This window comes from Ruegeria sp. AE4 (assembly GCF_056542185.1).
In genome coordinates this window covers 1-57,671 of record NZ_JBQFZK010000016.1, presented here as the reverse complement: position 1 = coordinate 57,671, position 57,671 = coordinate 1, and the positions used below count along the sequence as shown (strand labels likewise).

General features: G+C 55.8%; 47 protein-coding genes (1 of these 47 running past the window's edge). 26 read left to right on the top strand and 21 right to left on the bottom strand.

What is annotated here, in order from left to right; genetic code table 11:
* A protein-coding gene (locus ACR0EK_RS16670) for a hypothetical protein (RefSeq protein ID WP_480871308.1) crosses the window boundary here: on the top strand, window positions 1-1,094 show its 3' portion. Its footprint begins 454 nt before the window's first position; the window shows 1,094 of its 1,548 coding nt (coding positions 455-1,548); the start codon falls outside the window, past its left edge; it ends in the stop codon at window positions 1,092-1,094.
* A 42-nt stretch (window positions 1,095-1,136) separates the two neighbouring features.
* Window positions 1,137-2,240 (top strand): acyltransferase family protein, encoded by a 1,104-nt coding sequence (locus tag ACR0EK_RS16665; protein ID WP_480871307.1) that lies wholly within the window; start codon window positions 1,137-1,139, stop codon window positions 2,238-2,240.
* A gap of 12 nt (window positions 2,241-2,252) precedes the next feature.
* On the opposite strand, the gene ACR0EK_RS16660 is transcribed toward ACR0EK_RS16665, so the two are convergent.
* Window positions 2,253-3,509, bottom strand: a complete 1,257-nt coding sequence (locus ACR0EK_RS16660) for a glycosyltransferase family 4 protein (protein ID WP_480871306.1) — start codon at window positions 3,507-3,509, stop codon at window positions 2,253-2,255.
* On the bottom strand, window positions 3,496-4,758 hold the full coding sequence (locus ACR0EK_RS16655) for a nucleotide sugar dehydrogenase (RefSeq protein ID WP_480900711.1): 1,263 nt from the start codon (window positions 4,756-4,758) through the stop codon (window positions 3,496-3,498). Before ACR0EK_RS16655 ends, ACR0EK_RS16660 begins: the two co-directional genes overlap by 14 nt.
* Before the next feature lie 351 nt (window positions 4,759-5,109).
* On the opposite strand from ACR0EK_RS16655, the gene ACR0EK_RS16650 reads away from it, so the two are divergent.
* Window positions 5,110-6,666 carry an oligosaccharide flippase family protein gene (locus ACR0EK_RS16650; RefSeq protein WP_480871305.1) on the top strand — a complete coding sequence of 519 codons (1,557 nt, stop codon included), beginning with the start codon at window positions 5,110-5,112 and terminating at the stop codon, window positions 6,664-6,666.
* 46 nt (window positions 6,667-6,712) lie between these two features.
* Here ACR0EK_RS16650 and ACR0EK_RS16645 read toward each other — a convergent pair whose 3' ends face one another.
* Window positions 6,713-7,867, bottom strand: a complete 1,155-nt coding sequence (locus tag ACR0EK_RS16645; protein ID WP_480871304.1) for a DegT/DnrJ/EryC1/StrS family aminotransferase — start codon at window positions 7,865-7,867, stop codon at window positions 6,713-6,715.
* 231 nt (window positions 7,868-8,098) lie between these two features.
* On the opposite strand from ACR0EK_RS16645, the gene ACR0EK_RS16640 reads away from it, so the two are divergent.
* Genes ACR0EK_RS16640 through ACR0EK_RS16625 form a run of 4 tightly spaced genes read left to right on the top strand, consistent with a single transcriptional unit; the run spans window position 8,099 to window position 11,986 of the window.
* Window positions 8,099-9,052, top strand: a complete 954-nt coding sequence (locus ACR0EK_RS16640) for a glycosyltransferase family 2 protein (protein WP_480871303.1) — start codon at window positions 8,099-8,101, stop codon at window positions 9,050-9,052.
* Window positions 9,049-10,269, top strand: coding sequence for a GNAT family N-acetyltransferase (locus tag ACR0EK_RS16635; protein ID WP_480900715.1), 1,221 nt, complete (start codon window positions 9,049-9,051; stop codon window positions 10,267-10,269). Before ACR0EK_RS16640 ends, ACR0EK_RS16635 begins: the two co-directional genes overlap by 4 nt.
* Window positions 10,266-11,309 (top strand): lipid II:glycine glycyltransferase FemX, encoded by a 1,044-nt coding sequence (locus ACR0EK_RS16630; protein WP_480900716.1) that lies wholly within the window; start codon window positions 10,266-10,268, stop codon window positions 11,307-11,309. Before ACR0EK_RS16635 ends, ACR0EK_RS16630 begins: the two co-directional genes overlap by 4 nt.
* Window positions 11,306-11,986, top strand: coding sequence for a polysaccharide deacetylase family protein (locus tag ACR0EK_RS16625; RefSeq protein WP_480871300.1), 681 nt, complete (start codon window positions 11,306-11,308; stop codon window positions 11,984-11,986). Before ACR0EK_RS16630 ends, ACR0EK_RS16625 begins: the two co-directional genes overlap by 4 nt.
* Here ACR0EK_RS16625 and ACR0EK_RS16620 read toward each other — a convergent pair.
* Window positions 11,906-13,342 (bottom strand): O-antigen ligase family protein, encoded by a 1,437-nt coding sequence (locus tag ACR0EK_RS16620; RefSeq protein WP_480871299.1) that lies wholly within the window; start codon window positions 13,340-13,342, stop codon window positions 11,906-11,908. The two genes, ACR0EK_RS16625 and ACR0EK_RS16620, sit on opposite strands and share 81 nt — an antisense overlap.
* Window positions 13,343-13,455: 113 nt before the next feature.
* Window positions 13,456-14,727 (bottom strand): right-handed parallel beta-helix repeat-containing protein, encoded by a 1,272-nt coding sequence (locus ACR0EK_RS16615; RefSeq protein WP_480871298.1) that lies wholly within the window; start codon window positions 14,725-14,727, stop codon window positions 13,456-13,458.
* Window positions 14,728-15,208: 481 nt separating this feature from the next.
* Here ACR0EK_RS16615 and ACR0EK_RS16610 point away from each other — a divergent pair, with 481 nt between their 5' ends.
* Both ACR0EK_RS16610 and ACR0EK_RS16605 read left to right on the top strand, forming a co-directional pair.
* The gene (locus ACR0EK_RS16610; RefSeq protein WP_480967953.1) at window positions 15,209-16,981 is read left to right on the top strand and encodes a right-handed parallel beta-helix repeat-containing protein; all 1,773 of its coding nucleotides are present in this window, start codon (window positions 15,209-15,211) and stop codon (window positions 16,979-16,981) included.
* Between the two features lie 322 nt (window positions 16,982-17,303).
* Window positions 17,304-18,149 (top strand): class I SAM-dependent methyltransferase, encoded by an 846-nt coding sequence (locus ACR0EK_RS16605; protein ID WP_480871357.1) that lies wholly within the window; start codon window positions 17,304-17,306, stop codon window positions 18,147-18,149.
* Between the two features lie 122 nt (window positions 18,150-18,271).
* Here the strand turns inward: ACR0EK_RS16605 and ACR0EK_RS16600 are convergent, their stop codons facing one another.
* On the bottom strand, window positions 18,272-19,240 hold the full coding sequence (locus tag ACR0EK_RS16600; RefSeq protein WP_480967952.1) for an acyltransferase family protein: 969 nt from the start codon (window positions 19,238-19,240) through the stop codon (window positions 18,272-18,274).
* A gap of 102 nt (window positions 19,241-19,342) precedes the next feature.
* On the bottom strand, window positions 19,343-19,870 hold the full coding sequence (locus ACR0EK_RS16595) for a GNAT family N-acetyltransferase (RefSeq protein ID WP_480900724.1): 528 nt from the start codon (window positions 19,868-19,870) through the stop codon (window positions 19,343-19,345).
* 748 nt (window positions 19,871-20,618) lie between these two features.
* Here ACR0EK_RS16595 and ACR0EK_RS16590 point away from each other — a divergent pair.
* A complete protein-coding gene (locus tag ACR0EK_RS16590) occupies window positions 20,619-21,647 on the top strand; it encodes a glycosyltransferase family 2 protein (RefSeq protein ID WP_480871354.1) in 1,029 nt (342 codons plus the stop codon).
* Between the two features lie 75 nt (window positions 21,648-21,722).
* Here the strand turns inward: ACR0EK_RS16590 and ACR0EK_RS16585 are convergent, their stop codons facing one another.
* The gene (locus ACR0EK_RS16585; RefSeq protein ID WP_480871353.1) at window positions 21,723-23,474 is read right to left on the bottom strand and encodes a glycosyltransferase family 39 protein; all 1,752 of its coding nucleotides are present in this window, start codon (window positions 23,472-23,474) and stop codon (window positions 21,723-21,725) included.
* A 276-nt stretch (window positions 23,475-23,750) separates the two neighbouring features.
* Between ACR0EK_RS16585 and ACR0EK_RS16580 the strand changes: the two genes are divergently transcribed.
* On the top strand, window positions 23,751-25,472 hold the full coding sequence (locus tag ACR0EK_RS16580) for a glycosyltransferase family 39 protein (protein ID WP_480871352.1): 1,722 nt from the start codon (window positions 23,751-23,753) through the stop codon (window positions 25,470-25,472).
* Window position 25,473: 1 nt separating this feature from the next.
* Window positions 25,474-27,378, top strand: a complete 1,905-nt coding sequence (asnB, locus tag ACR0EK_RS16575) for an asparagine synthase (glutamine-hydrolyzing) (RefSeq protein ID WP_480871351.1) — start codon at window positions 25,474-25,476, stop codon at window positions 27,376-27,378.
* Here the strand turns inward: asnB and ACR0EK_RS16570 are convergent.
* Window positions 27,375-27,779: a GtrA family protein gene (locus ACR0EK_RS16570; RefSeq protein ID WP_480871350.1), complete on the bottom strand. Its 405-nt coding sequence runs from the start codon at window positions 27,777-27,779 to the stop codon at window positions 27,375-27,377. The two genes, asnB and ACR0EK_RS16570, sit on opposite strands and share 4 nt — an antisense overlap.
* Before the next feature lie 560 nt (window positions 27,780-28,339).
* Between ACR0EK_RS16570 and ACR0EK_RS16565 the strand changes: the two genes are divergently transcribed.
* The 3 genes from ACR0EK_RS16565 to ACR0EK_RS16555 all read left to right on the top strand — a co-directional run bounded on the left by ACR0EK_RS16565 (window position 28,340) and on the right by ACR0EK_RS16555 (window position 30,047).
* Window positions 28,340-28,564 (top strand): hypothetical protein, encoded by a 225-nt coding sequence (locus ACR0EK_RS16565; protein ID WP_480871349.1) that lies wholly within the window; start codon window positions 28,340-28,342, stop codon window positions 28,562-28,564.
* 113 nt (window positions 28,565-28,677) lie between these two features.
* Window positions 28,678-28,947, top strand: coding sequence for a hypothetical protein (locus ACR0EK_RS16560; RefSeq protein ID WP_480871348.1), 270 nt, complete (start codon window positions 28,678-28,680; stop codon window positions 28,945-28,947).
* 59 nt (window positions 28,948-29,006) lie between these two features.
* Window positions 29,007-30,047 (top strand): sulfotransferase family protein, encoded by a 1,041-nt coding sequence (locus ACR0EK_RS16555; protein ID WP_480900729.1) that lies wholly within the window; start codon window positions 29,007-29,009, stop codon window positions 30,045-30,047.
* On the opposite strand, the gene ACR0EK_RS16550 is transcribed toward ACR0EK_RS16555, so the two are convergent.
* Together ACR0EK_RS16550 and ACR0EK_RS16545 are read right to left on the bottom strand one after the other, a co-directional pair.
* Window positions 30,014-31,345, bottom strand: a complete 1,332-nt coding sequence (locus tag ACR0EK_RS16550) for an arylsulfotransferase family protein (RefSeq protein ID WP_480871346.1) — start codon at window positions 31,343-31,345, stop codon at window positions 30,014-30,016. The two genes, ACR0EK_RS16555 and ACR0EK_RS16550, sit on opposite strands and share 34 nt — an antisense overlap.
* A 15-nt stretch (window positions 31,346-31,360) precedes the next feature.
* Window positions 31,361-33,247, bottom strand: a complete 1,887-nt coding sequence (locus ACR0EK_RS16545; RefSeq protein WP_480914846.1) for a hypothetical protein — start codon at window positions 33,245-33,247, stop codon at window positions 31,361-31,363.
* 236 nt (window positions 33,248-33,483) lie between these two features.
* On the opposite strand from ACR0EK_RS16545, the gene ACR0EK_RS16540 reads away from it, so the two are divergent.
* The 3 genes from ACR0EK_RS16540 to ACR0EK_RS16530 all read left to right on the top strand — a co-directional run bounded on the left by ACR0EK_RS16540 (window position 33,484) and on the right by ACR0EK_RS16530 (window position 36,768).
* Window positions 33,484-34,473 (top strand): glycosyltransferase family 2 protein, encoded by a 990-nt coding sequence (locus ACR0EK_RS16540; protein WP_480871344.1) that lies wholly within the window; start codon window positions 33,484-33,486, stop codon window positions 34,471-34,473.
* Complete coding sequence (locus ACR0EK_RS16535) at window positions 34,470-34,853, top strand: GtrA family protein (protein WP_480871343.1); 384 nt, start codon at window positions 34,470-34,472, stop codon at window positions 34,851-34,853. The genes ACR0EK_RS16540 and ACR0EK_RS16535 overlap by 4 nt, the downstream gene beginning before the upstream one ends.
* Before the next feature lie 826 nt (window positions 34,854-35,679).
* Window positions 35,680-36,768, top strand: coding sequence for a tyrosine-type recombinase/integrase (locus ACR0EK_RS16530; protein ID WP_480900673.1), 1,089 nt, complete (start codon window positions 35,680-35,682; stop codon window positions 36,766-36,768).
* Window positions 36,769-36,796: 28 nt separating this feature from the next.
* Here the strand turns inward: ACR0EK_RS16530 and ACR0EK_RS16525 are convergent, their stop codons facing one another.
* Together ACR0EK_RS16525 and ACR0EK_RS16520 are read right to left on the bottom strand one after the other, a co-directional pair.
* Window positions 36,797-37,813 (bottom strand): ParB/RepB/Spo0J family partition protein, encoded by a 1,017-nt coding sequence (locus ACR0EK_RS16525; RefSeq protein ID WP_209599308.1) that lies wholly within the window; start codon window positions 37,811-37,813, stop codon window positions 36,797-36,799.
* A 73-nt stretch (window positions 37,814-37,886) separates the two neighbouring features.
* Complete coding sequence (locus ACR0EK_RS16520; protein ID WP_480871339.1) at window positions 37,887-39,302, bottom strand: AAA family ATPase; 1,416 nt, start codon at window positions 39,300-39,302, stop codon at window positions 37,887-37,889.
* 401 nt (window positions 39,303-39,703) lie between these two features.
* Between ACR0EK_RS16520 and ACR0EK_RS16515 the strand changes: the two genes are divergently transcribed.
* Window positions 39,704-40,711, top strand: a complete 1,008-nt coding sequence (locus ACR0EK_RS16515) for a replication initiator protein A (protein ID WP_209507478.1) — start codon at window positions 39,704-39,706, stop codon at window positions 40,709-40,711.
* 4 nt (window positions 40,712-40,715) lie between these two features.
* Here ACR0EK_RS16515 and ACR0EK_RS16510 read toward each other — a convergent pair whose 3' ends face one another.
* The 3 genes from ACR0EK_RS16510 to ACR0EK_RS16500 form a co-directional block, all read right to left on the bottom strand.
* On the bottom strand, window positions 40,716-40,919 hold the full coding sequence (locus ACR0EK_RS16510) for a hypothetical protein (RefSeq protein WP_480484468.1): 204 nt from the start codon (window positions 40,917-40,919) through the stop codon (window positions 40,716-40,718).
* Between the two features lie 380 nt (window positions 40,920-41,299).
* Window positions 41,300-42,670: a nucleotide sugar dehydrogenase gene (locus ACR0EK_RS16505; RefSeq protein ID WP_480900679.1), complete on the bottom strand. Its 1,371-nt coding sequence runs from the start codon at window positions 42,668-42,670 to the stop codon at window positions 41,300-41,302.
* 163 nt (window positions 42,671-42,833) lie between these two features.
* On the bottom strand, window positions 42,834-43,904 hold the full coding sequence (locus ACR0EK_RS16500; protein ID WP_480871337.1) for an NAD-dependent epimerase/dehydratase family protein: 1,071 nt from the start codon (window positions 43,902-43,904) through the stop codon (window positions 42,834-42,836).
* Between the two features lie 186 nt (window positions 43,905-44,090).
* Between ACR0EK_RS16500 and ACR0EK_RS16495 the strand changes: the two genes are divergently transcribed.
* The 3 genes from ACR0EK_RS16495 to ACR0EK_RS16485 are packed head-to-tail and all read left to right on the top strand — an operon-like array spanning window position 44,091 to window position 47,387.
* Complete coding sequence (locus ACR0EK_RS16495) at window positions 44,091-45,062, top strand: NAD-dependent epimerase/dehydratase family protein (RefSeq protein WP_480871336.1); 972 nt, start codon at window positions 44,091-44,093, stop codon at window positions 45,060-45,062.
* Between the two features lie 13 nt (window positions 45,063-45,075).
* The gene (locus ACR0EK_RS16490; protein WP_480871335.1) at window positions 45,076-45,855 is read left to right on the top strand and encodes a class I SAM-dependent methyltransferase; all 780 of its coding nucleotides are present in this window, start codon (window positions 45,076-45,078) and stop codon (window positions 45,853-45,855) included.
* On the top strand, window positions 45,852-47,387 hold the full coding sequence (locus ACR0EK_RS16485; RefSeq protein ID WP_480871334.1) for a hypothetical protein: 1,536 nt from the start codon (window positions 45,852-45,854) through the stop codon (window positions 47,385-47,387). Before ACR0EK_RS16490 ends, ACR0EK_RS16485 begins: the two co-directional genes overlap by 4 nt.
* A gap of 9 nt (window positions 47,388-47,396) precedes the next feature.
* Here the strand turns inward: ACR0EK_RS16485 and ACR0EK_RS16480 are convergent, their stop codons facing one another.
* Genes ACR0EK_RS16480 through ACR0EK_RS16470 form a run of 3 tightly spaced genes read right to left on the bottom strand, consistent with a single transcriptional unit; the run spans window position 47,397 to window position 50,560 of the window.
* Window positions 47,397-48,146, bottom strand: coding sequence for a polysaccharide deacetylase family protein (locus ACR0EK_RS16480; protein WP_480900685.1), 750 nt, complete (start codon window positions 48,144-48,146; stop codon window positions 47,397-47,399).
* 3 nt (window positions 48,147-48,149) lie between these two features.
* Window positions 48,150-49,589, bottom strand: a complete 1,440-nt coding sequence (locus ACR0EK_RS16475; RefSeq protein ID WP_480900687.1) for a protoporphyrinogen/coproporphyrinogen oxidase — start codon at window positions 49,587-49,589, stop codon at window positions 48,150-48,152.
* Between the two features lie 44 nt (window positions 49,590-49,633).
* Window positions 49,634-50,560 (bottom strand): glycosyltransferase family 2 protein, encoded by a 927-nt coding sequence (locus ACR0EK_RS16470; RefSeq protein WP_480871330.1) that lies wholly within the window; start codon window positions 50,558-50,560, stop codon window positions 49,634-49,636.
* 307 nt (window positions 50,561-50,867) lie between these two features.
* Here ACR0EK_RS16470 and ACR0EK_RS16465 point away from each other — a divergent pair, with 307 nt between their 5' ends.
* Window positions 50,868-52,304, top strand: a complete 1,437-nt coding sequence (locus ACR0EK_RS16465) for a lipopolysaccharide biosynthesis protein (RefSeq protein ID WP_480871329.1) — start codon at window positions 50,868-50,870, stop codon at window positions 52,302-52,304.
* Entirely contained in the window at window positions 52,305-53,573 is a 1,269-nt protein-coding gene (locus ACR0EK_RS16460) for a glycosyltransferase (protein ID WP_480871328.1), read from the top strand. It abuts the gene before it with no gap.
* Between the two features lie 7 nt (window positions 53,574-53,580).
* Here the strand turns inward: ACR0EK_RS16460 and ACR0EK_RS16455 are convergent, their stop codons facing one another.
* Together ACR0EK_RS16455 and ACR0EK_RS16450 are read right to left on the bottom strand one after the other, a co-directional pair.
* Window positions 53,581-54,711, bottom strand: coding sequence for a glycosyltransferase family 4 protein (locus ACR0EK_RS16455; RefSeq protein ID WP_480871327.1), 1,131 nt, complete (start codon window positions 54,709-54,711; stop codon window positions 53,581-53,583).
* Window positions 54,712-54,758: 47 nt separating this feature from the next.
* Window positions 54,759-56,264 carry a PepSY-associated TM helix domain-containing protein gene (locus ACR0EK_RS16450; RefSeq protein ID WP_480871326.1) on the bottom strand — a complete coding sequence of 502 codons (1,506 nt, stop codon included), beginning with the start codon at window positions 56,262-56,264 and terminating at the stop codon, window positions 54,759-54,761.
* 243 nt (window positions 56,265-56,507) lie between these two features.
* Here ACR0EK_RS16450 and ACR0EK_RS16445 point away from each other — a divergent pair, with 243 nt between their 5' ends.
* Window positions 56,508-57,491 (top strand): glycosyltransferase family 2 protein, encoded by a 984-nt coding sequence (locus ACR0EK_RS16445; protein ID WP_480871325.1) that lies wholly within the window; start codon window positions 56,508-56,510, stop codon window positions 57,489-57,491.
* Window positions 57,488-57,671 (top strand): hypothetical protein (locus ACR0EK_RS16440; protein ID WP_480967951.1); only part of this gene is annotated, 184 nt, incomplete at its 3' end. The genes ACR0EK_RS16445 and ACR0EK_RS16440, both read left to right, overlap by 4 nt.

Sequence of the window (57,671 nt, the reverse complement as noted above, 5' to 3'; positions counted from 1 at the left end):
GGATTGCGACACAGGACCGGCCTGTCCGGCAACTGGCCGTTACAATATGCGTAGGTGTGCTCTTATTTTTCATTCATGGGTTGGTCTTTGCGCTGTGGGGATTGTTGTTGGGCATGGTTGAGTTATCGCTTGCTCTCATATCTGGCAATCCAGGCATACGCGCACTTCTCTACAAAGCCGCAAGGCTTGCGTTGGTCGCTGTCATACCAACCCTTCTGTTTGTTCAAACGAAAACCATAGGTGCAGGGAGTTTTCTGCCGATAGAAAGCCTTTTCACCCATGCCGAGCAGGGAACACTTTGGGCCCGACTGAGCACCGAAACCTATCTGAGAGTCGACGGCTTCCTCCGTGTGGCCGAAACAACATGGCAGTCAGTCGATTGGGGATTTGGCAGTGTGTTGTGGGGTGTGCTGATCGGCGGTCTCGTGACCGGGGTTTGGAGAATCGACAGACGCATGAAGCTTGCAGTGGCCCTGTGCGTGCTGCTGATCCCGATCACGCCGCCAGCCATGTTCGGTGTCGGGCATTTGGGTGAACGTATCCCACTTCTGCTTTTGGCGCTTCTGGCTGCAAGCCTGTCTTTGGCTCCCGATGCGAAATCGTTGTTTCGCAAAATAAGTATTGCGATGATCGTCGGGTTGTTTCTGGTACGAAACCTGATGCTGAGCATCGGATGGTATCAGGATGGCAGAGTTTACGCCTCTTATCTTGATGCACTGAACCGCCATGACACGCGCGGCCTGGGCGCAGGAGCTTATTTCGAAGACACCAGAGAGCCACGTTTTTTTCGGACTAACTGCGGCCCCCTTTCCTTTCTCATGATCTTTAACGGCACTGCGATCCCCACATTCGCCGATCCCACCCAGCACCCACTGCACATAATCGGGCCGCTGGCCCATGTGCAAAACGCGGCTCAGGACGTTGCCTCGGACGCAAGTCATACAGTGCCGTCTGCAATAGCCACATTGTCAAACGCCAAAGCTGACACAATTGTCGTTTGCTCGACGGAATCGTTTCCGCCCCAGATCCAAGGATTCAATATTCTTGCGACAACCGCACCATGGATATTGTATCAAAGATCAGCTTCCAAATAATTGTGTATCCCATGATAGTGCCAGTGACCCAGAGAACCGCAGATGAGTGAGCATAATGTGAATGTGATCTCGGGGAAGCCTGCGCTGTTTATCGCAGATCGATCAGACGGGCGGGATAACAATTTCAATCTGATCCGGATCATCGCGGCCAGCCTTGTGCTGGTGGCACATGCCTATCCTCTGAGTTTGGGCGCCGAGTTCGGGCAACCGTTTGAATCCACACTGCATGGGCTGTCGCTTGGTCTGATGTGCGTATGGGCTTTCTTTGCAATTTCGGGGTTTTTCATTACGCGCAGTTTCGACCGTAACCCGTCTGCAGAATCATTCCTGATCGCCAGAGCCCTGAGGTTGTTCCCAGCGCTTGCCGTGGTAACCGTGATCACCATTCTGGTTGCCGGGCTTCTGTTAACACAAGCGCCCCCTTCTAATTTTTGGGGCGAAACCGGCAGCTACTTCATACGCAATATGCTGTTGTTCAAACTGCAATACACATTGCCGGGCGTGTTCGAATCCAACCCCTATGGTGCTGCGATCAATGGCTCGCTCTGGTCTCTTTCATACGAGGTCACCTGCTATGTAGGCGTCCTCTTATGTGGCTTGCTTGGATTTCTGGGAAACAAAAAGATTTTTGTGGGTCTAACGCTGTTGTTCCTGTGTTTCTATACAGTCATCGTCGTATTCATTGACGTGAATCCAAGGGTCGAGGTCCTCATAAGGCTTGGTCTGCCTTTTCTGTCGGGAATGGTTTTTTACATCTGGCGCCGGCACGTACCATTGTCCTGGTCGCTGCTGGCCCTGTCCGCCGCGTTGTCCTTTATGGCCTGGTTCACACCACTGTTTCTGCCTATCTTTGCCATCAGCCTGTCTTATGCCGTGATTTTTGCCGGCTATGCCAAAATCCCGCTTCTTTTGCGCTACAACAAGCTGGGCGACTATTCCTACGGGGTCTACATCTACGCGTTCCCAATCCAGCAACTGGTGGCGCAGTCTGGCGTCACGACGCCAGTCGTCAACATGGCGATGTCTTTCCCCCTCACCCTGTTATGCGCGGTCCTGTCATGGCACTTCATTGAGGCTCCGGCCATGAAGCTTCGGTTTCCGAGGAAAGCGCATGGGCAGGCAGGAACAAAACAAGTAGCGAAGTAGCGCTCTGGCCGATTACCCCTTCCAGATCCGCTTATACGCCGCGATCAGCGCGGGGACCTGATGGGGCCAGGCCATTTCCGCCTCGACCCGGGCGCGGCCATAGCGGCCCATGGCGGCGCGGCGGCCGTCATCTGCCAGCAGCTCGGTGATCTTGTCGGCCATATCCACCGGATCGTTGGCGCGCGCGTAAAGCGAGGCCTCCTGCGCCGAGAACCGCCCTTCGGTCACGTCGAACTGAACGATGGGTTTCTCGAACGCCATGTATTCAAGGATCTTGTTCATGGTGGATTTGTCATTCATCTCGTTCACCCGGTCCGGGTTCACGCAGACATCGGCGGTCGACAGGATCTCAAACAGATCATGATCCGGCGCGCGACCGGTGAAGGTGACATAGTCCGACAGGCCCATATCAGCAGATTGTTCGCGCAGCTTGTCCAGGCTGGGCCCCCCGCCCACAAGGCAGAACTGGATATCGTCGCGCCCCTGAACCTGCACCAGATGCGCCACGGATTCCAGCAGCAGGTCGATCCCTTCCTGATCACCCATGACGCCGACATAGCCCACCATGTATGTCCGCCCGTTGCGCCACGCGGGGTTCGGCGGCAGGTGCTGCAACCGGCTCAGATCGGGGCCCGAGCGAACCACAAAGACATCCTCGGGCGCCATGCCGCCGCGTTCAATGGCGATCTTGCGATAGCTTTCATTGGTGGCAATCGACACCCGGGCCGAGGCGAAGGTCAGCCGCTCGAACGTCTTCATCAGCTTCCAGAAGAAGCCGCGCTTGTCGAACTTGGCCTCGTAAAGCTCGGGATTGATGTCGTGGTGATCGAACAGATAACGCACGCCAAACAGCTTGAAGGGCAGTGCCACCAGAAAGATCAGATCGGGTGGGTTGCAGCCATGGATGACGTGAAACCCTCGGGTGAACTTGATCTTCAGTGACAGCCAGCTTTCCCAGAACAGCGCCGCGCCATATTCCAGCAGATACCCCAGCGCTCCACTGGCATCCAACGGCAGCGGGTGGCGGTAGACCTTGATGCCTTCATCTTCCCAGACACGCTCCTCATGGCCCTTGCCGGTGGGGCAGATAACCGAGACCAGCGCGCCTGCGGCAGCCAGCGTGCGCGCCTCCATCCAGACGCGGCGGTCGAAGGGCACGGGCAGGTTTTCCACCACGATCAGAACCTTCAGCCCTTTCAGCGGCTGGCTCTGGCGCAGCTCGTCGAACGAGATCGGCTGAACGGCGGACACAGGGCTAGTCATATTCATAGGTTCTTATCACCTCTGCATCGCCAAGGTTCAGCTCGTTCACGATCCGGTTCGATCCGACCACCAAATTCCATGGCCCGGCCTCGGCCGTGGCGCGATCCACCAACAGGCGGCCCATATTGGGCAGGTGGGTAAAGGCATAACCCAGGTTCTGCCCCCGCAGATCGGCAGGCTTGATGGCCGGATCATAGACCGACAGCTGATACCCAGCCTGCAGCAGCCGCCGGGCAATATCGACATTGGGGCTTTCGCGCAGATCATCGGTTCCGGCCTTGAAGGCCAGCCCCGCCATCAGCACCCGACCGCCTTCGGGCAGCCGCGCCATGATGTCCTGCGCCTGATAGGTTTTATGCGCCTGATTGGTCTGCAACAGGCTGTCAATCAGATGGGTATGGGCCCCCACCTCACCCGCAATATGCTGCAATGCACGCACATCCTTGGGCAGGCACGAGCCCCCGAACGCGCCGCCCGGACGGGTGTAATAAGCCGAGATGTTCAGCTTGGTGTCCGAGACGAAAATCTCGTGCATGGTTTTGGCCGACACGCCCATGCTGTGGCAGATACGGCCGATCTCATTGGCGAAGGCCACCTTGGTGGCATGCCAGGTGTTGTCGACGAATTTGGTGATCTCGGCCTCTTCAAAAGCGGTGTAGAACACCGGCGCGTCCAGACCCTCGTGCATTTCGTCCATTACCGCCGAGCGATTGCCATCGGCTGTACCAACAACGATCTTGGGCGGGTTGAAGAAATCATCCACCGCCGACGCCTCGCGCAGAAATTCGGGGTTATAGACGATCTCGACCGCCTGCGCCGTTCGCTCGCCCAGATAGCTTTGGAAGATCGGCTCGATCAGCTGCCGCACGGTGCCCGGCCGGAAGGTTGACCGATACGCCACCGTCAGAGGCCGCGCCCGATCCGGCGATACGGTTTCGGCAATCTGACGCGTCACCTCGGCCACAAAGCTCATGTTATGCGAGCCATCGGTGGAACTGGGCGTGCCCACACAGACAATGGCCAGATCGACATCCCCGAGATCCGGCATCTCGACCACGGCCCGGATCAGATTTTTCCCAAGCGCCTCGGTCAGCAACCCGGCCACTTTCGGTTCCTTGATCGGGGGCTGGCCTGCGTTGATTTCGGACACCTTGTCGGCATTCACATCAATGCCGATCACCTCGTGCCCTTCACGGGTCAGACAGCACGCTGCCGTGAACCCCACATACCCCAAACCAAAAATCGCAATCTTCATACTGTCATACCGTCTTGAAAACAGGCGCCGGGTCCAGAAAACACCGGGCTCTTCTACTTGTTACCCTTGCGCAGTCAGAATCCAATCTGAGACACTGAGGCGAAACTTCATTTTGCTATGTAATATTCTGTGCCGACTCGCCGCGACGGTACTGATTGAAACATGGTGTACCTCTCTGAAACTGGAAAAACATGCGATTTCAACACAAAAATATACTTACAGGTTTGACTAGCAGCCAGCCGACCAAATTCCTAGAACAGCAAGTGCGGGTTTTTTGAAGTGACACCGAGGGTAGTCAGATTAGAAACATTGGTGCGTTGATAAGGTTTTTGTTCCGAGTATGGAAAGGCAATGTTTTTGAAGCCTCCAGTTAAAACAGGCGTGAATATCGCCCCAGGCACACCCGATCACAGCGCGACCCTTACCAGGGGGGCCGCAACATTATTTGCATCGGGCGTTTTCAGCCAGTTTCTAGGCGTTTTGACATTGGTTGTGACAGCCCGTCTTCTGACGCCAACGGATTTCGGGATCATTGCCTATTTCATAATCGCGGCCGCGTTTCTGGAAATCGTCCAGCGGGCCGTTTCCATGATTCTGATCCGCCAGCCCGAAATCACTGACGATCACCTGAACACCGTGTTCACGATGCAGGTGCTGTTGGGCATCTTTTCGGCACTCCTGATCTGGGCCAGCGCCCCTCTGATGACATTCTTCGGGCTTGCGGAACTGACATCGCTGATCCCCGCGCTTTGCTTCATTGCCATCGCAAGTTCCATCAAAAGCACACGCTTCCCACTTTTGGAAAGAGATCTCCGGTTCGGTTTCATCGCAGGCGAAGAAACGACCAGCCGAATTGCATACACATTGATGGCCATCAGCCTCACATGGATTTGGCGTGATTATTGGGCCATCGTGGTCGCCAGCGTCATCACTCAGGTCATCAGGGTCATCTGGAGCTTTTCCGTTGCCCCGATGCGACCCAGGTTAACGCTCCGATGCTGGCATGACTGCATTGATGTGTCATCATGGTCACTGGGGGCCCAGATCACCCAGTTTCTGATCAACAACATGCCCCAGATTGTCATCGGCAGCATGCTGGGTCTGGCCGATGCAGGGATTTTCAGGGTCGGCTATCGCCTTGTGATCCTGTTCACCAGCCAGATCATCGGCCCGTTGGAACGAGTGGTTTACCCAAGCCTTGCCAATGCCTCCCGGACCCAGGGCTCCAGCCGGGAAGCCTTCGAACGGGCCAACGCCATCCTTCTGGGGATCATCGTTCCAGCCAGCGTCGGCATGGCCCTGGTTGCCAATCACCTGATCATTGTCGTGGCCGGTTATCAGTGGCTGGCCGCCGCACAGGTCATCTGGGTGCTTGCCCCTTTGAAGGCGATCGAGACACTGCAGGCCAATGTCCGGTCTGCAAGCTATGTCGAAGGTTCTACAAAGCGCCTGTTTCTCCGCAACACGATCCTGCTGATCGCCACAACTGCACTGATGGTGCTGGGATCAAACTATGGCTTTATCGGTGCGATCCTCGGAGCCGGAGCCGGCAGCCTGTTTGCGATCGGTCTGGCGCTGATCATGGCCAAGGATTTCGGAACTGGCGGATTTCTGGCGCCGATCCTGATAGCCTGGCGTACATTTGCGTCAACCTTTGCCATGTTGCTTGCCGTTCTATTTGTCAGCAGCGCCTATGGCAGTGGCGACGCAGTGGGATGGGCTTACGAGACAGCGGAAGACCTGCCGCTGCTGCGTATCCGGTTCTCGGTCAAAGTTCTGGTCGGCGTTTTTGTCTATGTCGGCACGCATCTGCTGCTCTGGCGCCTTGCCGGGAAGCCGAAAGGGTTCGAGAGCCTAGCGCTGGAGCTTGCCGCAAAACTCAAACGCAAGCTGTCCAGGGCGGCGTGATGGCCCCGGTTACGCTGGCCTCACTCTGCATAAACCGCCCGCCTGATCAGGCCACAAGTTCACTTTTGAGCCGCACTATTATGTGATCAATATGCGCAGCCGAAAGGTACTGGTGCACCGGCAAAGATACGGCATTGTCTTTCAGGGCCATCGCCTCGGCCTGCCCTGACCAGTCGAGATTGCGGTTGAAGCCCGCCCACCAGGCGGTGGCACCAATCCCGCTTTTTTGCAGCGCCCGTACGACCCGGTCACGCCCCGCGACCATGATCGGCATATTCAGCGGACAGGCATCGACCGGAAGCTCCGGAACAAGCATGCGTATCTCGGGCAACTCGTTGAAAACATCCCGGTACCGCTGCCAGTTCGACCGCCGGATCGCAATAGTTTCTGCTACGGAATAGGCCCGCAATGGACGGGATGTGAAGACGCTCATCTGTGCGCCGCGCAGCGCCGGGTCGAAATAATAGTGCCCCGGAATGTCTTCCGGTTGATCCCCGTCACTGTGGGGCGGCGGTTCTTGTCGGCCGCGTGTCTTCTGAAGCATGGCCTGCATACGAGACGGCCCCAATACGGTTGCCAAACCAGCGCGCAAAAGTGTTTTGACCACGGCCTTGCCCGGAGCAGGCCGCGGAAACAGATGCTTGGCGCTCAGATCCGGCGCATTGATGACCATGGCCCCACCACCCAGAACAGGCACAAACTTGTAGAAGCAGAAAACCGATACGTCTCCGGTGCGGCCTTCTGCCGGTGAAGCACCGCTGAGAAGGCTCAATGCACAATCTTCGATCATCCGCAGCCCATGCTGATCACACAAGGCCCGCAGATCCGCCAGGCCTGGCTGCAGCACACCAAAATAGTGGATCACATATATCGCCTTCGTCCGCCCGGTAATAAGCGCCGCAATCCGTGCAGGATCGGCGCGCAGGTTTTCCGAAACCGGATACAACCGAACCGAAAGACCTGCATCAATCAGCGGATCGACCTCGGAACCGCAATTATAGGCAGGGGCCAGAACTTCATCCCCGGGCTGCAACCCCAAAAGATCACAAGATGCCCGGATCGCCACGCGGGTATTGTAACTCCAGAACACCGACCGATCCTGAAACAGAGCCTTGTACCCGCCAGCCGAATCCCGGCGGAACAGGTCGGACAACCGCATGACAGGATCACCGCAATACAGCGCATTCCCACGGTCAGTCATTCGATGTCAAACCCAGAGAGCAAAATTTGCCCGCACCCGATCTTGATACAGTTTCGTCTTTCAAGGATTCACACCGTCAAAATATTACCTTAATATACTGATCTAAATAATTTGACTTTTATAGCTACTTTTCGACAACAACGGTCCCCGTACGGTCACGTTTAAAGTGTTCACAGAATGTGGCAGTGGTTAAAGATTTGGAATGTAAGTGGTTAACGAGAGCAAAGCATCATGGTTTCATCGCCGTCCGGCACGAGTACCGAATACGCTGTATCTATCATTATCGTGAACTGGAACACCCGGGAGATTCTTCGGGATTGCCTGGCGTCCATTGCGCATGAGACCCGGCTGCCGCACGAAATCATTGTTGTCGACAACGCCTCCAGCGACGGCTCACCTGAAATGGTGGCCAAGGAATTTCCCCAGGTCCGGTTGATCGCAAATACCGAAAATCTGGGCTTTGCCGCCGCCAACAATCAGGGGCTCGAGATTGCCGCAGGCGCCAAGCTGCTGCTGCTCAATCCCGATACGATCATCCTGGATCGCGCGATCGATGTCATGAGCAACTGGCTCGACGCGCACCCGGATGTCGGATGCGTCGGCTGCCAGATCTTTGAGGACCCTGAAACCATCCAGCTAACCTGCTTTGCCGATCCCGGACCCCTTAGCCTGGCGGTGATCGAATTTGGGCTGAAGCGGCTGTTTACCTGGCCCGAATATGGGGGCTGGGACCGGACAACACAGCGCGACGTGGATGTCGTCTCGGGGATGTTCATGCTGGTACCACGCCCGGTCTTCGAAAAAGTGGGCCTGCTGGATGATGCGTTCTTTATTTATTCGGAAGAAGCTGACTGGTGCCGGCGTATCCGCAATATTGGCAAACGCTGTGTCTTCGCTCCCGAGGCGCGGATTTTGCATCTTGACGGCGGCTCGAAAAGCACCGCGCAGATCAAGTCGCGCATGTATGTGCAAAAGCAGAAAAGCAAGACGATCTACGCCAGAAAGCATTATGGCCGCAGTGGTGAGCTGATAACGCGCACAATCTTCCTCAGCAGCGCAATGTTGCGCGGGATTGCCTTTGGCCTGATCGGGCTTTTGCGGGCCACACCTGATCGCAAGGCCCGGCTGCGCCTGTCCGGAGCGGCAATCCGATATCATCTCTTCGGTCAGGAACCAACGGCATGAGAGATGCCATTTCCAGCAATGCGGATGTTGATCTTGAGTGCATCGAAGCGCCTGCACACAAGCTGAGCACACAAGCCAGCTGGGACAGTTTTGTCTCGGCATCCGGTGCCGAGATATATTTCCTGTCTGACTGGCAATCTGCCTGGTGGGATCATTATGGCAAAACGTTTACCGCCAGCCGGCATCCCGTCAGCTGTATTCTGCGGGACGGTTCAGAGATCGTTGGCGTGCTGCCTTTTTGCGTTGAAACCCTGTGGGCCGGTCCCGTTCCGGTGCGCGTCGCCCGGCTGGCGGGCGTGGATCCTAATTTTGCGGTCATGGAACTGCCCATTGCCGCCGGTTACGAAAACACAGCTCTCAGGGCTGTCATCGAACACCTGACCGGCAATTTGAAATGCAGCGTCGTAAGCCTGTCGCCCTTTTCAGAACGTGCGGGGCAATTGGAAAACCTGCGGGCCCTGAAAGGGTATGGCATATCCATTTTGCGTGATATCAGCACCCGCGGACATACGCTTATGACCCTACCTGATAGCTTTGATGCGTTTATGGCCTCGCTTTCGAAAAGCCGTCGCCGCGAGGTCCGGCGGGACATCAAACGCCTGACACCGGCGGATGAGACCTTGCGCACTGTCAGTTCCACGCCCGAAACCGTCGATACAATGATGGATCGGTTCATCGCATTGCATACGCGACAATGGGAAGCCGCCGGGAAGGGAGGGCATTTTTCTGACTGGCCGGTTGCAGCAGCGTTCTATCGCGCCCTGATGCAGCGCCTGAGCCCGAAAGGCCATGCGGCAATCGATGAACAGTGGCTGGATGAAACGCTGCTGTCCAGCCAGTTGCGTTACACCCTGAACGGCAAGGTGCTTTGGTGGCTCAATGCACGGGAAGTCGATCCTGAATTTGCAAAGACTGGACTGGGCCGCGTCGGTCTGGTCACGCGTGTTGAAGAGCTGATCAATCAGGGTGCGCACCTGATTGAGGCTGGTGCCGGAGAATATGAATATAAACTGAGCTACGGTGGAGATCTGGTGCCGCTTTATAATATCGTTCTGGCACCTGACCGTGCTTCCGCGCGATTACGAGCCCGCGCTCTGCTTTTATGGGCGGATGCACTGCATTTCTTTTACTACCGTGTCTGGTTCCTGAAAGTCCGCCCACGACTGGGAATCCGGCCAAACAGCCTCTGGAGCAGTTGGATACGGATGCAATTATGAACACGACCTTCTCGTTTCAGACAGTCACTGCGGAAGAATGGCCCCGGATCAGTGCCGGTTTTCATGATCTGACATACGAACAGACCCTGACTTATGCGCAGGCAGCGGCACAACGGATCGGTGCAACGGCTGAGTTCATCACCCTGTCGGATCAAGCAGATCAATTGACCGCTGCCGCCTGCCTACGCGTAAAACGCGTGCCTGGCCTGAGGCGCGGCATCGCCTGGATCGCTGCTGGCCCCATGATGTATCACCGCGAACTGCCAGAAATCGACCAGAACCGGCTGGATGCCACATTTGCGTCATTGCGTGCATATGCTCAGGAAACTGGCCATATCCTTCGGTTGCGGTTTCCTGCCTTGCCCTTTTACGACGTACAAACAGTGGATCAATCTGCTGCCGCAGTGGGTTTTCATCCCACCGATCGCTCTCCATCTTATCGGACAGTCATCATCGATTGCGATCAGGACGAAGAAACGTTGCTTAAGGCGCAGCACGGCAAATGGCGCAATCATCTGCGCAAAGCGTTGAAAAGCGATCTGTCACTGGAAAGCGCCCCAATCTCCGAGGCCTCGGGCAGATTTCACAAACTCTACCGTCAGGTGCAGGCAGCCAAAGGGTTTGAGAAACCCAATATCCCCCCGGAATTCTACTACTCGCTTCAGAGCGGTGATTTTTCTCATGAAGCTCTGTTTGCCCAAAAAGATGGTGCCGACATAGCTGGCATGATAATCGGCCGGGCAGGGAATTTCGCGGTCTATCTGTTTGGCGCGACGACAGATGTGGGGCGCCGCTGCAATGCCGGCCATTACCTGATGTGGGAATCCATTTTGAGGCATCGGGGGCGGGGCATAAAATGGTATGATTTGGACGGTATCGACCCTGACATCAACCCAACCGTCACAGAGTTCAAACAACGGACCGGCGGAACGGACTTGCTGGCTGCCGGACCTTACGAATATCGGCCTGCCGGGTTGGGTTCCGCCTTGATAGGCACCGCCGAAACGCTTCATTCCCGTTTGAAAAAAGCACGCCAATGACCACTGGAACGAGCATAATTTTCCACGGCATCGGCACACAGGAGCGTGCCCTGGAGCTGGACGAGGCCCCTTACTGGCTATCCGTCAGTCAATTTGAATATGCGCTTGACCGGATCGCCCAGGCCCCCGATCCAGGCCATTTCACGATCACCTTCGACGATGGCAATCTGTCGGATTACAGCATTGCCCTGCCCGCCCTTGCGGCCCGTAACCTCCGGGCGCGTTTTTTCGTACTCACCGATCGGATCGGACAGGCGGGTTCGCTGGATGTTGAGCATCTTCATACCCTGCGTGACGCTGGCATGACGATTGGCAGTCACGGCCTTGCTCACACGGCGTGGCCCACCCTGGAGGATGCGGCACTTGTTGAAGAGCTGAGCGCCTCACGCGCAGAGCTTGAAAAAATCTGCGGACACCCGGTGACAGAGGCGGGCATCCCCTTCGGGCGCTATGATGTAAGGGTCCTCCGGGCCTTGCGCGATGCGGGGTACACCGCTGCTTGGTCAAGCGATGGTGGCAAATGGCATACAAACAGTTTTCTGCGACCGCGAACCTCGTTGCGTGGTGACATGTCCATACACGAGATAGATGCCACTTTATCCGGTCAAATGTCCCCCCTGAGCCGTTTGCGGCGGGCTCTTGGAATGTCTCGGCGGCGCTGGATGAAGACTGGCTGAACCGGATCTGGCGCTTCGTCTTACTGTTAGCTCACCCGGGGCAATCTGCGGAAACCGCGTATAGCGCATTTTCCTGCCGTCGACTAGTGACTGTACCCTGTCGCCGTCCTGACTTTCCTGATCATCCGTATCAAGAAACCAGATCCCCGCTCCCAAAAGAAACATGAAAAAACAGAAGGTGGAGTCCCACAGATGCACCGTGATGGCGGAAATGCACAAACCCAACAGCGCAATCAGATACCCAAGACGGGCGTCTGCGAGGGCTCCGCTCAGATTCCTGTTGCCGACTTGTAAAAAGATAACCAACACCGCGCCCAGAAGCAGGAACAAGCCGGGAAATCCGTGCCGCAATGCTATCACCAGCCAGAAATTGTCCACCGTGGTCAACATGGCCATCCAGTGGGGTCGCGTATAGTCATTCAACCCGATTCCAAACAGTGGGTTCTGCAGAACATCGTCGGAGGCGAAAGTGAAAATATTGATCCGCGTAAATGCGGTGCCCGGAGTCAAAGTGAAGTGTGTTGCGAAGATCTGAAACATAGTCCGATTGGAACTGACTTCGCCGACGAAGTACAAAAAGGAGAAGATATAGAGAAGAATTTTCCACCTATTCTTCAGGAACCAAAATATCCTGTTCCACGCCATCAGCATCATCTGAAGAATGACATTCATGAAAGCACCCGACGACAGGGAACAGAAGACGGTGCCCCCAACGATGGAAACGAGACCAACCCTTTTGTTAAAGGGTTTATTCCATCCCAACACATACCAGGTAAGTGCAAAAGCCGGTGCACAGAACACTCCGAACAAAATCGGGTGCGGCATCGTTGTCTGAGCGCGCAGCAATCCCAGTCTCGGCGGAAAATACCACTTTTGATAAACACTCATCACCTTCCCAAACAGATTGAGGAGCGGCATCTTACCCGTGACAGCTTCATAAGCGGCGAACGGTAAAAGAACCATAATCAGGATGAAGAGGCATTTCACAAAGAACCGGAACGCATCCAGATTTCGAATATAGGTTCGGGCGATGAAATAGGGGGTCAGGGTTTCAATCATGAACATCCCAATGAACTGCCACAATTCCTGAATGCCGTGATTGACGGCCAAAGTCAGGCTGGCCCAGAAAGCAAAGCCTATTACTAAGAAATCGACCGCCCTTATTTTACCTGCTTTGCCGCTCAGCCATCCAAAAACTGCGGGGAACATATAGAGGAGGAGGATCACGCGATAGCCATTGAGTTTCAGTCCGCCGAGGAAGAAATAAAATGGCATCGCAAAAGATATGACGAGCAGCATCAGGACAAGCGGTTTTGCCATCTGCTCTCTCGTTTTGGCTGATGACACAGCGATCATTCGAATTTCCTGCCCTTAACTCAAGTAACTCTTCAAAAACCAAAAAACCTGGTGACTTTCATGACCACGCCCTTGCCATTAAACACGCCAGCGGAAATCATCCATGTCAGTTTTCATCGAGTGGGATAGTTCTTTGCCAGCGTCGATCCGGCATTCAGGCGATCCATGAGGCTGCCGGGACGCACGCCAAACTCATTGTACCCCCTTTTCCGCCCCAACGCATGGTAGATGAACTGCTGATCATAATACCCTTCCTGAGACGGGTTTTGATCCTGAATCATGGCATTGTTAAGAAGCACCCAATCTCGCTGGTTTTCATACCCCACGATATTTGCCGCTGCGTTCTGTTCGATGACAACGGATGTGGAGTCCGGTGAGATATTGATCACCGGCACAGAATGGCCACCGGGCACATTGATCAGAGAGTTTTTTCTAACCGAAATGTTGTCGGAACCGTAGATAGAAATGCCGTGGACATGGCCGTTATAAATCATGTTGTTTTCAATCAGCACGTTCCGATGCCGCACCTCGGGGTCTCCGATGTCCTTTCCGTCTCCGCCCGCCCAAATCGTCTGTGCAAAGTCGCCCGCACCCACATCGAAAACATTGTCCCGGATCGTGATATTGGCGCTCCCGCTGTTATTGGCCCGTTGAATCTGGATCATGTCGCGGTGATCGCCGACACCGTCGGCCCCGCCGAAGTTATGGATGTGGTTATTCTGAACCAGAATGTCATCGACATTGTCGAACACCAGCCCGTCCGAGCGAATTGAATGCACGTCACTGCCGGTAATCTTTATGCCGTCCGTATTAATGGCGATGACTGCCTTCCACCAAGTAAGGAACTCGGAGTTTGAAATATCGACATTGGCTGCGCGGAATACCAGCAGGCCCGTTCCATATCCGGCTCCATCTTCTGGTGTTCCAGTGCGACTGGCGACATCTCCGCTGAACACTGAGTTGGAGATGGTGATATTCCGGCTATTGCGGACAACAAAGTTAGCGAGGTGATACGGATCTGTGCTTTTGAATGTATAGTCGAACCTGATGCCATCCAGATGGACATTCTCGGCCCCGTCAAGAATGGCGACACTGAAACATGCGAGGTTGGCAGGATCAGCCGATCTGATCACCACCGGCGACGGGTAAGCCTTGCCCAGTTTCAGAGTACCATAGTTTCCGGGTGCAAGCAGATAGACCTCACCGCCACGGGCATTCTGTAAAGCACTTGCCAGCGCGGCTGCGTCGGAAATGGCCTGACCTTGGGCCTGGGCCGTGAATCTGGGTTTGAATTGCTGCCTGTCGCAAGGGCTCTTTGCATGCAAGGCAGGGCTAACGAACAGCAGGATCGTACCTGCCAGCGCAAGAATACGTGATCTGGACATGACGTACCTTTCTGATCTGCGACCGCTCGAAAGCTTAGTCGACCCCCCGCATACTGTCTATTGTGGTGCCCCTCGGATCGCATGACATTTCCGAGCCACCCATCGGTGCTTTTCCGGGGTGGTCCCAATTAAATCTGCAAGTTGTCGTAGCGGCACCGGGCAATTCATTGCCGACACCTACCAGAGATACGCAAGGACGCGCCGGAATAGTGGCAATTATGTGTTCATTGTTGATTAAAGGGAATCAATTACTCAAACAGGCGTCAACCGCCAAGGGAAGTGGAACAATTCCCGGTATTGAGTATCGAGTTCACTCGGAAATGAGCGCACGGGGGCAGGATTGTCCCGATACAGGCAACAGTTTCCAAACATAGCCACATTTCGGCCACTCTGCCGCCTTCGGGCGGCTGTTCCATCCGTCCTGGGTGTGCGGGATCTCGTGCGCTGCCACTCACAGCGCCTATGAAACAGAAGGTGAAATATGTCGACGACAATTACGGTAACCTCTGCGGCAGAGCTGAACCAGGCCTTGTCACAGGCGACAGGTGGGGAAACAATATTGCTTGCGGCAGGCGACTACGGCAAGCTCAGCCTGAACGGTACGCAATTTTCTTCAAATGTAACAATCAAATCCGCTGATCCAAATGCGATCGCAAGCTTCTCTGAAGCGCATCTCAATGGAGCATCGAATGTAACATTCGACACGATCAAATTCGATTACACGTACAGTGCTGGGGACTATCACTTCCAGAACAAATTCAGCGTCACTAACAGCTCGAATATCACATTTCAGAACTCAAACTTTGACGGTGATTTTGCCAGCGGAACCGGAACATCTGCGGATGGCACTGGATATGGTACAGGCCTGATGATCTCCGGATCCAGCAATGTCAATGTCGTCAACACAGAGTTCTCAAAATGGTGGAAGGGCGCCATCTCTCTTAACTCTGACGGGGTGAATTTTTCGGGCAATGACATTCATTCGATCCGTTCGGATGGGCTGGTGTTCGACAATGTCGACAACATCCTAGTCGAGAATAACTACATTCACGATTTTGGTGGCGCGGCAGGCGCGGGCGATCACCGTGACATGATCCAGATCCAGCGCGCAAACGGTAGCGGTAGTGACAACATCACCATCCGCAATAACGTTTTTGATATGGGGCAAGGAGACTACACCCAGACCATCTGGTTTGGCGGCGACGGCAAGGATCTCAGCGACCCGAATGTCATTCATCACAACGTCCTAATCGAAGGAAACCTTATTTACAACGGTCACCTGCACGGCATTTCGGTTTACGGCGTCGACGGAATTACCATCACCAAGAACTCGGTTCTGCACGTAGATGAGAAAACACAAACGGGCGGCATCGAGATCCCACTCATCTTTGTCTCGAACGGCTCCAGTAATGTCACGATCACCCAAAACATCACATCGCAGATTCTGGGGCATAATAGCCAGTCGGATTGGACTGTAACTGATAATGTCTTGATCAAGCCCACGGAATACGACCAGCACTTTACCTATCAGGCCACGGCGCAGACGGATGGGTACAATCAATATATCGTCATACCGGGAAGCCAGGCAGATTTGTTGGGTGCAGGTTCTGACCTCGCAAACAGCATTTCTGGCACTTACTTCGATTGGCTGAATGGTAACGGATATTCCGGGACCAACACCGGAGCGAGCCAACCCAATATCGGGTTAACCCCACCACCTGATACCGGAGGCGATCAAACCGATACCGGGACGAACCAGCCCGAGGCAGGAGGCGACCTAACCGATACCGGAGAAACTCAAACCGAGACAGAGACGAGTATCCCTGCCGCCGAGCAGCCTCAAACCGGGGCTGAAACCGAAGTCGGAGACCCCATTAACATTGTCGAACCTCAAGGAGAGTTGGTTGTCGACATAAGCAATCAGGACAACCCGGGTGACACCGCACAATCGCCTGCTTCAGAGACCGAGGATACAAGCACTGATCGGTTTGTGTGGAAAAACTCGGGTTTCGGCCCAAAAATGTTCAAAAAGGGAAATCAGGCTGCAAAAATCGATGACGATGACGGCGGGTCCGACAGCAGTTTCATTCAGATGTTTTTGAACCGTGCTGATACCTCACATGAGACTGGAACGGCTTCCGATTCTGAGGGCAGCGGTTTTATTGCCGACAGCACCGACTCTCTGACAACCGGGGGTGATGTGGAATTCTTCGACTCTTGGGCTTCGAATCTATACGCGGATTTGTTTGCCTAATGGCGACAGCCGCCCCCGACTAGAATAACTGTTAATCAAAGCATGGGCGGACCTCTAATTTGAGGCCCGCCCATGCCTTTTTCAGGCCAGCACACTGCAGGACATGCAAAAAGGGTTTGGATAGCACTTGGGAGTTTTTCGCCCCGTATTGTGGCACGCCTTTCAAGACAGGGAGACCCGCAACCAGAATGCAGCAGCTTGGCATTTTATTGTGAAAGAGTATTTATCTCGACACATGATCCTGCATCGGCATCATATATGACAGACAGACGGGCCATGACCTTGCTTACGAGTGAACTTTATTCAATTACAGGACCACGAAATGAAACCTGAGAAAATGCCGGTGACCGCAGCAAGCTATCAAGCTTACCTGAACAGCCCGTACAAAAGCAGCAAGCATTCGACTTACTTCGATGTGTATGACAAGCTTTTCTCTCCCTACATCGGCAAGCCAATTACCTTCGTCGAAATCGGGGTTCTCAGTGGCGGCTCTTTGTTCATGTGGCGCGAGTTCTTCGGGCCGCAGGCCCGCATCATTGGTGTTGAACTGAACCCCGGCGCAAAACGCTGGGAGCAGGAAGGTTTTGAAATTTTCATTGGCAGCCAGAGCGACCCGGCCTTTCTGGAGAAACTTGCAAAGGAGGTTGGTGAAATCGACATCGTCTTGGACGATGGTGGTCATACCTATGAACAACAGATCATAACAACCGAGTGTCTGCTGCCGCATATCCGCGATGGAGGCATGCTGGTCGTGGAAGACACGCATACATCCTACATGGAGGGCTTTGGCCCCAAGCGCCGTTCCTTCGTAAAATACGCCATGAGCATGGTAGATCGTGTAAACCGGCGCTTTTCCAAACTCCTCACAGATGCTGCGGAAAAGCGGGTTTGGTGCATCCGTTTCTATGAATCCTTTGTTGTATTCGATGTGAACCTCAAGGCGACCTCTGTCGTGTCCGTACCAACCGACAACGGCGGGGAAGACCTGAACGCAAAAGACTTCCGCCACGCGGACAATCAGGCCTATGAAAACTTCCTGAAAGCGTCCAAAAGCCTGTCGGCCCTCAAGGTCATCCCCGGTACACGATCCTTGGCCAAGCTGGCCCGACATGCGATATCGCTGCCATCGAACCTGAAGCATGCCCGGAAACTGAAAGAATTTTTCTGAATTTTGACCGCCTTTCCGGCTGAGCGCGTCGCTGATTTGGGATCAGCAACGCTCCAGATCCGTCAAGTCGGGGCGCCGAAGATGCTGCGTTTTGCCACCGGCAAAATAACCCGCTGCAATAGTCAGGAGAACGCCCGCTTCATCCCTTTGGTGATGGGCTTTTCCACCAGTGAAAAAACCAGGCATCCCGCGGCGACGCTGCTGGCCAGACACAAGATGGACAGAACGTCACCATTCACAGGTCTAAGGACAATCGAAGACACTTTATAAAAAGCGGGAATGGTGAGTATCTGGACAAGGTAGATGCTGTAGGATGCATCCCCGAGATAAACCAAAAACCGATTTGAAATCTGCGTCGCAAACAGCAGCCCAAAAACGATAAAGAACGACGGTACACCCCAGATAATGACACGGTTTGTTGGGTCGACCTCAAGTTCACTCGACAGAGAGGCGCATAAAAGAAGCATCCCGAAAACAAATATCAAGACCCCTGTCTTTTCCCTGATTTCAAACCCTTTGTTGTAAAAATACGCGACAGCCATCCCAAACAAGAACTCAAGCGATATAAAATCATCGGACGCCAAGGATACCCCGGCTAGAACCAGGCTGACAACCAGGAAAACATGGATCCACGACCTCAAGAAGAGAGACAGTCCAAAAACAAAATAAAAGAGCATTTCCCATTCCAGGGTCCACCCAACATACACAATCGGCGGCTCACCGAGCACCAGAAGCGAAGAAAATAGGAGCGATGACAATATGATGGTTCCTGAAAGCTCCATGGACCTGAAGATTCCGGGAACAGCGTAATAAACCGCCACAACAAAAAGTGTGATCAGCCAATAAATTGGCACGATCCTTAGAATTCTCGATTTCAAGAACGCGCCTGTGTGCCGCTTTTTCTGCATTTGAGTGTGCAGCATGACAAAGCCGGATATCACGAAAAAAATATCGACCCCATTTGCACCCCACCCGGCCAGGAAGGATAAATAATCGGTGCTTTGTCCATATGTTGATGCCGTCTTGATGACATGGAGGAAAACCACATTTATGGCAGCAAAGGCTCGTAAGGCTTGAATATTATTGATCATCTGTTTCGAGTTTATTATCCGGATAAAATTCTGATCGAACTGGCACGTCACGGATTGAAATGCTGTGACTGCCTCGTCCCTCAGCATTCACTGATTCAAGAGTTATCTGTCCTCCAAGCGACAAATCGATGGTGGCGCATCCTGTCGCCAATGAACGGCCCCATTTCGGCGGTGGACCCCCTGTCCGATGGGCAAGAACCCCGCTGAAAGAATGCCGCGTTCCGACGACAAATTACTGTCACTGCAGTCAATATAAATACGCGTGGTCCCCTCTTCTGCCAGCGTGCGGCACACGTGCTTCAGAATTTCCACATAGTACCCCCGCCCCCGCATATCAGGAACGGTAAAGCAGTGAGAGACCAGAGCACAGTGCTCGGTCATCGGGAAGAAATATACGTTCACGTTTTGCCCGGAGCGGGTTTGCGCAATGGTTGCCGGAACCCCGTCGGAAAACCCGATCCAGACAGACATGCCTTCGTCTAGGTTTCCTTGGACATCCCAGTGGATCTTGTCCTGATTGCGTTTCAGAAAGTCTCTGCTTTGGTCATCAAAATCGGACCAGCTGCGAAAACACTGTACGGTCAATGTGTTTGACATGCCGTCGATCTTCCGGGCTTTGTCGCCACTCATGGCGAAGAGCAGCCTATGCTGTCCGACCACACGGTCCCTAAAAAGCATCCACATTGTCTTGAATCCACCAACAATCCCCACCCGGCGAAAGGATCGCAAGACAAGATTGAGTCGGTGGAAAGATGCCATCAAACGCCCCTGCCTGGTTTTTTCACCTGGACAGCAACAGCACTGGGCTTTCGTTCAATTTCAAGAAGTACGGGCCGCATCCTCTGCAATCTTCCAGAGTAACCAGCGACTAAGAACATACGTTCCACTAACTGCGAACAGGTTGATAAAAGTTCGTTTTCCGGCACTCTGGCAGCTAGGTGCACGGGCGCTCCAAGAGCGTGGGTTCTTTTGAAACTTGGGGTCTTCGAAGCAACTTCTGGACCCTGCATGGAAATACCAAAATTTCCGCGCTTTATCCGCAGGCAAAGTGCTTCCACCCAATCTCGTATTTTGAACGCCACGCATCACCTTTTCATTCTAGCACGAACCTTCCTCAATCAGTGTGGGATGTATAGTACTCTGTATCATCAGTTTGATGAATAGTCGGTCATTTTTTGTATCTCTTCGGAGGCGCGTGTCTAGCAGATCTCATGGCGGCCGCTGGAAATGTCACTATCATCGATGCACGCTGTAAGGTACTTAGTCACGATGAGGAGACACTGGGAATTGAAAATTTGCACGCCCATGCGAAACTTTTTTGAGCCCGGGCAAAAATCATGATCACCTGTGTCCTAACGCACGGGAAAAGGTACGCGTTATGACGCTGTTAAACATGGGCACACCCGCATTTCCGTCTCGAGGAAAGAGACCGGACCAAGGTGCTCCAACTTTGAGTGTCGTTGTTCCTATGTTCAATGAACAAGATGTTCTGCCGGTTTTGTTCAAGCGTTTAGAACAGTCCCTCGACCATCTTGGAGAAAGTTATGAGATCATCTGCGTGAACGACGGCAGCACAGATGCAACTGCCAGACTTCTGGCCGCCGCGCATGAACGCGACGACCGTATCAAGGTGCTGAACTTTTCTCGCAATTTCGGCAAGGAAATAGCCTTGACGGCAGGGTTGGATGCAGCAGCAGGTGAAGCTGTTGTTCCGATTGACGCGGATTTACAGGATCCGCCGGAACTGATCGAAAAATTTCTTGAAAAGTGGCGTGAAGGGTTCGATGTCGTCTATGCTATCCGGCGTCACCGCGACAGCGATACCGCGATGAAACGCTGGTCGGCACTGAAATTCTACCAGGTCATCAACCGGCTTTCAGGCGTACCGATACCCGCCAATACCGGAGATTTTCGCCTTATGGACAGGCGGGTGGTTCAGGCTGTAGGGCAGCTGCGCGAGCACAACCGCTTTATGAAGGGCCTTTTTGCCTGGGTCGGGTTTCGGCACACTGAAGTGGCATATGACCGCCCCGAACGTGCCGCGGGACAAACCAAGTTCAACTACTGGCGCCTTTGGAACTTTGCGCTGGATGGTATTACCGGTTTCAGCACGGTACCGCTCAGGATTGCAGGCTATGTCGGAATGCTGACTGCGTTGGCTGCGATCATCTACGGTACTTTCCTGATCTCGCGCACCCTTATTTACGGGGTGGATGTGCCTGGCTATGCCTCATTGATGGTTGCTGTGCTGCTGATCGGTGGCCTGCAGCTTGTCGTGCTGGGTGTGATCGGGGAGTATCTGGGACGGCTTTATGCAGAGGCTCAGAAACGCCCGCTTTATATTGTCGAAAGTAGCCTGGGATTAGGGGATCAGACTCACTTCCCCACCGATAGGCGACCCGATTAATCTGCAAACCGCATAGGTTCATCAAGCGCGGTCATATCCCCCAAGCCGGACCACCAGAAAGTTACCTCGGGATGGTCAATTCCCGGCATCGGGTTCGAAAAGCTCGGCGCTGGCTCGCAATCTTTTGATTTTGAGGGCCCGTTTATAATTATTCAGGACCTCACGTCGCACATCGGCAACGTTGGATTGCCCAACATCGGGCCATGTAATCAGCCAGACTCGAGCATCGGGGTTACGGCGCAGGGCCTCTCCATAATCCTGAACAATGAATTGCCCATCATTGATATAATAGAACAGTGGCGTATCAACCCAATCGCGGTCCCGCAGGAAAACAAGATCACTGCCCGTCATTTCTAGTCGCATGGCCTTCGCAATACCCTGATAGTCGTTAGGAGAGCCCGGCTTACCAGCAGCGTAGGGAATACTGGCTGCAAACACCAACACACACAGGCTGATCAACGCCAGCCTGAAACGGTGATCCTTGAACAGCCAGACTGCACCCGCCGCGCACAGGATCAGCAGATAAGGCACGAAAAGAAGAAAAGCCCTGGGGGCAAGGATAGAAACTTTGTAGGATATTGCGAACAAGATCAGCGGAGAGCCAACCGCGATCAGCAACAAAAGCAGTGTCCGTTCCTGAGGAAAATACAGTGTGTTCGAGGGCAATCTGGGCACAATAACTCCCCATATATTGCCCAGAACGGGGATGAGCAGCGCCAGAAAGGGTAAAACAGACATCGCCATCAGCGCTTCGGTTCTGCGATGGGCGATTGAACCCAGCCAAAGCATAAAACAGGCCGAACAGACCGCCGCCGACACCAAAACCCATATCGAGATTTTTTGCTGTGGCCCCATCACTGGCGCTTCGCGTTTTGGAGCTTTCAGGCTTGCCACTAAGAGCAACAAGCCGAATCCCAGAACCACCCATGACCAGACCGGTTCGGTCTGCAACGGCGGAGCTGCAAAATCATCTTTTGCAAACAGAAACCCAAAAGAAAAATATTCGAACAGAAAGTCAGGCGAAGGATCAGGAGCCGCACCTTTACGCGCACGATACACCGCATGGGTCAAAGCCGGGGCAGACAAGATAAAGGCAAACGCCTGCACTTGTAGCAACCGGGGGGCCTGCCTCAGACCGATCCGATGTCGGAGTCGCGAACCGTCCGCTCTTGGTAGAGGCAGGACCAGAGCTACCCAGAACACTTGGATCATGATCAGGGGCCAGAATAGCTCAACCGTCAGAACTCCCGCAATAACCGAGATTACATAAGAAATCTCGAGGCCCGGGCGCGGCTTGCGCGTTCTGACAAGACACAGCAAAAGCCACGTTGCCAGCAATGACAGGAAGGCTCCGGCGACGTACATGCGGGCCGTCTGGCTCCAGAACACATGAAAACCATGAAGTGCCAACAGTAATGCAGCCAGACATCCCACAGTCGACCCGAAGATGTTGCGGGCAATCAGAAAAATCAGTGGGATCGAACCTAAGGCAAACAATACGCCGGGAAACCGCAAGGCAAAATGTGACGTTCCAAAAACCTTAGTCCAGCCTAGCATGGATACATACCAGCCCATTGGATGCGGTTCATCATGGAAATGCCACCAGATAGTTTCGGCAAGGTTATGGCGCGGTGGCGGCTCGGAAATACCGGAAACCAAATCTATACCGGGGACATAGATTTCCGGATGGGACATACTGCGTAGCTCAATCCCCCAAAGTCGCAGTATCAGCGTCAGCAAAACTGCAACCAGCAACCCGAGAAAGACAGCACCTGTCCGATACTCTCGCATGCCGGGAAAAACCGAACCTTTTTCTGACATCTTCATAAACAATCCAACTTCTGGCGCGCTACGATGCCACAGAACCAATCAACTTGAGCTAAATTCCCCCTCCAGACCGCTCTGCCGAGGTATATTTGCGCCAACATGAAACATAATTGCATATACTTGGAAATTGTTTCGTTAAACTGCGAGCATCTACAGAATTAGTTCCTGCTAACCCAAAAATTGATATGAGTGAAAAGAAATGAGAACTTTGTCGTATTATCGACATAAGTAGAGTGGGTTCTGCAAAACTCCGCAAAGCGTTCGGGGCATAGTTGGATGGTCAGGTTTTCTTTTGGCGTTTTGACGGGGGTGGCGGGTGTCATATTGGGACTGCTTTTACCAGCCAGCCTTTTTACCCAAGTGCTGCGCGGCACAGATACCGTAACTGATCCAGCCTTTGCTCAGGGGATTTGGCTATTCAAGGCCGGGCTCATCATCATAGGAATATATCTTCTGTTATTGCGGTTTCTGCCGATTGGTCGCCCACTGTCCCCACAACGCTGTGAGATTTCCCCCGCCAGTTCAACTCAGACACTGATCTTTGGCCTTCTGTTGGTGTGCGCTACCGCTTTGCGGCTTTATCGGCTTGATACTGGCATCTGGTATGATGAAATTCTGACATCCGTAAATTACATGCCCCTCACAATCGGGCAGATCGTCAGCACCTATCACGATGCAAACAACCATGTCCTGTTTTCGGTGCTGGCCCGCCTGTCCTTGTCGGTCTTCGGTGACGGTGTCTGGGTCTTGAGATTGCCTGCGGTCGGTTTTGGCATTGCTGGCATTGCCGCTATTTACTTTTTTGCCCGCCGTGTCGGCCCGACTCGCGAGGCTCTGTTTGCGGCAGCACTGCTGGCGTTTTCCTATCACCACATCTGGTTCAGCCAGAATGCGCGTGGTTACACCGCATTGCTGTTCTTTGCCCTGCTTTCCAGCACTTGGTTTCTGGACGCCATGCGTCAGGGATGCCCCCGCAAATGGGGGCTGTATTGCCTTGCCGTGGTACTGGGAGCATATGCGCACCCAACCATGGGGCTGATGGCGCTTGCGCATTTTGCAATCTGGGGCACCGCCTGGTTCCAGCAAAACGAGCAATATAAGCGCTATCGCTGGAACGGGTTGTTTTGTGGTTTCATCCCGGTGGGTCTGTTTACGTTTCTGGTCTATGCTCTGGTCTTGCCCAGTATGGTCGGCGGGGCGCTATTGAATTCTGGACTGAAGGGCGAAGACAACGAGTGGACCAACCCTTTTTGGGCGTTGGCGGAACTGTTCAGCAGTCTGCAGATCGGGTTGGCCAGTGCTGGTGTTGTGATAGCCGCCGGCCTTGTCTTTACGATTGGTGCCATCAGCTTTGCCCGAACGCGACCGGCCGTTGTGGCGTTGTTTCTGATCCCGGTTGGAGTCGGGTTCATGGTGATGACCAGCATCGGGTATACTCTGTTTCCACGGTTTTTCTTTTTTGCCTTTGGGTTTGCAATCCTCATTGTGATCCGCGGGGCCTTTGTGACCGGCCAGTTGGCGGCGCACGCGGCGCAATTACCCACCCCGGCCATGAAATGGCTGCCAGCACTGTTGTGCTCGGTTATCTTGGCCGTATCTCTCTTGTCCCTCCGGCACGTGTATCTGCCAAAACAGGACTTCGGTAGCGCCATCGATCTGATTGAAGGCGACCGGCAGCCCCAGGACACGGTTCTTGCTGTCGGGATCGCAGGATTTCCGTTCAATGCATACTATGACAAGGGATGGGATGTCATCGAAACGACCGATGATCTGGATCGCCTGGCCTCGCAGTCAGGCAGAACCTGGTTGGTCTATACGATGCCGGTGCACGCCCGGACCACATATCCGAGAATACTGGAGAGGGTCAAAAAGGAATACGCTACCGTTGCGCGGTTCCGGGGTTCGCTGGGCGGGGGAGACGTGGTGGTCAACCTAGCAGATCCGACTAAGGCCCATGCCACAGAAAAGAGTGCAAGTACTGTAAAGGATAACGATTGAGATGTGCGGAATATGCGGAATCCTGCAGGTCGACCCGGCGGCTGATCACCCCGAAAAAGAATTGATCACGGCAATGGCAGCAACGTTGGCCCATCGTGGACCCAATGATGATGGCGTCTGGCTGGACGAGGACGTTGCGCTGGGTTTTCGGCGTCTTTCGGTGATTGACCTATCTTATGCCGGTCATCAGCCAATGACAAACGAGGACGGCACTGTGGTGATTGTCTTCAATGGTGAAATCTACAACTTTCAGGAACTGAAAGAGAAATACCGCCTTGAAGAGCGCAGCCATGTCTTCAAGTCTCGCACGGATACCGAGGTTCTGATCCATCTTTACGAGGAAATTGGACTCGACATGATTCCGGAACTCAATGGGATGTTTGCATTTGCGATCTGGGATACGCGCAGTAAATCATTGCACCTGGCACGCGACCGCTATGGGATTAAACCCTTCTTCTACCAGAAAGATAATCACCATTTTCGCTTTGGCTCTGAGATCAAGGCGATCATCGCCGATGACCGGGTTGTGCGGAAACCATCGATGCAGGCCCTACATGATTTCCTAACCTTCAACTACATTCCAGGAACCCAGACAGCCTTTGACGGTATTTCCGAAATACCGCCGGGGCATCACATGACTGTCACCTGCGACGGCGCAGTAACGACGCAGCGGTATTGGGATCTGAACTTCCACGTTGATCCCGGCATAACCGAAGAAGTGGCGATTCAAAGGTCTTATGACCTGATGGATAAAGCTTTGCAGCGGCGCCTGGTTGCAGATGTGCCGATTGGCGTGTTCCTGTCAGGGGGGCTGGATTCCAGTACACTGGTCGCACTCATGCACAAACATGTGGATGAACCGATCCACACCTATTCCGTCGGGTTCGAAGATCAGAGTTTCAATGAGCTGCCCTATGCCCGAATTGTGGCCGAAAAGTTTAACACCAAACACCGAGAGGTGACGGTCACGGCCGATATGGTGCGGGACATGTTGCCAAGGTACCTGAGCTTCATCGACGAACCATATGGGGACGGGTCTGCAATACCGACGTATTTCATCAGCGAACTGGCCAAGGATGAAGTGGTTGTCGTTCTATCGGGTGAAGGCGGCGACGAGGTCTTCGCCGGCTATGATACACACGCAGCCTACAACATGTACAAACAAGCCCGGAAGGTGCCCGGTTTCATTCGGAACGGCGTGATGAAGCCTCTGGTGAACTGTCTGCCCGTGTCGGACAAGAAACTCAGCTTTGAATTCAAGGCCAAGCGTTTTTTAGGCGGGTTGGATCTGCCGCCGGAAGAAGCACACCTGTGGTGGCGGATTGTCTTGGGAGAAGCTGAAAAACTAGACCTTTACGCAGATGGTTTGGCGGGCACCGAATCTTTGCAGCCTTCGGTGCGACATTTCCAGGCGGCTTACGAACACTGTGGTGCGGAAGAGATCCTGTCACGATTGATGTATATCGATTCAACCATTTTCCTGCCCGACGACCTGATGATCAAAAATGATCGGATGACCATGGCGCATTCTCTTGAGGCCCGGGTGCCCTTTACCGATCCGGAACTGACCGGTTTTATGGCTACAGTCCCTTCACATCTGAAAATGAAGAACCGGCGCAAGAAGCATCTTATGCGGCTGGCAATGGAGAACGATCTACCCGACAGCATTCTCAACAAAAAGAAAGTTGGGCTTGAAATGCCCTATTCCCGCTGGCTCAAGACCGAGCTCAAGGATCTAATGATGCGCTATCTCGGACCCGAGAATATTCGGCGCACAGGCTTGTTTCGGGTTCAGGCATTGCAGACGCTGATCGATGACCATCTAACCGGAAAACGGGATAATGGCCGCCCGCTCTGGGGTCTCTTGAACTACATGATGTGGTACGAGCTTTACATCGACACCTAGCCCGGTTTGCGAAACACCCAGAGCGTCGAAACCACATAGCTGACGACAAAAGACACTCCGATCGCAATCAGCAGGATGAACCAGAAAGGTAAAGCCGTCACATATCCCAGAACCGCCACTACAGTGAGGCGGGCCAGCAAAGATGACAAAACCGCAATCAGATACTTACCATATCCCCGGAGCGAGATTGTGCCTTCGTCGGTGTGCTCGTAGCTGAAGATATTATGCCCGCAGTAATTGACAAATGAGCCCAGCACAAAGCCGCATATCGAGGCAAAAATATAGGGGGCCGCAAAACCCAACACGAGCAGCAGCGCCAACAGATAATCCGCAGCCGTACCCAGAACACTGATGCTGAGGAACCTGAAGAACAAGCCTTTATCTTTGAGCTCTGAAATCATGGTTTTGAATCTTCAAAATGGTCATTGGCTGGACATAACAGGTCAAAATGGTTTCCATTTAAATAAACTATCAAGAGCAAAGTTAATCCGATGGAAATCTGAGAGCGGTGTATTGCTCAAATCTCCCTCGTTGAGTTCTTAGGGCGTATGACAGGATAAGGTGGTTGTGTTACAAAATAAAATCTTAACTCACTATCTGGCTTTAAACAGAGCCTAGGCGGGACCTTTGTGCTTACAAACGAAACACTCATCCCCTCAGAGCCGGTATGTCTCATAAATCCAAGCGACCCATGCTTTGAAAGCGTTCGATACCAGTCCGACAACCATAGACGCTTCTTGTACGATATATTGGTGCGATAAACCGACCTCGACCTGTATCGTCCTGTTTGCAAACCGGATAATCCGCTCCACATCGTCACGGAGGTGCAAGCAACTAGGGCGCGCGGGCAGTTTTGAACCTTTGTACCGAGGCACTAAAATGCTAACGTTCGTGACGATTGCAGGGCTATTGCCCCGCTGCCGTGTATTCATATGAGTTGAAGGTTGGGATGATCATCACCATGCGTATTTTAGTTCTTTTATCCGGGTTCTTTATCATGCCCACGGTCGCAATGGCTTATATCGGACCTGGTGCCGGGTTAGGCGCAATCGGCACACTTATCGCACTTATTGGCGCTGTGCTGCTCGCGATTGTCGGATTCGTATGGTACCCGATCAAGCGCATGATACGACGGCGGAAACCTGTAGACGGGGCATCCGACAACGACCCGAAATCAAACACGTGATCATAGCTGTCGGATTGACCGCCGTAGCTGCCTTTGTGCTAGCCCTAACCGTGTTGCGCCTCATACCGACAGCAATGTCAGCAATTGGTATTGCTTCTGGTGCCGCTGCGGCTATGCGCGACCCTAACCTGAACGAAGAAGCACGCGAAACAGCGGTGCAACGCGCATCGCTGCGCCTATTCGGTTGTTTCGGACAAATACTCTGGCGCTTTCTGACAATCCTCGCCATCAGCGCGGCCCCAATCCTGACGGCGAATGCCTTAGGGCTTGCCGAGACTGAAGCCGTCACCGCCTGGCTTTTGCGATGGGATGTGATCATCATCCTGTCTGTTTCTCTGATCGTGCTTTGGTATTTGAAGGGGCGAGTGTGGGCTTCGAGGTAAGATACAGCCGGTCCGAACGGATATTTCACCGGTTGGCTTTTACGAGCCCGTCGGTCCAAATGGTCGCAGCTGATATCGAAGACAGCACGCTGATCCGGCATTTTGAGGGCGCCAATGATCGCAACCCTGTGCTTATTACATCGCTGGCCCGTGCCGGAACAACACTGGTACTGGAGCTTCTGTCCCAACATCCGGACCTGGCCTCTCACACCTATCGCGACATGCCGTTTATTCTGGCGCCGATTTTCTGGGACCGGTTCTTTGGGCGCTTCCGTCGGGACGGAGAAACCCGCGAACGCGCTCATGGCGATGGGGTGCAAATTGGGTTCGACAGCCCCGAAAGCTTTGAAGAAGTGTTCTGGAAGGCACATTGGCCCGATCATTATCGACGTGCACAGCGTATTCCGCTTTGGCAACCACATCATCACGATACGGAAGCGACAGCATTTTTTCGCAAACACATGCAAAAGATTGTGTCCCTCAGACGCCCCGGGAACAGCGCCACGGCACGCTATATCTCAAAGAATAACGCCAACATCGCACGTATCGACCTTTTGACAGAGATGATGCCCGATGCTCATATTCTGGTTGTCTTGCGTCATCCGCTGGAACACGTGGCCTCGCTTTTGCGTCAACATCGAAATTTCGCCGTGCAACAGGCCGCAGATTCGTTTGTCACGCGGTATATGGCGGATATCGGCCATTTCGAGTTTGGAGAACTGCACCGCCCATTCGGATTTTCCGGGCTGTCAGAGCACACAACACCAGACACACACGATTATTGGCTGGCCTATTGGATCGCCGCATTTCGACATGTCGAAGAACGGTGCGAACACGTTCAGATACTACCCTATGAGGCGCTTTGTTCTGATCCCGAACCGGTCCTGCGACAACTGTGTCTGACGCTGGATCTGGATCCGGATGGATTATCCGGAACGACCGAGATGATCCGCCCACTGACACGCAAAACCGATCCCGAGCAGTTTTCACCGGCACTGGTCGCGGAGGCCGAGGCGATCTATGCCTCGCTTGCCACGCGCTCCGGCTACCCGCAGGCGTGTAGTGATCAGGAACAGACCCAGACGGACCGGTTGACATAATCTAGCGGATAGCGCCGTGCCTCTTCTACGAGCGCAGCCGAGCGGGTTCCGGCCACAAACACCATAGACCAGACAAGCTCTCCATCTGGGGTGATTTCGAAAACACGGCCAGACATGCTTTCGGTCACAAGGATATTCCCATTAGGCAAAGTCTGGTGCGTGCCCATTATGAAGCTGAAAAACAACTGATCCTCTGTCTTCGGATAAATCGTCTCGGTCAGACCGGTTGCAGGATCAAACCGAAGAATACGTGCCCCGGCGAAATCGCGCCCAGGCACCATGGCACCACCGCCATTATCAAAAACCGTGATGGTCCCGTCAGGCGCGATGTCCGGATCATGCTGCTGCACCCATGGACCGTGCTGCATCCAGATAATCTTGCCACTGGCTTTGTTAAGCACAGCCAGCGCGTTGAGATTACGCATGGACAGTAGTAAGTCGCCGGCTTCCGAGCCAGGAATTCGCACACTCAGTGCAGGGGTGACAACTTCGATATCATTGAGGTGTACGGGATCTAGATCTTCCGGATTAAGCCCGTAGATGATGTCAAACTCCTGGTGCTCGGCCAACCAGTCGATTGCCGGTTCAAGGATCGGGATATCTTCGATAACGCGGCCCTCCGGATCAATCCGCAGGGCTGAATCGGCATAATAATTGTCGGAATTCAGGATCGCCTCGACTGAGGCACCCGGAAGCATGTATTCCGAAGTCAGTGTTGAAGGATCGCGCTTACTTGGAATCCAGTAGCTTCCATCCGGGTTTTCTGTGATCGAGTGGTGGGTCATCTGGTCAACGGTCCAAATAACATCACCACAAGGGCCAAGACGGACAGTGCCACGCTCTGCGAAGTTGACAAGGACAGAGCCGTCTTTCTCCAGAGAAATCCCTTGCGTGTGATATCCTCCCGATCCATGGGGGATTGCGCTGGCAGGCACGATATGGGTCGGATCAGGCCAGATGGTGTGAAAATCAAGCGGCCACTCACGCAGAAGCGTACCATCCGCGTCGTAAACCCGCGCCTGTATGCCTTCGTCGAACATGCCCTGAACGATCGTAAGCCCGGCCCAACTGCGTTCAGTGTCATGCTTTACCAGGCCAACACCTTCATACCGGCGCGGCATCCACCGGGGGTCACGATACCACGGACCCCGGATCAGTTCTTCTGCCGTATCCTTAACCTCGCGGATTAAAGCTGTCGGTGGCAGGTTCAGAACTGCGACCGAAACGCCCGTCAGAAAAGCGAGTATCGCACCGCTTGCCAGAAAAATGACAAGCCCAAATGCATTCCTGCTCTCCATTACGACATACTCCCGTTAATTGACTGTATCGAATATTTCCCTCAGAGGGCGTGCATCCTCAATGTCATGTTCGATCATCCATGCCGTTTCGGACGCTGACAACTTATGCTCGATCCGCAAAGTCGAGAGCGGCAGGTCAGCCGTCTCGGCAAACCGATAGCAAAGGCCGTTCATCTCGGTAGCTTTAGCTTGCCAGTAAAACTGACTCGATCTTATCCATCGCCCGGCTTCATCCAGTTGGGCTGCAACTATCTGACCAGTACCGGGATCAATGTCGGCGCAGGTCTGGCCGATCAGAACGGCCATCCTATCCGAATAACAAATCGCACCGCGCGCATCCTCCCTCAGTGGAAAACAGATGGATTGAGCTGGCAAAGGTTTCAAATCTTCGAAACAGACAAACAATGTATCCTCGACCAAAAAAACCGATCCCTCTGCCGGAAATCCCATGCATGCCCGCGGTGGGGTCAACACCGACCCGGCGTAGTCAGTCGCACCATAGCGAACCTGAAAAATGGAGTTCATATCCACACCACGATGAAACGTACTTTGGGTTTGAAAATCGCCGAATTTCAAAGACGGGGACCAGGGCTCACCGACGGATCGGATCGGTGTAGATCTGACATCGAATTCATCCAGTGTCCGGGCCCGTTCTACGATAGCGTCCGCCAATTCAATGTCCCGCTCCGCCGTTTGGTTAAACAGGGGCCAGATATGTGATGAGGCAACAGCCTGACTTACGCCAAAAACCAAACACAAACCCATCACTCCAGCCTGCACCAGACGTGATACAGGCATCCCATCTATCGCTTGCGCGATAACCGTGGCCGAAGCCAAAACAGTGCCCGCGAAGATGAACCCGACAAACCCGATGCTACGCCCGATCAAATAAGGTTCCGGATAGAGAAACCAGATCAGAACCGGCAAGATGAAGAGCGCACCTAGCCCTCCGACTAACACGCGCAATCCCCCTATCCAACCACCAGCAGCAAGCCTGCTGGCGGCAAACACGGATATCGCCGCCGCACCCATAACCAAGATGCAGGCGGCAACTATGCTCAACAAAAACAGGTGCCTATAAAAAGACGGCACCCCAAGGAGTCCACCGCTATGTATCAACCTCTCAATCCAGTAGAGGGCCGACAGCTTATCGGCAAGTACAGCAGTATCCACACCACCCGAGAAACGGAAATCTGCCTTGAGATCCAGAGCGTAAATCGTGGCGTCACGTTGCAGCTGATACAGGATCAAAGCGGCACCTGAGACGACCAGTACCCTCAACAAAAAAAACAGGCATTTCCGGTGATCAAACCGATCAACCCGGATCAGAACCAGGGCCGGGATAAGAAACCCCAACAAAACATAGCTTTGATAAAAACCAATGGATATGGCCAGCAGTTCGGCGGCTACGGCCATTCGCAGAAACAGTCCAGACCACGACCGTCCACCCGGGGGCTCAACCAATACCATGGCCCCAACGGATGCGAGAAGACCAAGACAAAACCACGGTGCCAGCGTTTGATAGTGCAAAAGCTCGGTCAGATAGATATGCGAAGACCCGGCCAGAAAAACTGCAAGGATAGAAGCTACGACCATGGCTGACCCCGTCATCGCAACAGCCTCACGTGCAATCAGAACGGCAGCCCCAAATAAAGCCGCAAAAATAATGAAAATCAGGGTGGCAATCGACGCACCCTGTTCAAAAAGAACCTCGTGAGCCCAATGCGTCGCCCAGCGACCGTGAACTTCAGCGAACACACGCTCAAGACCAGCTGCAAACCGCCATTCATCCGGATTGAAGCCAGATCTTGCGATGCCGATCCCGGCAGTAGACAGAAAAAAAAGGGCTGCAATGATCGCTGACACAAACAGAAGCCGTGCCGGTATCCTGACTTTGGTCATAAAGAAGTCCAATTAGGAACCACACAAACCAATGTCACCCTACAACACCTTTCTTCGAACTCCGACTTTGTTATTAGTGAATCTCCTGTCTTTTGTCATCCGACGCTCTGAAGACGAGCAATAAGGGAAGAAACTGTTTCCGAAACGCACACCATTGCACTGAAATTATTTTTTTATCCAATATCTGAGGTCAAAAACCTTAATCGTCGCGCGGACCGGAAAGAGTTATTGTAACGATGATCAAAGTACAAAAATCGGATACGGAAGAACGGATGGAACAGGCCATCGTCAGCTTGTCAATCGTAGTGCCCTGCTTCAACGAAGAAGCGGTTTTGCCGGAACTCATTCGCCGGGTCAGCGCCGTCGCCGAAACATGCGTTGGATCATCCTGGGAACTCATCCTGGTCGATGACGGGTCCACCGACTGCACACGGGACATGATTACAGAGCTTGCAGAAACCAGGCTCAATATCCGTGCAATTATCCTGTCTCGAAACCACGGGCATCAGAAAGCGCTTTCAGCCGGGCTGACGTATGTACGCGGTGCAAATATTCTGGTGTTGGATGCGGACCTACAAGATCCCCCCGAGCTTTTGCCCGAGATGCTGAAGCTGATGCAGAACGGAGCTGATGTCGTTTATGGGCAACGTCGGCAGCGGGCAGGTGAAACGGTAGCCAAGCGGATAACCGCAGCTGCGTTTTATCGCCTGCTGGATCAACTGACCGATGTCAACATTCCGCTCGATACCGGTGATTTCCGCCTAATGTCCCGCACTGTAGTCGATTACCTGAATACTATGCCGGAAGAAGATCGTTTTATTCGCGGCATGGTCAGCTGGCTAGGGTTTCGGCAAGTAGCGTTGTCGTATGACCGGGCAGAACGCTTTGCCGGGGAAACCAAGTACCCGTTTAAAAAGATGCTACGCTTGGCTGTTGATGCCATCACCGGGTTTTCCATTGTTCCACTACGCCTGGCGACATGGCTGGCACTTTTGACCACCGTACTAGGGCTCGCATTGATCGTCTGGGTTCTATTCCAATGGTTTACCGGGGATGTCGTCTCAGGCTGGTCCTCGGTGATGGTGGTGGTGCTGATGGTGAGCTCGGTTCAGCTTCTGACGATTGGTATTCTTGGCGAGTATATTGGCAGGCTCTATCTGCAAAGCAAACGACGCCCTCACTTTGTGGTGGAACGTGTCGTTTCAGGTCTGGACGAGCACTCGTGAAACCCTTTGATCTAAGAAGTATCCTGTCCTTCGGGGTTGTTGGTTTCCTCGCGACGGTCACTCATGCTCTCGTTGCGATTGCATTGATTGAAACCTGCGACCTGCATCCATTCTCAGCCAACGCATTTGGCTTTGGAGCTGGGTTTATAGTGTCATATTTCGGTCATCACCGATTCAGCTTTCAATCCAAGGCTGGTCACAGGCAGGCTATGCCACGGTTCCTGGCGGTTGCGAGCTTTGGCCTGTTTCTCAACCAGGTGATCGTCTACTTCATGGTCAATCTAGCTGGGCTGGACTATTTTCTTGTGCTTAGCGTGATTATCGTATCCGTTCCGGTGATTACTTATCTGACATCCCGCCGGTGGGCTTTTGCCAAGTAGCTTCAAGGATGTGAAGGTGTTGTCTAATCGCGCGCGGCGCGCTGTCCAAAGGCCACACAAGAGGCCAACCTTCCACAATGCAGAAGCAGCCAACCCTGCCCACACCCGCCGCGCAAGCGACGAGAAAATAAGCACTCGGGGCAGAACGAAAACGGGGCAGGTCCGGTTCCAAAGACAATTTGACAAAATACGGATTTCGAAAATCACCGGGGTTTCGTCTTGGAGAGTATGACAGGATAAGGTGGCTGTGTTACAAATCACAAGTACAACTAAATATTGATTTCGAGTTGAGCGAGAGCAAACCCTCTGACACCACCGTTTTTTTGTACGTTTGCCCGTTGATGCGCTGGAGTGTTTGGAAGCGGCGATGCAATCGCTCAATGCAAAACTGCAATCAGATCATTTAGCAGCGTCGGGACCTAAAGGCAATGATCATTGCAACGCGTCGGAATCAGGAGCCGGAGGTGGCCATTCGTCATCAACTGGCTCACGGTGCCAGATCCGTTTTGATTAGGATCACCAGTCGTCACGATCAGCGCGAAAAACGATCACAGGGTCTGTCGGCACACACGGGACTGCGACAAAACTAAGCTGAAAGCGTAACTGATAGACTTGTTGAAAATGAATAAATTGACCCAATAACGCAGTTTCTCATCCAATCCAAAGTTGTTTCGAAAAACTGGAGCCAAAGCGCTCTGTCGCGAGCTTTTGGCGATTACAATCTCCCCTTCCCGTCTTAATTACGCGCATAATTGTAGCTTTTCGCTCACTACTTTTGATACATCGTAAATTCCTCTTCACACCCGATAAGTATCCCTTATCATGATTGATTGATTTCGCCGGAAAATGCGCACAGAATGTGCCTCATCTTGCGCCTTATCTTCCCACCGCCGCTCCCGCCCTCTCCGCTGAAGATCAGGAGGCGCTCACCGATCTTTATGTGCGCGGCACGCCAGCCAATACGCTGCGCGCGTATGAGCGCGACCTGCTCTACATCACCGCGTGGAAGGCTGCGCGCTTTGGCACGACTCTGGACTGGCCCGAAAGCGAAGCCACCGCACTGGCCTTTATCCTCGATCATGCGCGCGACCTGACGGGCGCGCCTGTGGACGATCGCGCCCGCCAGACGGTCGAGATGTTGATCGCGCAGGGGTTGCGCAAGTCGCTGGCCTGCCCGGCCCCCTCAACGCTGGACCGGCGCATCGCCTCCTGGCTGGCCTTTCACCGGATGAAGAACCTCACCAGCCCGTTTGATACCCCGCAGGTCAAGCAGGCCCGCGCCAAGGCGCGCCGCGCCGCCGCCCGGCCCCCGGCCCCGAAATCCGCCCATCCCATCACCCGGGACGTGCTGGAGCAGCTGCTGGCCACCTGCCGCGGCAGCCGCCGGGATTGCCGCGACCGGGCGCTCCTGATGCTGGGTTGGGCCTCGGGCGGGCGGCGAAGGTCCGAGATCACCGGGTTGATGCGGGAAGATGTGTCCTTGAAAGAGTTCGAGACCAAGGGCCTAGTGTGGATCTCACTGCTGGAAACCAAGACCACCCAAAAGGGGGAAACACCGCGGCTGGTGCTCAAGACCCGCGCGGCACAGGCGCTGGTGCATTGGATCGAGGTGGGCCAGATCGGGGATGGGCCGCTCTTCCGCCCCATCTCCAAGGTGGATCGGGTGCTCAAGCGCCGGCTCAGCCCGGATGCGATCTACCAGATTGTTCGGCACCGGTTGAAACTGGCGGGACTGCCCGAAGGCTTCGCCTCGCCTCACGGGCTGCGCTCGGGGTTTCTGACGCAAGCCGCGCTGGACGGTGCCCCGATCCAGGCCGCCATGCGCCTGTCCCTGCACCGCTCCATGGCACAGGCGCAGAAATACTACGATGACGTCGATATCGCCGAAAACCCGGCCGCAGACCTGTTGGGGTGAAAGAAAGAGCGGTTTCGCGCGCGAAACATCAGGTACTGCGTGCGTGTAGCCAGGTTTTCAGTTCCATAAGAAATTCTTCAGACATCCCTTGGCCGGACAGGGTGACTTGTGAACCGTTTCGACTCTGTTTCAAGTGAATGTCACCGAATGTCTCTTTCGAGGCCGTCTCGGGAGCGGGCGATTTTGCATCCCTTGATGACAGGCTGTTTGCCGCGCGGGTCAGAGCCGATATCTCAGTTTCCGATGTCTCGGGCGCGACCCCTTGCAAGGCTTTGGCGATCAAAGCAGCCGCTTTCGACTCCTCCTTCAAAACCTTCGCAATCGACAATCCCAACCGCTCAGGGATGGCCGAGGCAAACCGTAGATGATCGTCCAGCGCGTGATAGATCGCGATGAAGGACCCGATCTTGGATCGTTTGGCCCGGCTGGCTGAGGCAAACAGCCCGCGCAGGGCGGCGGCTTCGTCCGGGTAAACCCCCTGCTCTGCCGCGCGTGCCACGATCCGGGCGCGCTCATAATAGCTCAGCCCGACGCGGATCTCATTTTCCTCGACCATGGCCACGTAAGCGTCAGATGCACTCTGTGGTTGCCTGAGAAAGGCACGCACGGTTTCAAAGCGGGCCTCGCCCATGTCCTGCGCCAAGGCCCGCAGCGCTGTCATCCGACGCCAGCCAGAGATCAGCCCATAACGCCCTTCCGGCAGCTCCACGACCTCAATCGGGGTTTGCTGACCGCGCGCTTTCAGGCTTTCCTTCAACGCCTCCATATCCGCGTCATCAGCCGCCAGCCGGTCGCGCACCAGATAGGTTTCCTCGATTGAATCCAGCGGCAGGTCCTGCACCAACCGCCCCTCGGCACGGGCCGCACGCAATTCTCCGGACAGCTCCTCCAGTGCCGCCTGAGCCGCCGTGGCTCCGGCCACCTGTGCAACCGGAGGCGCAGCGCGGGGCGTATCCGCAGGGAACATGGGGTTCAACCCGGGGGCAGGGCGGGTGTCTTCCAGATAATCCGGCCGGGCAGGGGTCAACCGTTTGCGTTTTGCCATCACTTTCTCCTTTTCCAGCGCGGATCAGACCCTGTTTCGGGCGCCACTGATGTGTTTCGCGCGCGAAACATGATCACCTTAGCGCCAATTCCGGTGTTCCCGCCGCTTCGGCCTGCTGGGCCAGTTCCTCACCTCGCCAGACGCCAATCAGCAGCTTCTTGAACGAGGCATAGGTGGCATCGAAGGTTTCCCGCCCGCGCACATAGGTCTCGCGGTTGAAGTCACGGTAATCGGCCTCGTAGATACCGTTGACCTGTTCCCCGGCCTGCCCGATCAGCGCCGTGTAGCCCTGCCAATGCGGTGACAGGGTGCGGCCCAGATAGGCTTGCATCAGCCCGGCCAGCTCGGCCTGCTGGCTGCCGTCATAGCGGGTGATGATTGTGCGCACTGCGTCCCACTGAAAGGCCATCTCGGGGCGTCCCAACGCGCGGGCCGCCATGTTCTCTCCGTCTTCGATGGACTGAAACGTGGAATGCAGCATGTCAAAGAAGCGCCCGGTGGAGTCGAACTCCAGGAATGACGCCCCCATGGGCACCAGAAGGATATCCGAGGCGGCCAGCCCATTGATCGTCAGATAGCCAAGGGCAGGGGGGGTATCGATGAAGATGATGTCATAGTCGTCCAGCACCCCATCCTCGTCCAGCGTATCGGTCAGCGCATCCCACAGCTTCCAGCTGCGGCCCTGCATCCGCCAGACCGGGATCTGGAACTCGGCCCAATACAGGTTCAGCTGCGCGCCAATCAGGTCGATATTCGGCCAATGCGTGGTCTGGATCAGATCGCTGCTGCGGACCTTCAGCGCTTCGGACAAGGTGTCGTCGATCGGGTGCGGTGCCTCACCCCGATCAAGCCGGCCCTGATTGTCGCGGCGCAGATGGGTGGCGTAATGACGGGCGAGTAAGGGGAACACCGTCTGCCATTCATCGCTCACCTTGCCGCCAAAGATCGACGTCATCGAACCCTGGCTGTCCAGGTCGATGACCAGCACCTTGTAACCGTCCAGAGCCGCCGACATGGCCAGATGCGCGCAGGTCGAGGTTTTGCCAACACCGCCCTTGAAATTGGCCACGGACACGATCTTGGCAGGTAGCCCGTTGGGCCGGTAAGGGCGGTACTCCTTGGCTTTGGACCCCTCCGAGGCAAAATGCGCCCGCAGCCGCAGAACCTCATCCAGCGTGAACCACTTGGCACCGCCTTCCGTTTCGGACTGTCCCTGCGGCAGATCCGGGTTGCCCTTCAGGACCCGGCGAAAATGAGCAGGCGCGACAGGGATCAGATATTTGGTGATTTCCCAGGTTGAAAACAGGCGCAGCTTTTTCTGACCGTTTTCTTCCAGCCCCCGGCTCGCCAGGTCGCTACGCCCCCGGGCACAGGCATCCGCGATTTGTGAAAACTCACCCGTGCCGGTTGGATTTCCAAGTTCAGCATAAGCCAGATCCGGATCGATATTGAAATAGGGGGGAAGCCCCTCGGAGGTTGCTGCTCGCATTGAAAACCTGCCTATGTGCTATGTTTTGATTAATATACCACAAAAGGAAGCATGTGGAAGCATTATGAGCATAAAACCGGATTTTCTAAGCAAAATTAAGGGGTAACTATCGATTGAAACACTGGTTTTGAGTGTCCGGCAAAAAAATATCCAGTTAGAATCCTGTTATCTTATTAGTTACGGAGAAATCCTGATGCTTTTAAGTATAAGAAAAAAAAGAGGTTTTTGTATTCTTGAGCATTCATAGTGAATCTGATCCCACGTTCAAGCGACTCTGATCCCACGTTGGAGTGACTCTGATCCCACGTTTCGGCGGCTTTACGCTTCCTGTGGATAACTCTACGGTAGGCGTCAATAAAACCACGAACAAAGATTCGGGCAGGACATATGGGCAGGGCAGTATGAGCGGGTCAGGGGCGTTGTTGCCCGACCGGCACCCAACGGGTGATTTTTTTGTATGCGATATCTTCGATGCGCTGCCCAAGACAGATATGGGCTCGATGGAGCATCCGATGTTTTCGCTCTCGACCCGGCCGGATCGCCGGATCCTCAATTACGAGCATAACGGGGTCGAGATCACGGTGACGCCCTCGGTGCGGGGGCTGGCGACGATCCACGACAAGGACATCCTGATCTTTTGCATCAGTCAGTTGATGGCAGCGATCAATGCGGGCCGGACGGTCAGCCGGGTGTTGCATCTGAAGGCGCATGATCTGCTGGTGGCCACCAATCGCGAAACCAGCGGCGATGGCTACAAGCGTCTGCGCGAAGCGTTTGAGCGGCTGGCAGGCACCCGGATCACCACCAACATTGTCACCGGCGAGAAGGAAACCACCACCGGGTTCGGCCTGATCGAAAGCTGGGAAATCGTTCGCCACACCCGGGCGGGCCGGATGGTCAGCGTCAGTGTGAAACTGTCGGACTGGCTGTTTCGCGCGGTGCTGGCGAAATCCGTGCTGACCCTCAGCCGCGATTACTTCCGCCTGCGCAAACCGCTCGAGCGGCGCATCTATGAGCTGGCGCGCAAACATTGCGGTCGTCAGCCCGAGTGGCGGATTTCGGTCGAGGTGCTGTTGAAGAAATCGGGCTCGGCCTCGCCCCGGCGGGTGTTCCGCAAAATGATCCGCGACATGATCGCAGCCGATCACCTGCCCGATTATGAGATGATCGAAGAGCCCGGCGACCTGATCCGCTTTTCGCGCCGTGGCCAGGTGGTCGAGGGACCGGACAAACCGATCCTGCCGTCACAGGCGCTGGAGGAAGCCAGGGCAATGGCACCGGGCCGCGATGTCTATGCGTTGGAAGCGGACTGGCTGGCCTATTGGGCCGCGTCCGGTCGCCCGCAGATCAGAAACCCGCAGCGGGCGTTTCTGGGCTATGTGGCCAAGAGGGTCGCCGGGCGGGATTAGGCGCTTAGCTGGAATAGGCGGGGTTTTGTTTCTGCACGCGTGTCTTCACGGCTTTGACAGCACCGATGACGATGAGAGCAGCAATGATGAACAGCCAGCCGAAGAGGACATAGCTGCCCAGAGCCATAAGGATGGACGCACCGGAGAACAAAGCAAACCCGCCGGCGCACAAGCCGACAAGAATGGCTATTCCGATAACTCCGATCATGTTCTCCAAGTCCTCCGGCTATGGTCTTGGTCTGGCCAGCCCTCAAGTGGTTGCAGTTCAGCCATTGGGCAGATGCCCATAATGATTTCGCGGTGAAATCATGGCAAAACTTTGAACTACAGAGGGTTAAAATTTGGTTATTTTTACCGGGAGGAGCTTTGCTCCACTACTCGTGCCACACCGCTTTATAATTTATTGAGACATAGGAATGTCTGAGAGGATAGTTTCTCAAAACTTTTGTGACAGCAATATGGAACGCCCGCACCCCTGAAAATGTGCAAAGGTTCGCCTATGGCACCGCTCTGTCAATCCGCGGTTGCTTGGATGGAATGCCAGATGAACGTGCGTTTCGGTCACCAAATGTCAGGGGGCTGAGGGGGTCACATCTTGACCAGACGCCCGTCCGTCACCCTGATCCCCGCTTTTTCAAAAACATTGCGCGTATCAAAAACCAGCGCCGCTTCGCGCGCGACCAGACCGTAATCCGGGGCGCTGTGATCGGTGATCACGGCCACCGCCGCATAGCGTTTCAGGTTGTCCGCCGTCAGCGGCTGGGAGGTTCGGCCTGCAAGTTGCGGATATTCGCCGCCTTCGGGCAGGCGGGGGAAATACGGGTCGTGATAGTCGACCTCGGCCCCCAGTTTTTCCAATTCGTCCAGCAGCACCAGCGCGGGGCTGCGGCGGGTATCCTCGACATCGCGCTTATAGGCGATGCCCATCAGCAGGATGCGCTGTCCGGTCAGGGGCTGCCCGGTCTCGGCGATGGCCGAGCCGTTACGCGCCGCCAGTTCGGCCGCCATCCGTGCCGCCAGCATGGATGGCACGGCGTCATTGCTGGTACGGGCCAGATTGATCAGCGGCGTATCAGATCCTGCATCCGCGGCGCGCCAGGCCAGATAGGCCGGAGACACCGGGATGCAGGCCCCACCAATTCCGGGACCGGGATAGAAGGGCATGAAGCCAAACGGTTTGGTGGCCGCGGCCTCGATCACTTCCCAGACATCCACGTCCATTGCTTCAAGCGCGGTCTTCAACTCGTTGACCAGCGCAATATTGACGGTGCGAAAGCTGTTTTCGACCAGCTTCACCGCTTCGGCTGTGGCGGCCGAGCTGACCGGAACGGCGCTGGTGACGATAGCGCGGTAGAAATCCTCGACCAATTGCCGCGACAGCGGATCGTCGGCGCCCACCACCTTCGGGATGCTGTGCGTGTCGAACTTGTCATTGCCGGGGTCTTCGCGCTCGGGCGAAAACGCCAGGAAGAAATCACTACCCGCGCGCAGACCGCCCGCCTCAAGGATCGGCTGAACCAGTGTGGTCGTGGCACCGGGCCAGACGCTGCTTTCCAGCACCACCATCTGACCGGGGCGCAGATGCTGCGCGATGGTTTCGGCGGCGGCGGCGACAAAGCGCATGTCCGGGTCTTGTGCATCGGTCAGCGGTGTCGGCACGCAGATCAGGATGATATCGGCCTCGGCCAGTGCCGCGGCGTCCTGCGTTGCGCGGAACCTGCCGCTGTCTACCGCTTGTGCGATCCGGTCTGACGCCAGATACGATATGACCTGATCGCCCTGATTGATCCGTGCCACCCGGTCAGGGTTGAGATCAACGCCGGTGGTATCGAACCCCTCATCATAGGCGGTCAGCGCCAGCGGCAGCCCGACATAGCCCAGCCCAACCACAGCAACCCGCGCATCGCGCGCCGCGATAAGCTGCTTGAGGGAAAGATGGTGCGAGGTTTCGTAGTTCATAATCTATCCTGATCGTACAAAGTCACACTGAATTAAAATTAGCTTAGCAGATTGGAAACCTTCTCTCTTCATCGGATAGGACAGATCGGGAACGAAGCCAACCAATTTGTCGTTCCCGGCAAAGACCCGGAATGGGTGTTTCCAAAAACAAGGCAGTCTTGAATCAGCGCACCGATTGTTTCCGCATGTGCTCGATCCATTCGTCGAAGGAAACACGGGGTGCATAGCCGATCTGATCCTGTGCATGTCGGGTTGAAACCTCTGGCTGACCGGCAAAAAGCCTGCGCCCTGCCATGTCAGGCATCACGGGCCAGGGTTTCGCCAGCCGGGCCTGAACGGATCGTGCCCAGTCCGCGGCGGCCTCGACCCGGCGGCGCCCGACAAGGCGGCGCAGATGCGCGCTGAGTTGCCCCGCCAGAGAGGGGCCTGCGGGCGCATTGCCATTGGGCGGCGGGGGCGGGTTTGCAGCCGGATCAATCCGAACCTCTCCGCATCCGGCAAGGCGGGCATAGCCTTCGAAAAACGTCTTCCATCCCAGCGTGTCCGGGCCGCTGATCAGGTATCGCTCGACCCCGGTCTGGGGCGATGAGGCCGCGCGCAGGGCGGCCTGTACCACGTCATCGACATGCACGGCCGGACACTGCCCAGGTGGGTCGGGCAGGATGATGCCACCCCTGCGCATCATGGCCAGTGGCGCATTGGTCCAGAGCGCGCTGCCGGGTCCGTAGACGATGGTTGGCTGCAAGATGGCGGCGTCGCATTTCCCCTGTAGCAGTCTCTGTTCCATCACGATTTTGGCGCCGCGATAGCTTTGCGCATCTTCCGGTGTGATCGGGTTATGTTCGGCGATTGGCCCGTTGGGCCAGCTGTCATAGACCACAGCAGAGCTCAGATGCACGATGCGTTTGCAGGACCCGTCTTCGGCGGCTGTAATGAGCGCGTCAAAAGCCGCAAGGTTTTCCGCGCCGGAGGCCCTAAAATCATAGGCCAGATGAAACAGAACCGCCCCGCCACCCAACGCCTGCGTCAGGGTTGGGCCGGGGAGCAGCGGGCAAACCAGTGTCTTTACTCCGGCCTGTTCCAGTGCGGCAGCCCCATGGCGCGTGCGCAGCAATGCGGTCACGTTACATCCCAGCTTCAGCAGGGCATCAATCAGGCGCTGGCCGATAAAGCCGGTTGCGCCGGTCACGATCACGCGCTGGCCTGCAAGGCCGTAGCCGGGGCGGGGGTCCATGTGGTTTTCGATCATCTTCGCAGGTTCAACATTCCTGATGCGTTGTGCAACAATTCAGCCCGTTTTCCGAAACTGTGCAGGTCCGGCCTGTCAGCGCACCATAGCGCTATCTACCATTTGGTGGCCACAGATCCCTATGCTAAGCCTGTGGCATTAGAGTGGATTCTGTTGGTACGAGGGTTTTTCATGCAAATATTGATCACAGGCGGGGCCGGTTTTATCGGATCACATCTGGCCGAGCGTCTGATTGGCAATGGGCATGAGGTGACGGTGCTGGATGACTTGTCCACCGGATCGCTGCAAAACCTGTCTTCTGTTCAGGATCATTCCGCCTTTCACTTTGTCGAAGGCAGCGTATTGGATACCGGTCTGGTCGAAGAACTGGTCGGGGCTGCAGACGCGGTGTTTCATCTGGCTGCCGCTGTCGGGGTGAAGCTGATCATGGACCAGCCCAGCCAGTCGATTGCAACCAATGTCGACGGTACGCAGAATGTGTTGCGGGCTGCCCTGCGCCACAAACCTCTGGTCTTCATCGCCTCCAGTTCCGAGGTTTACGGGAAGGCGTCGAAATTCCCGTTCAACGAGGATGACGATCTGACGATCGGTGCGACCAGCGTTCTGCGCTGGTCCTATGCCTGCGCCAAGACATTGGATGAGTTCATGGCGCTGTCCTATGCGCGCGAGGTTGATCTGCCGGTGGTCGTGCTGCGATTTTTCAACACGACCGGCCCGCGCCAGACCGGGCGTTATGGCATGGTTGTTCCGAACTTCATCGAAGCGGCTCTGGCGGGTCAGCCAATTCAGGTTCATGGCACCGGCGAGCAATCGCGCTGTTTCAGCCATGTGGCCGATGTGATCGAGGCGCTTATGCGTCTGCTCGATGTCCCCGAAGCCCGGGGTCAGGTTTTTAACATTGGAGGTGAGCAGGAAGTGACGATCCGGGGGCTGGCCGAAAAGGTAATTGCCGCCACGGGATCCGCGTCCGAAATTCGCCTGGTGCCCTATGAAGAGGTCTATCCGGAAGGGTTCGAAGATATGGCCCGCCGCCTGCCGGATGTCTCGAAGCTGCGGCGGTTTACCGGTTTCAGCCCGGCACGGACGCTGGATGATATCATCGCCGACATCATGGCCGAGAAACGCGCCAAAGTCTACGCATGAAGAGCCGATCACGATGACACCGGGACAAAGAGTTGAAAAGTTGGTGCGCGACACCGCGACTGTGTTGCTGCCGGAACGGCTGCGCAAATGGATCCGCAAACAGCAAAGGTTGCACAAGCTGCAATCGACCCCCGTGGGGGCGGTGGATTTTGGCGGGTTGCGGCGGCTGTCGCCAATCAGTGCCGTTTTCGGGCAGGATCGCGACCTGCTCACCATTGAACGCTATTACATGGAAGAGTTTCTGCAAAACCACAGCGACGACATTCGTGGCCGGGTCCTGGAATTCGGTGATCCGGCCTATACGAAGAAATTTGGCGGTGACCGGGTCATGCAGGCGGATGTGCTGAGCTATGTAGAAGGTAACCCTCAGGCGACCATCGTGGCAGATATCACCGACGCGCCGCATATTCCTGACAACAGCTTTGACTGCATCATCATCACGCAGACCTTGCAGATGATTTTTGAGGTCGACAAGGCGATTGCCACGCTGGAGCGTATTCTGAAACCGGGCGGCGTGGTGCTGTGTACATCGCATGGTATGACCCGGGTGGCGCGCCGTGAAGGTGTGGATGACTGGGGTGAATACTGGCATTTCACCAGCCAATCCAAGCGCCGCCTGTTCCGGGCGGTCTTCCCGGTAGAGAATGTCGAGGTGTCGACCGTTGGTAACGTCTTTACCTGCATCTGCAACCTGCACGGCCTTGGGGCCGGGGAAATCGCCCCTGAAGAACTGTCCACCCATGATCCCAACTATGAAATGCTGGTTCTGGTCCGGGCAGTAAAGGCGAAGTGAGCGATCTTGTCATAGGGTCCGGGCCCGCCGGGGTTTCCGTCGCCCGGGCCTTGCTGGCGCGAGGGCGAAACGTCACGATGCTGGATGCCGGGGTGGAACCAGGGCCCGGGGTCACGGATCGGGTGCAGCAGATGTCCCGAACACGCGCCGAAGACTGGAGCGCCGAAGCACGCGCAGCCTGGATGGAGCCTCAGTTTCAGGCCCCGGAGGGGGAGGTGTGGCGCTATGGATCCGGTTATGCACTGGCCTCACCGGCCCGCACACTGGCTGACGGGGCGGATTGGTTTGCCTTGCGTGCTTCGCGGGCGGCGGGCGGGCTGTCCAATGTCTGGGGAGCTGCAGTCTTGCCATATCGGCAGGCGGATATCGATGATTGGCCCATAACTGCCGACGACCTTGCCCCACATTACAAAGCGGTTACGGAAGTAATGCCTGTGTCCGGGCAGAAGGACAGGTTGCAGCATCTCTTTCCCGCCTGTGACATGACAGGCCGAACACCCATTCCACCAACCGCGCAAGCCGAGATGCTGCTGGCCCGTTCTGAGCGTCAGGCGAAGGTATTGCAGGGGGTGGGGATGCATGTTGGACTGGCGCGTCAGGCAGTTGGCCCGGGATGCCAGACCTGTGGACTGTGCCTGCACGGATGCCCGTGGTCACTGATCTGGTCCGCGGGACAGACCCGCACGGCGTTGCAGACAGAGCCAGGGTTTACCTACCGTGCGGATCACGTGGTGCGGCAGATACGCGAGGAAGGCGACGAGGTTGTCGTTACCCTGGCAGATGGTAGCAACGTCCGTGGAAGCCGGGTGTTTCTGGCTGCCGGAGTGCTTGAGAGCGCCCGGATTCTGCTGACCTCACCCGGATTTCAGAGCAAGGAACTGACCCTGAAGGACAGCCAGCAGGCCTTTCTGCCCATGCTGCATCGCTGGCGTGCGCCCCGACGACCCGATGTTTTGCCTTATCAGACGCTGCCGCAGCTTTTTGCGGAACTGGACGACCCGGTCGTATCGCAGCGGCTGGTTCATGCTCAGATCTATACCTGGAACGAGTACTACGCCCGCGATCTGAAACAGAACTATGGCCGTCGGATACCCGGCAGTGGGCCGCTGCTTGAGGCCATGGCCCGTCGTCTGATCGTGGCCCAGGTTTTCCTACATTCCGATCATTCGCATAAGGTCGCTTTGCGCCTGGCAAAGGATGGCCGGTTGCAACCCGAACTGAAAAAAAACCCGCACACCGAGGTGACGATGCGCGCAGCGCTTGCGCGTTATGGCCGGGCTTTGCGGTTGCTTGGCCTGATCAGCCTTTCTTTTGCGGCACGGTTCGGGGCGCCAGGAGCCAGTTTCCATGTCGGGGGTGATCTGCCGATGTCAGATAGTCCAGGTCTTGGGGAAAGCGATGTTCTGGGGCGACCGCATGGCGCGACGCGTACTCATGTGGTTGATGCCTCTGTCCTGCCAACCATCCCGGCAACAACAATTACCTTCAGTGTGATGGCAAACGCCCATCGGATCGGAACGCTTGCGCCCTGAGACCGATATTCAGTTAAGGGGCAGCACCTTGCTCAACCCACTCCGCACGCTGCGCATCATTTTGCGGGCCGCCAAATAGGACCCGCCGCGCCCGGCAAGATGTGCCTTCCAGCGGGCGATGTTGTTGAAATAGAACATCTCGAGCCGGGGCAGGTCGTGCATATCATCCTCCGCTTTGGCCACGCCCAGCCTTGTGCCGACCGAGGTGTCGTAATGCTGCGCGATCTGTCTGAGAACGCCAGAGTTCGACGCGCCATAAGGTGGTGCGAAATGCCGGGTGGGCTGGCCAAGCCGGGCTGCAATGTCCTGACCGGATCCACTGACTTCCTCTTCCAGCATGAGCGCATCCAGCGTGGTGAGATCGGGATGAGTGACACTATGCGCGCCAAAACAGACTCCTTCAGCTGCCAGCGCCTCGACCCTGTCCCAGCTCATCAGCGGGCGGGCAGGGATATTGCCTCCGGCCCAACTGTCGCTGCCGCCCATCAGGCCCGAGGGCAAATAGACGATCGGGCAGAAGCCGTGATCGCGCAGGATCGGCCAAGCGGTATCGGCGAAATCCTGGAACCCGTCATCGAAGCTGATGATGACCACACGGGGGGCAGGCGGGTTGGCCAGCGCGTCCGGCGTCACCACCGGCAGGCCGGACGCCGCCAGCGCCTGCATCTGTGCCGCAAAGACGTCGGGCGCAATCGAGGTCGGCCCCGGCGCATCCGAGATCGAATGATACATCAGGATATCGGCCTGCCAGGCGGGCATGGGTCAGTCTTCCACCACATGGGTGGCAAAGACCTCGCGATATTTGTTCCATTTCGCGCGGTCGACATGGCCCTTGTCGTCGATGCAATCCGCCGCACCGTAAGCCATGGCAAAGGCGTGATGGGTATTATCGTGGGCAAACAGGCCCTGCCGTCCGAATACGAGCAATCCGTCCAGATCTGAGAGCCACTGATCCACCGTATCGAACCGCTCTTCATAGCCCATATCGTAAACCGGATAGGCGTGGCTCAGCCGCCGGGTTTCACAGCGGCGCACCGGAACCGTGACTGGCAGACCCAGCTGCCCCAGCCATTTGGTGAATTCCTGCCCCAGCTCCTCGTCGGACATGGACCACCATTTCTCATCCGGGTCGCAAGGCAGTTCGGCGCACAGCACGGTGACGCCCTTTGGCGTGCCGCTGGCGTTATAGTTCTTTGGCTCTGACATCCGGCTGATCGGGATCGACAGTTCCGGGAAGTAATGTGCATCGAACTCGGTGAACTGGTCTGTCTCCAGCACCAGGTACAGCAGGATCATGCCGCGGAATCGGATCGCACGGGCGGCTTCGACCACCTCGGGCGGGGGCGCGCCGATCAGGCGGGTCAGCCCGGTCAGCGGGATGGTCGACAGGATCAGATCGCCGGTCAGGCGCCGTTCGTCCTCGTCCTCGCGGATCGTCAGGCCGGTGATGCGGGTGCCGTCCCGCTCAATGGCAGTGATTTCGGTGTTGAACAGGAAAGTTGCCCCGTTGCTTTCCGCGCTGTCCCGCATCGCGTCCGAGATTTGCCCGAACCCCTTGCGCGGATAAAAGAACCGCCCGGCGGTTTCACTGCGCAGCCCCGGCAGCAGGCGCAGCATCTTCATCAGGATCTTGCCGACCGATCCGCTGCCGACCCGGCGCTCGGCCAGTTTCACGGCCAGCTTGTCCGGGTCCAGCCCCCACAGTTTGCGTACGTAGGGGAAATAGAAATTGTCCGAAATCGTCGGCCCCAGCCCGTCATAAAGGACGGTCGAGAATGTCTCGGGCCCGGTGCTTTTCTTGCGGAACGGCTTCAGCACCATGTCCCCGATCAGCGACAAGGCAAAGGGTTTGGGCAGGCGCATCAGCGCGTCGGTCAGTTTCAATGGGAAGTGAATCCATTTTCCGCCCAGCCGGATGCGCCCGTGGCGCGGGCGCAGCAGCAGATCGACCCCCAGCAGGGCTTTCACATCGGCCAGAACCTCGGGCTCTGCCGCCGGGTGAAACCGGTGCGAGCCATAATCGCAAATCACGCCTTCAACCGGGAAGGAAGCTGAATTGCCGCCCGCGATAGCGGCGCGTTCGATTACCGTCACGCGGGCCTGCCCGGTTAACGCATGGGCCGCGGCCAGCCCGGCCGGTCCGGCACCCAGTATGATGATATGGGGCTTGTCGTCGCCGTTGGGTCGGGAAACATCCGTCACGTGTGCATTCCTTTACTGCTTCGGAAAGTTTGTGCCATGCCCAATCAGGGTCTGAGATGCAGCCGTGAGATCATGTCGGCGATCAACCCCAGGGACCAGATCATGATCGCGGCAAGGAATGCAAACACCGTGGTTCCGCTGAGGTTCAGATAGGTGAGGTCGATAAGGAACTTCACTGTCCCTAGGGCAAAAAACACCAACCCCAGAGGAATGAACACCCGAAGCGGGTTGAACAATGTGCTGATGCGCAGGATCAGGATGATGAAGTTAATGAAGTCAACCGGACGGATTTTCGATTTTCCCACCCGTTTGCCGTATTCGATGGGCGTATAGATCATCCGCTTGCCATTCGAGGTCATGCACAGCGTGATCGTGGTGGTGAACGAAAAGTTCTGCGGCAAAAGCGGCAGGAACGGGATCAGCTCGGATTTGCGGAACACACGCAGGCCCGAGTTCAGATCGTTGATCTTGCGCTCAGCCAGGAACGACGCAAAGGCGAACAGGAATTTCTTGGCCGGCCTGCGCAGCAGCGGCACGTTTTTCATCGCCGCCCCCCGGTCCCCCACCACCATGTCCTGATCGCGGCACATGGCCAGCATGCTTGGCAGATAGCGCGCAGGGTATGTGCTGTCGGCATCCAGAATGGCCACATATTCATGCTGCGCCATCCGCACCCCGCGCTTGAGGCTGGCCCCATAGCCGGAATTGACGTCGTTGAAGGTAACGGTGGCACCGCTGGCCTCGGCTTCGGCGCGGGTATTGTCCTGGCTTGCGTCATCCACCACGATAATTTCGTAAGGGATATTCAGCGGCTCAAGATGGGCGCGTACGTCCTCGACAGTATGGCGGACGGCGTTTTCCTCGTTATAGGCGGGGATGACCACGCTCAGGCTCATGCCGGCGGTTTCCGATGCGATCAGCTCTTCAGATGTGGTGCTGTTCGTCACCATCGGCTCTGCGACTTTGTTCATGAAAATGAAAACCTTTTATTCACTTAATAGTCCCAGCCCCAGCCCCCGCTGCAAGATTTGCGTGGCGCATGGAACGTAACGGGCATAATTCCCTGTATTGCGTATAGTATTCGAACACGTACAGACTGAACATAGACAATAAATTTGACCAAATTCGACCGTTAAGGCGTCAAGTTTGTAATTACGTATACTGCACGCAGCAGGTGCAAGTGTTTGAGGCATGTGTCGCCTGGAACATGGCGGGGTGCGGGCAGCAGGAAGGAAACGGATGTCAGGGCGGCAGAGTTTCAGCAGCGGAGTTGCCTGGATGTCGGCTGGTATCTGGGTCGAACAGGCGTTCAACTTCATCATTTTTGCCATTCTTGCCCGTATTTTAGGGGTCGAAGCCTTTGGCCTGCTGGCGATGGTTGCGGCCTTTGTGCTGTTTTCCGAATTTCTGGTCCGCGAAACGATTTCCGACATTCTGCTGACCCGTGATGCGCTGTCACCAGAGCGGTTGAATTCGGTTTTCTGGTTGCTGGCGCTGCTCGGGGGGGGGTTGACAATTGCGCTTTATCTGGGGGCAGGGCTGGTCTCGAAATTCTACAATGAGCCGATTGCGGGCGAATTGTTGATAGGATTGTCCCCAACAGTGCTGATGATTTCGCTGACGGCAGTGCCTGTGGCGATCCTGCGCCGGGAAATGAAGTTCCGTGTTCTGGCCATCCGCGCAGCACTTGGCGCGGCGGTCGGAGGGGTTGTGGGAATTGGCATGGCGCTGACCGGGTACGGGGTCTGGAGCCTGGTCGGTCAGCGGCTGGCGATGACAGCGACCAATATCGTGATGGCCTGGGGCGCGGTATCCTGGCGTCCGGCTTTTCACGCGTCGCGGGATCACATGCGCAGGATTTTGCATTTCAGCCACCGGATTCTGGGCCTGCGCGCGGCGGAACTGGCGGCGGTGCAATCCCCCGCGGTGATCATCGGCGCGATGCTGGGGCCGGTTCCGGCGGGGTATTACGCAATCGCCTGGCGCGTGATCGAGACCGCCTCGTTCCTGATTATCACACCGCTGCGCACCGTGGCGCAGCCTGCCTTTGGTGCGGCGGCGCGCGATGGTGGTCAGGTGACGGATTTGCTGATCGACGTCATGCGCCTGACCGGGTTTCTGGCCTTTCCGGCCTTTGCCGGGTTGGCGGTTCTGTCGGAACCGGCGCTGGTGCTGCTGTTCGGTCAGAAATGGGCTCCGGCGGCTCCGGTCCTGAGCCTGATGTCAGTGTTCGGCATGTATCTTTGTGCCGAAAAGGTGCAGCAGACCTTTTGTCTGGCGGCCGGTCAGGTCGGGCGTCTCGCGATCCTGTCCTGGGTCGAGGTGGCGCTGGCGGCGGCAGCGATTGTAGTGCTGGCCCCTTATGGCTTATCGGTTGTCACAGCTGGTTTCGTGGCGGTCTTTCTGCTGATCTGGCCGCTCAAATTCGCCAATCTGGGCCATATTGCAAAGCTGCCCGGCCCGGCTTTGATGCTGCAGCATCTCGCACCGTTTCTGCTATCTGCAGGAATGGCTCTCGCAGTGTTTGGAATTGTGCGGCAACTGGACGGGATGTTCCCGGCGCTGCTTCTACTTGTTGGCACAGTGGTGGGCATCCTGACTTATGGCTTTCTGGCTTTTCTGTTCCAGCATGACAGATTGCGCTTGCTGGCTTCGATGTTGAGACCGCAAGGAGGGCATCTGCCCGCAGCCGATGCCCAAGGGGCTGAGAGATAGATGAAATCGTTACGCATTCTGATGTTCACCACGTTTTACCCGCCATACTCCTTCGGCGGCGATGCTATTGGTATTCAGCGCATGGCCCGGGCGCTGGTGGCGCGGGGGCATGACGTGACGGTGGTGCATGACGAAGACAGCTATCTGATCCTTGGCGGAAAACCACAGCCCGAAGGTGCCCCTGATGGTGTCCGGCGGATCGGGTTGCGCAGCCGCAATGGTATGATGTCGAACCTGCTGACCCAGCAGCTTGGCCGCCCGATTGTCCATGCCGCCCGCATCCGCGAGATACTGGCCGAGCGGAAACCGGATATCATCTGGCACAACAACACCTCGCTGATCGGTGGGCCCGGCCTGTTGCCGATGGGCGAGGGGTTGAAGATCTATGAGGCGCATGAGCACTGGCTGGTCTGCCCCACCCACGTCCTGTGGCGGCACGGGCGCGAGTTGTGCGATGACCGCCAGTGCCTGCGCTGCGTGCTGAACTACAAACGCCCACCGCAGCTGTGGCGCTATACCGGTGTGCTGGACCGGGCATTGGATCACATGGACCTGATCATCGCCAAAAGCGAATTCAGCCGGGCCAAACATCGCGAGTTCGGCCTGCGGCAGGAGATGCAGGTGCTGCCCTATTTCCTGCCCGATCTGGACCAGGACGCTTTGCCGGAACCCGCCGCGCATGACCGTCCCTATTTCCTGTTTGTCGGACGGCTGGAAAAAATCAAAGGGTTGCAGGATGTGTTCCCGGCCTTTGATCGTTACCCGGATGCCGATCTGCTGATCCTCGGTGATGGCGATTACGCGGATGAGTTGAAGGCACAAGCCGCAGGCAATGACCGGATCAAATTCCTGGGCCGCAAGGCACCTGACGAGTTGAACGCCTATTACCGCGGCGCGCTGGGGCTGATCGTACCGTCGGTCTGTTATGAGACCTTCGGCATCATCCTGATTGAAAGCTTCCGGCTGGGCACGCCGGTGATCGCCCGGCGACTGGGTCCGTTCCCCGAGATCGTGGAGCAGGCAGGGGGCGGGGAACTGTTCGAAACCGAAGATGACCTGATCGCAGCCATGCGCCGTTTTCAGGACGGAGGTGTCGCGCGGGATCAGATGGCGGCAGCGGCGCGGCAGGGGTTTGAGGCGCTCTGGCGCGAAGATCAGGTATTGGGCCGGTTTGGCGCGGCTTTTGCGCAGGCCGCGCATCGTGCAGGGCGGGCCGATCTGACCCTTGCCTTGGAAGCTGGTGCTTTTGAGAACGGCGCGGCGGACTGACCGGGGGTTATCCCCGCCCGGCCAGTTGCCGATACAGCTTTTCAAACCCGCTATGCACATGGGCTGGCGAAAACCTGTCTTCTGCACCGCGCGCCGTGGCATTGGTGCTTAGCCGGTCATATTCGGCGCGGTCGGTGCAAAGATCGCGCAGCGCCTGAGACAGGGCATCAAGATCATCGACCGCACACAGGCGCCCGACATCGCCATCCACCAATTCACGCACACCGCCGCAATCGGTGGCGATCACCGGCAGCCCGGCGCGGAACGCCTCGACAATTGAAATCGGCAGGGCCTCCCACCGTGAGGTCAGCATATAAAGATCAGAGGCCGCGAGATAGGTGGCGACATCCGAGATCACCCCAGGGAAGCGGATGATGTCGGATACTCCGGCCTCATCGGCCCAGGCTTCGACTTGACCGCGCAGCACACCCTCGCCCCCGACAACGATCCGCAGGCCGGGCAGATCCTGCCGCACACGCCGGGTCACTTCGACCATTGCATCAAGGCCCTTTTGATGATCCAGCCGGGATAGCGAAAGAACCAGATGTGTCCCGCCTTCACCTAGCAAGTCCTGTCGCAGGGCTTTTGCTGTGGCAGAGTCGGCTGGTGGGTTGGGTTGGACGCCCAAAAGCATCACCCGCGCCTTGTCGGGATCGACGTGGCGTTCCAGCAGAGATTGCATAACCGTTTCGCTGGGGCAGATCGTCAGGTCCGCCTGTTTCCGACAGGCACGCGCCACGCTGTCAATCCGCCCCGGAGAAGACCCGTGATAGGTCATCACAATGGGGATCCCCATCCCCAGGCTGGCTAGACGGGCTGTCAGAAGCGGGGCAGTTTCATGTGCATGGATGATATCGACCTTATGTGCTTTGAGCGCGTGCCGCAGGGTCCGGGCTGAAAGAGCCAGCCAATAAAGCCGGGTTGCAAGACTAAGCTGACCGTTTGCAGCATGATCGCTGACACGGTCGAACCGTAAGGGCAAAAACAGGCTGCCATCATTGTGTGCGCTGGTTTTGCCCGGTGCTCCGGCCTTTATTACCCTGTGTCCGCGTGCCATCAGTGAGGCACTGAGGTCATTGATGTGGCGTTGAATGCCGCCACCAAAGGAGAAGAATGAACAGGTTTGCAGAATGCACATTCTGCGGGGATGCGTCTCCTTGTTGATCAAAAGTGGTGGAGCTTCGCTTACCACAGAGGTTGCCCTAGTCGGAATGTAACGGTTTTTGTGTCTGCATCCGTTTTTTGTAGGTGGGCAATAATGGTGTTTTCCGTGTTTGAGGGTAGTAGTTGGAAAGGTGCTATGACAGTCTCGCCCATCTGCGTGATCTCAAGTGATTGCACCTCTTTCCCATTGATTTCAATGGAGACGGTGTTGACATCGGGATCACTTATCCGCAGTTCGACATCAAGGAGTATGTCACGTCTGAGTGGTGCATGCATAAACATCCAGACCACCGAGGGTGGGGCATCGACAGCAAACGCACTGGTTTTGGCATGAGAACCAGGGCCGAAGCGGGTAACAGCGACCGCCAAAACACCCAGTACGAGTAGTAAATACACCCACCGGGTCCATCCCATACCACACCAGATACGTCTGAGCGGCCCATATTGCGTAGCTTCAGGGGCAAGTCGACCTGCAAAAATCAAAGCACCGGTGACAGCAAGGCCAGTCGCGATCAGCCCGAGTATGACCCACAGCGCCATCGAAAACGCCTCACCCCAGGTGCCAAAATGCAGCATGTCCATAAGAGGTTTCCAGTAGGCGAGCCCGCTAATCTCATCTGGGGTGTAAGCGCCCAGAACCTCGAGCGTCACCGGATCAATAGATACGTTACTCGGTCCAAAAAAGCCCGAATGCCCTGCGGCATGTCCGGTGAACCCGAACGACCCAGTTGGTTTATCAGGCAGGAACATGATGAAGGGCTCGAACCCGGGTAAGGCGTCACGGGCGCGGGCTTCGGCCTGGTTGATAAGGTCGGCGTCGAAATTTGTCGGCAGGATGGTTTCACGCGGCACTGGTGGCTTGGGCTGTGGTCGGGTGCTTTCAAACCCCAGACTGCCCAGCAGAAAATAGAAACTGGTCACAGCGGTCAAAATCAGCAGGGGTGCTGACCAGAGAGCGGTCAGCCGGTGTGTGCTGCCCGCCCATGCGCGCAACCCGCCCGCACGGCTGGGCCAGCGGAAAAACCCTTTCCAGAAACGCCGATAGGTGATGAGGCCGCTGATGATCTGAAACAGCAGGATCACAGATGTGGCACTGACCAGCATGAAAACAATCCGCTTCTCGGTCAGGAAGGTATCATGCAAGCCTCGCAGGATATCTCGAAATCCATTGGGTCGCGTTTCTCCGACGACGGCACCGGTTACGGGGTCTGTCCAGAAACTGACATTTTCTCCCCAGCCCGTGCGACCAAATGTGCGATCCGCAAACCAAGGCGTTGGACGCTTGATCATCAAGAAGATGCCACTCTCGGGATGGGCCGCTTTGATGCCATCATAGATCATGCCAAAGCTGGCCGTGCGCTCTTCCTTGTCGATCGTGTTCCAGATGCCCGGACGACCGATTGATTCAAGTTCGAACCCGGCGACCAGCAGTGTGCCGGTCAGAAACATGAATGCGAAGAAAAGCGACAGATGCAGCCCCAGCCAGGTGTGGAGTTTGAAAAGTGAATTGCGGATTTTGCGGTTCATCTGAATGTTTATCTGTCTACAATATCTGGGAACACTAAGCCGAGTAACCGTGCTGGAAACAATGGCAAGATACTCTTGCCGCAGAAGAGGGGCGAATTGGGCTTTTGATGTTGCGATGAGCACACGTTATTTCATGGTATTCCCGCAGGTTAGATGTTGTGCGAATCCCGAACTTCGCGGGATGATATAATTATACCCGGGTATTGTTGGGGTAAGCGGTGCTGTTTGATGTTAAATAGAGCTATGAAAACAATTTCCATTGTCTCGCCATGCTTCAATGAAGAAGACAACGTGGCGAATTGTTATGAAACCGTAAAGTCGATTTTCGACAAGGAACTGCCGGGCTACAGGCGCGAGCATATTTTCATCGACAATGCCTCCACGGACCGGACCGTGGATATCCTGCGCGAGATCGCCGCAAAGGATTCGGACGTGAAAGTGGTGGTCAATGCCCGCAATTTCGGGGTGTTCCGGTCAACCTTCAACGGGTTGCGCTATGCCACTGGTGACGGGGTTGTTGTCATGCTGCCTGTTGACCTGCAGGACCCGCCTGAGCTGATCCCGGAGTTCGTCGAGTTGTGGGAAAGCGGCTATGACGTGGTGGCCGGTGCCCGCAGTACCCGAGAGGAAGGGTTCGTGATGCGCAACGCACGCGGCCTTTTCTATCGGATCGTCAATGGTCTGTCGGACGTCTGGCTGGAACCATCGGTCGGAGAGTTTCAACTGATTGACCGCAAAGTGCTTGAGGCAGTGCTGGCCCACAATGACCACTACCCTTATATCCGTGGCATCATTGCCAGCTGCGGCTTCCGCCGGATCATCAAACCTTATGTCTGGCAGGCGCGGAAAAGCGGCTTGACCAAGCACAGCTTGATGGCGCTGACCGATCAGGCGCTGAATGCTATTTTTTCTTTCACGCGTGCCCCGATGCGGTTCTGCACGATCAGCGGACTGGTGATTGCGGCCGGCTGTATTCTGTTTTCGCTCATTTCCGCGGTTCTGTTTTTCTTTAATCCCGATCAGGCACCACGCGGGACGACAACCATCATCGTATCCCTGTTTTTCCTGTCAGGTATCCAGATGCTGTTTATTGGAATGTTGGGGGAATACATCACCTCGATCCACAATCAGGTACGCGGCGGCCCCATCGTGACCGAGCAGGAGCGCATCAATATTGAAGGTCCTGCGCGGGACCCGGCACTGACTAGAGACGAGCATCTGGCATGATTGCCGGTTTGAGCCGCGGCAAATGGTGCGGCCTTGCGCTTGTGATGGCGCTCTGCGCCAGCCCGGCCTGGGCTGTTGACGCACCGATTACCAATGCAACTCTGCCCGAGCTGCGCATATGGTTTGGGTGCATGGTGGTGGCCTCGGTGTTTTTTCTGGGCTTCTTCTGGCTGCGTGGTC

Excerpts from the sequence above, each read along its gene's own strand:
- ACR0EK_RS16495 (WP_480871336.1), top strand. The coding sequence starts at position 44,091 with ATGCAAATATTGATCACAGGCGGGGCCGGTTTTATCGGATCACATCTG.
- ACR0EK_RS16465 (WP_480871329.1), top strand. The coding sequence starts at position 50,868 with ATGTCGGCTGGTATCTGGGTCGAACAGGCGTTCAACTTCATCATTTTT.
- ACR0EK_RS16650 (WP_480871305.1), top strand. The coding sequence starts at position 5,110 with ATGTTTTTGAAGCCTCCAGTTAAAACAGGCGTGAATATCGCCCCAGGC.
- ACR0EK_RS16520 (WP_480871339.1), bottom strand. The coding sequence starts at position 39,302 with ATGCGAGCAGCAACCTCCGAGGGGCTTCCCCCCTATTTCAATATCGAT.
- ACR0EK_RS16615 (WP_480871298.1), bottom strand. The coding sequence starts at position 14,727 with ATGTCCAGATCACGTATTCTTGCGCTGGCAGGTACGATCCTGCTGTTC.
- asnB (WP_480871351.1), top strand. The coding sequence starts at position 25,474 with ATGTGCGGAATATGCGGAATCCTGCAGGTCGACCCGGCGGCTGATCAC.
- ACR0EK_RS16610 (WP_480967953.1), top strand. The coding sequence starts at position 15,209 with ATGTCGACGACAATTACGGTAACCTCTGCGGCAGAGCTGAACCAGGCC.
- ACR0EK_RS16585 (WP_480871353.1), bottom strand. The coding sequence starts at position 23,474 with ATGAAGATGTCAGAAAAAGGTTCGGTTTTTCCCGGCATGCGAGAGTAT.
- ACR0EK_RS16645 (WP_480871304.1), bottom strand. The coding sequence starts at position 7,867 with ATGACTGACCGTGGGAATGCGCTGTATTGCGGTGATCCTGTCATGCGG.
- ACR0EK_RS16525 (WP_209599308.1), bottom strand. The coding sequence starts at position 37,813 with ATGGCAAAACGCAAACGGTTGACCCCTGCCCGGCCGGATTATCTGGAA.
- ACR0EK_RS16580 (WP_480871352.1), top strand. The coding sequence starts at position 23,751 with ATGGTCAGGTTTTCTTTTGGCGTTTTGACGGGGGTGGCGGGTGTCATA.
- ACR0EK_RS16550 (WP_480871346.1), bottom strand. The coding sequence starts at position 31,345 with ATGGAGAGCAGGAATGCATTTGGGCTTGTCATTTTTCTGGCAAGCGGT.
- ACR0EK_RS16460 (WP_480871328.1), top strand. The coding sequence starts at position 52,305 with ATGAAATCGTTACGCATTCTGATGTTCACCACGTTTTACCCGCCATAC.
- ACR0EK_RS16470 (WP_480871330.1), bottom strand. The coding sequence starts at position 50,560 with ATGAACAAAGTCGCAGAGCCGATGGTGACGAACAGCACCACATCTGAA.
- ACR0EK_RS16545 (WP_480914846.1), bottom strand. The coding sequence starts at position 33,247 with ATGACCAAAGTCAGGATACCGGCACGGCTTCTGTTTGTGTCAGCGATC.
- ACR0EK_RS16505 (WP_480900679.1), bottom strand. The coding sequence starts at position 42,670 with ATGAACTACGAAACCTCGCACCATCTTTCCCTCAAGCAGCTTATCGCG.
- ACR0EK_RS16630 (WP_480900716.1), top strand. The coding sequence starts at position 10,266 with ATGAACACGACCTTCTCGTTTCAGACAGTCACTGCGGAAGAATGGCCC.
- ACR0EK_RS16625 (WP_480871300.1), top strand. The coding sequence starts at position 11,306 with ATGACCACTGGAACGAGCATAATTTTCCACGGCATCGGCACACAGGAG.
- ACR0EK_RS16480 (WP_480900685.1), bottom strand. The coding sequence starts at position 48,146 with ATGCCCGCCTGGCAGGCCGATATCCTGATGTATCATTCGATCTCGGAT.
- ACR0EK_RS16455 (WP_480871327.1), bottom strand. The coding sequence starts at position 54,711 with ATGTGCATTCTGCAAACCTGTTCATTCTTCTCCTTTGGTGGCGGCATT.
- ACR0EK_RS16515 (WP_209507478.1), top strand. The coding sequence starts at position 39,704 with ATGAGCGGGTCAGGGGCGTTGTTGCCCGACCGGCACCCAACGGGTGAT.
- ACR0EK_RS16540 (WP_480871344.1), top strand. The coding sequence starts at position 33,484 with ATGATCAAAGTACAAAAATCGGATACGGAAGAACGGATGGAACAGGCC.
- ACR0EK_RS16665 (WP_480871307.1), top strand. The coding sequence starts at position 1,137 with ATGAGTGAGCATAATGTGAATGTGATCTCGGGGAAGCCTGCGCTGTTT.
- ACR0EK_RS16635 (WP_480900715.1), top strand. The coding sequence starts at position 9,049 with ATGAGAGATGCCATTTCCAGCAATGCGGATGTTGATCTTGAGTGCATC.
- ACR0EK_RS16590 (WP_480871354.1), top strand. The coding sequence starts at position 20,619 with ATGACGCTGTTAAACATGGGCACACCCGCATTTCCGTCTCGAGGAAAG.
- ACR0EK_RS16555 (WP_480900729.1), top strand. The coding sequence starts at position 29,007 with ATGGTCGCAGCTGATATCGAAGACAGCACGCTGATCCGGCATTTTGAG.
- ACR0EK_RS16490 (WP_480871335.1), top strand. The coding sequence starts at position 45,076 with ATGACACCGGGACAAAGAGTTGAAAAGTTGGTGCGCGACACCGCGACT.
- ACR0EK_RS16445 (WP_480871325.1), top strand. The coding sequence starts at position 56,508 with ATGAAAACAATTTCCATTGTCTCGCCATGCTTCAATGAAGAAGACAAC.
- ACR0EK_RS16565 (WP_480871349.1), top strand. The coding sequence starts at position 28,340 with ATGCGTATTTTAGTTCTTTTATCCGGGTTCTTTATCATGCCCACGGTC.
- ACR0EK_RS16600 (WP_480967952.1), bottom strand. The coding sequence starts at position 19,240 with ATGATCAATAATATTCAAGCCTTACGAGCCTTTGCTGCCATAAATGTG.
- ACR0EK_RS16450 (WP_480871326.1), bottom strand. The coding sequence starts at position 56,264 with ATGAACCGCAAAATCCGCAATTCACTTTTCAAACTCCACACCTGGCTG.
- ACR0EK_RS16560 (WP_480871348.1), top strand. The coding sequence starts at position 28,678 with ATGCGCGACCCTAACCTGAACGAAGAAGCACGCGAAACAGCGGTGCAA.
- ACR0EK_RS16570 (WP_480871350.1), bottom strand. The coding sequence starts at position 27,779 with ATGATTTCAGAGCTCAAAGATAAAGGCTTGTTCTTCAGGTTCCTCAGC.
- ACR0EK_RS16620 (WP_480871299.1), bottom strand. The coding sequence starts at position 13,342 with ATGATCGCTGTGTCATCAGCCAAAACGAGAGAGCAGATGGCAAAACCG.
- ACR0EK_RS16510 (WP_480484468.1), bottom strand. The coding sequence starts at position 40,919 with ATGATCGGAGTTATCGGAATAGCCATTCTTGTCGGCTTGTGCGCCGGC.
- ACR0EK_RS16640 (WP_480871303.1), top strand. The coding sequence starts at position 8,099 with ATGGTTTCATCGCCGTCCGGCACGAGTACCGAATACGCTGTATCTATC.
- ACR0EK_RS16655 (WP_480900711.1), bottom strand. The coding sequence starts at position 4,758 with ATGAAGATTGCGATTTTTGGTTTGGGGTATGTGGGGTTCACGGCAGCG.
- ACR0EK_RS16605 (WP_480871357.1), top strand. The coding sequence starts at position 17,304 with ATGAAACCTGAGAAAATGCCGGTGACCGCAGCAAGCTATCAAGCTTAC.
- ACR0EK_RS16500 (WP_480871337.1), bottom strand. The coding sequence starts at position 43,904 with ATGGACCCCCGCCCCGGCTACGGCCTTGCAGGCCAGCGCGTGATCGTG.
- ACR0EK_RS16595 (WP_480900724.1), bottom strand. The coding sequence starts at position 19,870 with ATGAGTGGCGACAAAGCCCGGAAGATCGACGGCATGTCAAACACATTG.
- ACR0EK_RS16660 (WP_480871306.1), bottom strand. The coding sequence starts at position 3,509 with ATGAATATGACTAGCCCTGTGTCCGCCGTTCAGCCGATCTCGTTCGAC.